Consider the following 56,884-nt stretch of genomic DNA (forward strand, 5'->3'; position numbering starts at 1 on the left):
GGTAGAGATATTCGAGGCCGATGATGGTGACGGCGCAGGCAACGACCGGCAGCCAGAATTTCTCGTCCAGCACGCCCTCGCCTAGCCCTACGATGCGCGGAAACGGCTGCGGTTCGGTGCCCCATTTGATCGCGGTGACCTGCTGGATCATCAGCGCGACCGCCAAGGTCGAGAGCACGTAAAGATGCTGGTCGAGGCTCTTGAGCACCGGCCGCACCGCGACGAATTCGGTGACGATACCGATTATCGCGCAACAGACCAGCGTCAGCACGAAGCCGACAGCGATCGGCAGGCCGAGCTTCAGCGTGAACATCGAGCCGAACACGCCGCCCAGCATCGCCAGCTGGCCGGCGGTGAAGCTCATCACCCGCGAGGTCGAGAACATCGTGTTATAGGTGACGCCGACCAGCGCGTAGATCGCGCCCGCCGCGAGACCGGATGCAAGGATCGAGGCCAGCATCGGCTGCGCCCTCGCCCTTCTATGTATACCCCGGCGCCAGCGCGAAGGTGCCGTTCTTTGCCGTGCTCGATTCCGACATCACGATCTCTTCGGTCAGGTAACCGTTATGCTCGGTTGGCGAGAACCGGTAATTGCCGAAATAGCCCGGATAGGTCGACAGCGAATTCCAGTATTTGATGATCCCTGCGCTATCGGTCGAGCCGCTTTCCGCGACGGCCTTGGCGATCAATTCGATGCAGTCGATGCCGCCGGCGACCCACCACAACAGCGTATCGTTCAGCGCGATATTGGCCTTGGTCAGCCGCGCGACCAGGTCCTCGCTCTTCGGCGGCAGCTTACCGGCGCTGTCATAGCTGCAGCTCTTGTAGCCGATCGCATAGACCTTCTTCCAGTTCTCCGGTTTTGCAACCAGGCTCGCGAGCTCGCCCGACGCCATCGAGGGGTGGCCGACGAAGGGCACGTCCCAGTTCATCGCGGCGCGGGTGTTGAACATGCGCGCCTCCATGCCGGTCGAGACGCTCCACACCACGATCGCCTCGGCGCCGGTGTTCTTGGCGCGCAGCATGTCCGGCGTCATGTCGGGCTGGGTGGAATCGATGTTGGCCTGATACACGACTTCAGCGCCGTCCTTCTTGAACGCCGCGACCGAGGCACCGACCGCGGTGACGCCGTAGCCGGTGGTGTCGCCGATCACGGCGACCTTCTTCACCTTGAGGATCTTCAGGCAATAATTGCGCACCGCATCGTCCCATTGGCTGTTCGACGGCGCGATGCGGAACGCATTGGGGAACTTGACCGGATCGATCAGGGTCTCGACGACACAAGGATGCAAATCGGGCATCTTGGCGCGTGCCATGATCGGCGTCGTCGCCAGCGCCTCGCCCGAATTCAGCGGCCCCCAGATCGCGTGAACCTTGGCCTGGCTGATCAGCTCCTGCGTGGCGTTCACCGCCTTGGTCGGATCGCCCTGGGTGTCGCGCATCACGAGCTCGATCTTGCGGCCCTTCACGCCGCCGGCGCCGTTGATAGCGTCGACCGCGAAGTTGACGCCGCGGTTGAAGCCGACCGTCGGCGCCGAGCTCGGCCCGGTGATCGCCGCGAGACAACCGATCTTGATCGGTTCCGATTGCGCGATGGCGGGAGCCGGGAAGGAGAATGATGCGGCACCGAGAGCACCGGCGCTGCCCAATAAAACGTCACGGCGTGAGATGGCCATGTGATGCACTCCCTGTTTCCCTCTCGGCGCCCGTCGTTTGCTGCGGGACGTCCGTTCATTGATTATCCGCGCGCTCTTGGGCCGCGGTTACGGGTTCAAGTTTGAGCTGGGTGCAAAGGTCTTGTCCAGCCCTTCCGATAGCATTAGGCATTGCCGAACTTTCATGGCCGCGGCCGCCGCCTCCAGTGCGCGGCATTGACCGCGCCGACGGGGATCTCACCGGCGACGATCTTCGCGACCTGGCGCACGGTCTCCGACGACTGATGCTCGATGGCTTGCGGCGTCAGGCCGCCGACATGCGGCGTTGCGATCACATTGCCGAGCTTGGCGAGCTCAGGCGTCGGCATCTGGTCGGGCGCGCGGCCGACATCCAATGCGGCACCCGCAATGCGGCCATCGCGCAGCGCGGCCGCAAGCGCCGCCTCGTCGACCAGGTTGCCGCGCGACAGATTGATGAAGAACGCGTGCCTCTGCATCTGCGCCAGTTCCGCCTGCCCGATCAGGTTCTCGGTCTCCGCATTGGCGATCGCGAGGCAGACGATGTAGTCGGCGCGCGCAAGCAGATCGTCGAGCGGCAGATGCGCGATCGCCGCATCTTCGATGGTCACGAGGGGATCGGCGACCAGCACGTTCATGCCGAGCATCTTGGCGATCCCGGCCAGATGGCGCCCGATGCTGCCATAGCCGATGATGCCGATCGTGCTTCCGGCAAGCTGGCGGCCCATCACAACCTCGGGCGCCCTGCCCGCGTGATAATCCGCGGTCGCCCGCGAAACGCCGCGCGACAGATCGACCATGAAGCCGAGCGCGAGCTCGGCAACCGACTGGACGAAGCCGGCGCTCGCTTGCGTCACCAGCACGCCGGCGGCCGATGCCGCAGCCACATCGATATTGCGGATATCGACGGCGCAGCGCACGAACGCGCAGAGCTTCGGCAGACGCGGAAAGATCTCGCCCGGCCCTTGCGTCATGCGATCGGCGACGATGACGTCGACATCGGCGGCGGCTTCAATCAGCGCCGCCGCGTCGAGCGCCTCGTCACCTTCGTGCAGCCTGACATCGGCGATCGCGCGCAGGCCGTTCAGGCTGCGCTCGCCGTAATAGTCGCGGCGCATCTGTGGGGTGTGGGCGAGGAGTACCTTCACGGTTCTATTCCCTAATAGCCGAGCGCATGCGGCAGCGCCGTGCTGATCGCGGGCACGAACGCGATCACCAGCAGGCACAGCAGCAACAGCCCGAGATAGCCTGCGATCGGCTTGATGGTCTGCTCGATCGGCACATTGCCGATCAGGCAGGCCCCATAAAGCCCAAGGCCAAGCGGTGGCGCAAACAGCCCGAGCCCCATCGCGATCACAAGCACGACGCCGAAATGCAGCGGATCGATGCCGAGCTTGACCGCGACCGGCAGCAGCAGCGGGCCGAAGATGATCAGCGCCGCGGCGCCCTCGAGCACCGAGCCCATCACCACCAGCACCAGGATCGACAGCAGCATGAACAGCCAGACGCCGTGGCTGCCCGAGATCGCCAGCATGAGATCGCCGACCGCATGCGGCACCTGCTGCAAGGTCAGGATGAAGGCGAGCGACTGCGCCGCGGCGACGATGAACAGCACCAGCCCGGAACGAACCGCCGATTGCACGAAGCAGTGCGCGAGGCTCCTCGCGCCGAGCTCGCGGAACAGCAGGCTGCCGACCGCGATGGCATAGACCGCCGCAAAGGCCGAGATCTCGGTCGCGGTGGCAAAGCCGCTCTTGAAGCCGAAGAAGATCATGAAGATCAGTCCGAACGAGGCGATCGCGCCGGTCCACAATCCAGACACCGCGGCGCGCGGCTCCGCGTCCGCGTTCGCGGCCGGACGCTTGCCGAAGATGATCGACACCGCGATCAGCGCCAGCGCCATCAGCGCGGCCGGCAGCATGCCGGCGACGAACAGCCCGCCGATCGAGAGGTTGGCGACGAAGCCGAGGATGATCAAATTGATGCAGGGCGGAATGGTCTCCGCCATCACGGCGGACGCCGCGAGCAGCGCCACCGCGCCGCCCGGATTCTGCCGCGAGCGGCGCGCCGCCGGGATCAGCACCGAACCGACAGCGGCGACGTCGGCCATCTTCGAGCCTGAGATGCCCGAGAACAGCACCATCGACATCACCATCACGACGTTGAGCCCGCCGCGCATCCGACCGACCGCGCGCTGCAGCAGCTCGATCAGCCGGACCGACATGCCGTTGGCCTCCATCAGATAGCCGACCAGGATGAAGAACGGGATCGCCAGCAACACGAAATTGTCGATACCGCGCGCCATCTGCTGGGCGAAGATCACGCCGGGCAGCGTGCCCTCGACCCAGACGAAGATCAGCGCGGCCAGCGCCAGCGCAAAGCCGATCGGCAATCCGCCGAACAGCGTGAGGAAGAAACCGATCAGCATCAGCGTCTGCGACGACGGCACCGACGACGGCGCGAATGCATCCAACGCGAGATAAAGACCGACAATGACGGCAGTCGCGACGATGCCTGCCGCCATGTCGCGCAGCGGCCGGCCGCAGAACGTCTCGAACGCGAACACCGTCATGAACGCCGCACCGATACCCATCGGATAGAACGTCCACTCCAGCGGCAGGCCGGAGCCGGAGGTCTGGCCGGTGGTCAGCCAGCCCATCTTGATGGCGTTGAACGCGACGGTGGCCGCAATGATGGTGACGAGCAGCGCGCCGACCGCGTCGACGACCCGCCGCACGCCCGGCGGCAGCATGTCGACGAAGAAGGCGACGCCGAGATTCTCGCTGCGCGCCAGCGCGCTCGCAGCCCCGAAGAAGCTCGACCCGACCATCAGCCCGCGGGCGACGTCGTCCGACCACTCGACCGGCGCGTTGAACAGGAAGCGGGCCAGCACCGAGACGCAGACCACCGCGAGATCGGCGGCGAGCAGGATCGCGGCGATCGCATCACTGAGCGCGAGCAGCGGCGCCGTGATCCGATCGGTGCTGCTTCTCGTCGCGACTGCGGCGACTGACATGCGCCGACCTCAGGCCTGGGTGGAACGGATCAGATCGACGACGGCCTTCGCCTCGGGCCGCGCCTTGATGAAAGTGTCGGTCTGCGGCAGCACGCGCTTGCGGAACGCCTCCTTGTCGCATTCGACGATCGTGACGCCCTTCTCGGCCAGCGACGCCAGCGCCTCCTTCTCCACCGCGAGGCCGTGAGTGCGGGTCTCGGCCGCGGCCTTCTTCGCCGCGTCGAGGAAGCCCTCGCGCAGCTTGGGATCCATGCGGTTGAAGGTGGTGTCGCTGAAATAGACCGCGAGCGGCGAGAAGATGTGCTGGGTCAGGGCGTAGCTCTTCGAGGTCTCGTAGAACTTGCTGGCGAGGATGGTCGGCGGATCGTGCTCGAGACCGTCGAGCACGCCGGCCTGCAGCGCGGTATAGATCTCGCCGAACGCCAGCGGCGTTGCCGCCGCCCCCATCAGCCGCAGGCATTCGGTGATGATCGGATTGGGCAGCGTGCGGATCTTCAAGCCGGCGAGATCGTCCGGCGTCTTCACCGGCTTCTTCGACAGCACGCTGCGCGCGCCGAAATTATAGGCCCAGGCGATGATACGGATATTGCCGCCTTTGAGCAGCGCTTCCTCGATCGGCTTGGCGGCGCCGGCGTCGAACGCCTTGGTCTGCTGCTGGAAGCTGGTGAAGAGGTAGCCGAGGTCGAAGGTGCCGACCAGCGGCACGAGGTTCGCCGAGATCGACGAGCCCGACACCATCAGGTCGATCACCCCGAGCTTCACCGAATTGATGACGTCGATTTCCTGGCCGAGTTGGTTGTCCGGGAAGAACGTGACCTCGATCTGCTCGCCGAGCCCGTTGGCCTTCAGGCTCTTGACCAGATTGTCGTAGTAGACGCGGCCATTGGCGTATTTGGGATCGTTGGGGAGCGACGACGAGCACCGCAGCTTCATGACCGCGGCCTCGGCACGGCCGATGATGGCGGGCGCGGCGGCTAGCCACGCCGCGGCAGTGACCGACGACCGCAACAGAATACGGCGACTTACCCGCGTCGATGTCATGGTGGTGCTCCTCCCCAGGAACGGACCTTGTTGGTCACGGATCTTGTTGGTCTTGGCGTTCTCTTGGCCGTCCGCCGGTCGGTGCCAGCTTGGCAGCGCTTTTGTCATAATGTATGACAAAAGCGCTGCGGTTGCGCAAGAGCGCAGCGCGGCAGCGGCGCAGGCTTCAACCGCAGCGAGGCTTCCGATGTTCCAGACAACCAACGCGTTGCGCCGGAGTGTGCACAGCCAGGTCACCGACCGGGTCGGCAGCAGCATCGTGCGCGGCGAGATCGGGGTCGGCGAGACGCTGCCGCCGGAAATGCAGATCTGCGAGATGATGGACGTCAGCCGCACCGTGGTGCGCGAGGCCATGCGCACTTTGACCGGCAAGGGCCTGATCGAGTCGCGGCCGAAGAGCGGCACCAGGGTGCGGCCGCCCGAGCAGTGGAATCAACTCGACCCCGACGTGCTGCGCTGGCACCTCGAGAGCGCCGAGATCGATCGCTATCTGGCCAAGCTGTTCCAGCTGCGCTCCGCGGTCGAGCCCGCGGCAGCAGCGCTGGCCGCGACCCATGCCGGGGACGACGACATCGCCCGCATCCGCGCCGGATGCGACGGCATGGACGCGGCGAAGACCAACGAGGCCTTCGTCGCTGCCGATATCAAATTCCACCAGGCGATCTATTTCGCGACCCGCAACGAATTCTTCTGGCCGATCGCCCAGATGTTCGAGATCACGCTGCGCCAGAGTTTTACGATCGCAGCAACCGGCTCGCACCGTCCACGGGCGCTGATCGAGCACCGCGCGGTGCTGGACGCGATCGTGGCCGGCGATGCCGAGGCCGCGCGCGCGGCCACGGTGGTGCTGCTGGCGCATTCCGCCGACGATCTGGTGCGGATTCGCGGCCGCGAGTTCGAGACGCCGCCGCCACGGGACGCGCGCAAGCGGTAACGAGTGAGCAACTCTCTCCCGTGGTCGTCCCGGCGAAGCGGGGACGACGGCGAATGTGTGGTGCCCTTTGGGTCAAAAATCCGCATCGATGATTGGCGCATAAGCAAGCACCGGTTCCCTTCCCCTTGCGGGCCGCCGGGGGAGGGAGCCTCAGCGGCGTCCTCACCTCACCGTCGTTCCTCGCAACGCGTGAGCGCGCCCCCGCACACGACCCTGTGACCATAGTTGAATGCCTGGCGGCCGAAACTTCTGGATTGTTGGCGGCGTAGACGCCAAGACAGACCCGTTATTCCGCGAAGGTTTCATTGATGCACGACGTCTCGATTCCGGCAGCCTTGATTGCCGGCCTGGTCAGCTTCCTGTCGCCCTGCGTGCTGCCGCTGGTGCCGCCCTATCTGATCTATTTGACCGGGGCGACCATCGAGCAGGTCAACCAGGACGGCGCCACCGCCGCCTCCAAGCGCGCGGTGATGATGGCGGCGCTGATGTTCGTGCTCGGCTTCTCCACCGTGTTCGTCGCGCTCGGCGCCAGCGCGTCCATCGTCGGCGGGCTGGTGCGCGCCTGGTCGGCCGAGCTCTCGATCCTGGCCGGCATCGTCATCATCATCATGGGCCTGCACTTCCTCGGCATCACCCGGATCGGCCTTCTGATGCGCGAGGGGCGGCTGACCGCGCCCAAGCCGGTGGGGCTGTGGGGCGCCTATGTCATGGGCCTGGCATTCGCCTTCGGCTGGACCCCGTGCATCGGACCGATCCTGGCCGCGATCCTCTCGATTGCGGCGGCGGAAGCCACGGTGACCAAGGGCGCCGGCCTGCTTGCGATCTATTCCGCCGGGCTCGGCATCCCGTTCCTGCTCGCGGCCTTCATGGTCAAGCAGTTCTCCTCACTATTCGCGCGGATGAAACGTCATCTCGACACCGTCGAACGCGTGATGGGCGTGCTGATGGTGGTCACGGGCATCGGCTTCCTGACCGGCGCGGTCTCCAGCGTCAGCGTCTGGCTGCTGGAGACCTTCCCGGCGCTGCAAAACATCGGCTAGGCCCGTAACAAGCCCGCCATCGCCAGCGAAACTCCTGCCAGGACCCGGCCGTAACTTGGCTCGCGCCGTTCGTCCTGATCGCCGGCGCAACCGGCGCGTCGCGATATTCGGGAGGGTTTCGCATGAATTTCATCGTCAACCTGCTGATACTGCTGCCGGCGCGGATCGCTTCGTATTTTGCCTGGGCCGGTCCGCTGCTCATGCGGATCATCGTCGGCTACACCTTCATGATGGCCGGCTGGGGCAAGCTCAACAACCTAGCCCAGGTCACCGAGAACTTCGCCGGCTGGGGCATTCCGTTCCCGAACATCCTCACCCCCTTCGTGTCCGGCGTCGAATATTTTGGCGGCCTGATGCTGATCTTCGGCCTGTTCACCCGCATCCCGGCCGCGATGCTCGCGGTGGTCATGATCGTCGCGATCAAGTCGGCGAAGTGGGGCGACGTCGATTCGCTGGAGACGCTGCTCGGGTTCGAGGAAGCGACCTATTTCGCCGCCTTCATGTGGCTTGCGATTGCAGGTCCCGGCGCCGCCTCGCTCGATCGCCTGCTGGTCAACCTGACGGCGGGCCAGAAGGAGCCGATCTGAGAGGCGCCCTCACAAATCCCGTGACGTGGCGAGCCAGGGTGCTGCCCGATGCGTAGCTGGCACAACCACACGCTGACCGAGGGCTCGCCATGTCGTTCGTCCGCCTTGCCGCCATTCTCACCCTGCTGATCGCATCGCCTGCCTCGGCGGCCGACGGCCCGGCATGGAGCGACTGGAGCGACGATCTGTTCGCGCGCGCGACGACCGAGAAGCGCTTCGTCATTCTCGATCTCGAAGCGGTGTGGTGTCATTGGTGCCACGTGATGGAGAAGACGACCTACGCCGACCGCAAGGTGCAGGACCTGCTGTCGGCAAAATATCTCCCCGTCCGCGTCGACCAGGACGCCAATCCGGATCTTTCGAGCCGCTACGGCGATTGGGGCTGGCCCGCCACCATCGTGTTCGCACCCGATGGCACCGAGATCGCCAAGATCAGGGGCTACATCGAGCCCGAACGGATGCAGGCGCTGCTCAAGGCGATCATCGACGATCCCTCGCCGGGCCCATCGGTGGGGGAGGCCTTCGAGATCAAGCCCGGCGCGTCGGCCTTTCTCAGCAAGGCGCAACGCGCCAAACTGACCAAGACGTTCGACGACTCCTACGACGACGAGCTCGGCGGTTGGGGCGAGAACCAGAAATACATCGACGCCGACAGCCTCGACCTTGCGATCAGCCGCGCCGAGGCGGGCGACACCACGGCGACAAAGCGCGCCAGGCAGACGCTCAATGCCGCGATCGCGCTGATCGATCCGGTGTGGGGCGGCGTGTTCCAGTATTCCGAGGCCGGCTCCTGGAGCCATCCGCACTTCGAGAAGATCATCTCGTTCCAGTCGCAATATCTGCGGCAATACAGCCAGGCCTATGCGCAATGGAAGGATCCGAAATATCTCGCGTCCGCGCGCAATATCGCGCGTTACCTCACGGATTTCCTGCTGAGCCCGGATGGCGCCTTCTATGTCAGCCAGGACGCCGATCTCAATCATGATGTCGACGGCCACACATACTATGCTCTCGCGGATGCCGCGCGCCGCAAGCTTGGTCAGCCGCGCATCGACCAGAATCTCTACGCACGCGAGAACGGCTGGGCGATCTCCGGGTTCGCCGCTTACTACGACGCGAGCAACGATCCGAAGGCACTGGAGATTGCCGAGCGCGCGGCACGATGGGTGCTCGCCAATCGCGCGCTGCCGGTTGGCGGCTTCCGCCATGGCGACAAGGGTCGCGGCGGCCCCTTCCTCGGCGACACCATCGCGATGGGACAGGCCCTGCTCGATCTCTACACCGCGACCGGCAATCGCGACTGGCTGGCGTCGGCGGCAAAGGCCGGCGACTTTGTCGCGACCTTTCGCGACGAGGCCGGCGGCTTCTTCACCTCGAAGACGTCGGAGGGACAGACGGGCGTATTCGCCAAGCCCGCCAAGTTGATCGACGACCAGATCCAGGTCGCGCGCTTCATGAACATGCTCAATCGCTACACCGGCGACGAGCGCAGCCGAGAACAGGCCGCCCATGCGATGCGCTATCTCGCTGCCGCGTCCGCCGAGATGCCGCGTCCCTTGCCCGGCGTGCTGCTCGCCGACGACGAACTGGCAGTCGAGCCGACGCATGTGACGATCGTCGGACACAAGGACGACAGCCGTGCGCAGGCCCTGCACGCCGTCGCGCGCGCCCTGCCCGCACGGTACAAGCGGCTCGAATGGCTCGACCTGCGTGAGGGCAGGCTGCCCAACGCAGACGTCGACTATCCCGACCTCGGTGAGCCCGCAGCCTTCGCCTGCAGCAACCGAATCTGTTCGTTTCCGGCCTTCAATGCCGCCGAACTGGAGGTCAATGTGCGGCAGATGGCCAAGCTGAAGCCGGCGCGGGCCGCCCAGAACTGACGACCCACCCCGTTGTGCAACGCAACGAAATCGCCGGAGATCGCCGCCGCGCGACATGAATGCATCGCCCGGCTGGACGGTTCGAAAATTTTCTTCCGAAACCGTGTAACCAAATCGCCGGAGGCCCGTAGCTGTTTCCGGACGAGCATTCGGACCGCTGCAGCAAAGCCAAGCACCTCCTGCGATCCGACTGCTTTCCGAACACTCGTTGTGCGGTCTGGGGATCGATCGATCATCGGATGCTCACGGCGCCACGCTGACTGCATTCAAAACAACCACCGAGGAGATCGTCATGAAGTTGAATTCGAAGTCCGGCGCAACGCTCGCCGTCGCTGCGGCCACCATGTTCCTCGCCGGCACCGTGGTTTCGACCACCTCGACGCCCGCGAACGCCGCCATGGGCAAGTGCATGGCCGGCAATGCCTGCAAGGGCCAGAGCGCCTGCAAGGGCGGAGCCAACGCCTGCAAAGGCCAGAATGCCTGCAAGGGCACCGGCTTCTCGATGAGCACCGAGAAGCAGTGCGCCAAGCTCGGCGGCTCCTACGTCAAGGGTTGATCGCCCGAGGCAAGCTCGCGTGATCGGCGGGGCACGGTGTAGGCCGGGCCCCGCTTTCGTGATAATTTCAGACGTGGGCGCCGCGATAGCGGGGCCAGTGATGTGGAGGCGCCATGAACGTCGCGAGCCGATTGCCCGACCGGCCGATCGCGTCGGCGGAGTGCCCGACGACTTCCGCCAGGCCGCCCTTCCTCGGCTTCGGTCTCGGCCTGCGTGCGCGGCATTACGACGAGATCCTCAACAGCAATCCGCCGATCGACTGGTTCGAGGTGATCAGCGAAAACTACATGCTGCCCGGCGGCCAACCGCTGCGCATCCTCGACCGGATCTGCGAGCGCTATCCCGTGGTGATGCACGGCGTCTCGCTGTCGATCGCGTCCACCGCGCCACCGAACTTCGACTATTTGCAGGGCCTCAAGGACCTCGCAAAGCGGGTGCAGCCGAAATGGGTGTCCGACCATCTGTGCTGGACCGGCGTGCACGGCAAGAATCTGCACGATCTGCTCCCGATCCCCTACACGCATGAGGCGCTCGACCATGTCGTCAGCCGCGTGCAACTGGTGCAGGACTTCCTCGGCCGTGCTATCGTGCTCGAGAACGTCTCCACTTACGTGCAGTTCAACAATTCCGAGATGACGGAGTGGGAATTCCTCTCCGAGCTGTCGCGCCGCTCCGGCTGCTGGCTGCTGTTCGACATCAACAATGTCTATGTCAGCGCCTTCAACCACGGCTATGATCCGATGGCCTTCCTCAACGGCATTCCGGCCGATCGCGTGGTGCAATTCCACATGGCCGGCCACAGCCATATGGGGACGCACATCATCGATACGCACGACCATCCGGTGTGCGAGGATGTCTGGGACCTCTACGTTGCGGCATTGCGACGGTTCGGACGCGTCTCGACCATGATCGAACGCGACGACAACATCCCGCCGCTCGACGAATTGCTGATCGAGGTCAGGCGGACCCGCGAGATCGCGGAGCAAAACCTGCCCGCGAGAGCGCCGACGCAATGAGCGACCTCGCGCGCCAGCAGAGCGAGTTTCAGCGCGCCATCCTCACCAGCGACGAGAGCATCCTGTCGGAAATCCTCGACAGCCCGCGGGAGACGCGCGAGACGCTGCTCGGGGTTTACCGCTACGCCTACGACTCGCGGCTGATCGAGGCGATGCGTAATGACCACGAGCTGCTGCACCGCTTTCTCGGCGACGAGATGTTCGACGACATGGGCCATGCCTACGTCAAGGCACGGCCATCCGAGCATCCGAACCTGCGCTGGTTCTCGCAAGGCTTGCCGGACTTCCTGAAGTCCACCGAACCCTACTGCAGCCACCCCGTGCTCACCGAGCTTGCCGCGCTGGAGAAGGCGTTGAACGACGCCTTCGATGCTGGCGACGACGTCGTGCTCGCGTTGGAGACCATGGCCTGTTTCGCGCCCGAGATCTGGAACGACCTCGTGTTCCGGCCGCATCCGAGCGCTGCACGGATCGACCTGTCAACCAATGCGGCGGCGATCTGGATGGCACTGAAGAACGACGAGACGCCGCCCGAGGCGGAGACGCTCGCCGAGCCCGCCCGCCTCCTGATCTGGCGCCAGGATACCACGCCGATGTTCCGCGAGCTGCCGGCCGAGGAAGCGATGATGTGGGACGAAGCCTCCGGCGGCATTCCGTTCGGCGTGCTCTGCGAGATGCTTGCGACCTACGACGATCCCGACAATGCGGCGGCGCGTGGCGCCGGCTATCTGCATGGCTGGATCACCGCGGGACTGCTGACGGCGGCATCCATTCGCGAATAGGGACGCGGCAGGTCGCGATGAAAGGCATCTCGACATATCGCGTGATCGCCGCGGCGATGCTCGTCGCCGCCACCATCCTCGGCATCGCGTCCTGTCATGTCGAGGCGCAGTCCGAGTTCATGCGCGGCAATGGCATGCCCTACGAAGCCTTCGACCGGTTGCCGAAGACCGATCTCGACGTGCCCGGCGGCACCATCCATGTCGCCTTTGCCCCCGGCGAGATGACATTGCCCAAGGACAGGATATTCGACTGGATCAAGGCCTCCGCCCGCGCGGTCTCGATCTATTATGGCCGGTTTCCCGTCAGTTCGCTGCGGCTGCTGCTGGTCCCGGTCGATGGCACGCGCGTGCGCGGCGGCACCACCTGGGGCTATCGCGGCGCCGCGATCCGGTTGCCGATCGGCCGCGACGCCGGCGCCGACGATCTGAAGCGCGACTGGGTGATCGTCCACGAGATGGTGCACACCGCCCTGCCCGACCTCGCCGACCGCTATGCCTGGCTGTCGGAAGGGCTCGCAGTCTATGTCGAGCCGGTCGCGCGGGTGCAGGCCGGCGATCTCACGGCGCAGGACATCTGGCAGGCGATGATGCGCGACATGCCCAAGGGCTTGCCGCAGGCCGGCGACCAGGGTCTCGACAATACCGACACCTGGGGCCGCAAATACTGGGGCGGCGCGATGTTCTGCCTGTTCGCGGATGTCGAGATCCGCAAGCGCACCGGCAACAGATTCGGGTTGCAAACTGCCATGCGCGGCGTGCTCGCCGCCGGCGGCAACCACGAAAAGGACTGGCCGATCGCACGGGTGCTCGCGACCGCCGACAAGGCCGTCGGCGTCGATGTGCTGGAGCGGCTGCACGACGAATGGGGGTCGATGCCGGTGACACCCGACCTCGCGGCATTGTGGCGCGACCTCGGCATCACGCTGCAAGGCGACGGCGTCGCCTTCGACGACGGCGCGCCTCTGGCGGCGATCCGAAAGGCGATCACGGCAGCGCCTCCGCACTAGCCGAGGCCCTCCGCACCGCACGGCCAACTCCGCTGGCTTTTGGCCGCGCGATGTCGGACTATCGGGGAATCGCCGCAGTCCACGTGGGAGACCGATGGCCGACGCTCGTCCGACACGCGCCAACTGGCCGATCTTTCGCTCGCTCAGGGCGTTCAAGCCGAGCGACCTGCCGGGTGACTTGATCGCCGGGTTGACGCTGGCGGCGATCGCGATCCCGGAGCAGATGGCGACCGCCCGGCTCGGCGGCTTCTCGCCGCAGATCGGCTTCTTCGCCTTCATGGCCGGCTCGCTCGGCTTTGCGATGTTCGGCGCCAACAGTTTCCTGTCCTGCGGCGCCGACTCCACCATCACGCCGATCTTCGCCGGCGGGCTGGCGCTGATGGCGACGGCCGGCTCGCCCGACTATCAGGCGTTTGCGGTGGCGCTGGCGCTGATGGTCGGCGTCATCATGATCGCCGGCGGCCTGTTCAAGCTCGGCTGGATCGCCAATCTGCTGTCGACGCCGGTGACGGTCGGCTTCCTCGCCGGCATTTCAGTCCACATCCTGGTCTCGCAGCTGCCCGGCGTGCTCGGCCTGACCACGCCGGACGGGCCGACGCTCTACAAGCTCGGGGTGCTCACCGAGACAATCGGCCAGACCAATCCCTATACGCTGATGATCGGCCTCGGGGTACTGGCGCTGGTCGCCGGATCGGAGAAGATCAGCGCGCGGATTCCGGGTGCGCTGATCGGCCTTGTCGCGGCCACCATCGCTGTGGTCGCCGGCCATCTCGAGACCAAGGGCGTCAAGGTGGTCGGCACCGTGCCCGGCACGCTGCCGACGCCCTCCTTTCCCGACATCGCGCCGGAGCGATGGATCAAGCTGCTGTCGCTGGCGATCCTGATCGCGGTCGTCGTCATGGTGCAGACCGCGGCGACGACGCGCTCGTTCCTGTCCGATCCAAACAAGCCGGCCGACGTCGATCGCGACTTCCTCGGCGCCGGTGCCGGCAGCGTGTTGTCCGGGCTGTTCGGCGCCTTCCCCGTCAACGCCAGTCCGCCGCGCACCGGCATCGTGTCGGAGACCGGCGGACGCACCCAGGTCGCAGGGCTGTTTGCCGCGGCCATCGTGCTCATGCTGCTGGCATTCGGCGCGACGCTGCTGCGGCACGTACCCGATGCGGCGCTCGGCGGCGTGCTGCTGTTCGTGGCGCTGCGGATCATCCGCGTGAAGCAGATCGTCGCGATCTTCCGCCAGTCGTTCTATGAATTCCTGCTGGTGGTGGCGACCGCGGCCGCGATCATCGTGCTGCCGATCGAGCAAGGCGTCGCAGTCGGCATCGCGCTGTCGCTGCTGCACGGCATCTGGACCACGACACGCGGCCAACTGGTCGAATTCGTCCACGTCCCCGGCACCACGATCTGGTGGCCGACGGGCCCGCACGTCACGGGCGAGCGCAAGCCCGGCATTGCCGTGGTCGGCTTGCAGGCGCCGCTGTCGTTCCTCAATGCGGAAGGCTTCCGCAGCGGTGTGCTCAAAACGATCGGCGCCGCGACGCCGAAGCCGCGGCTGCTGGTGATCGAGGCCAGCGGCATGGTGGAGATCGATTTCACCGCGGCGCAGGGGCTACGCGATTTGTTTCGCGAATGCCGCGATGACGGCGTGACGGTGGCCGTGGCGCGGCTGGAATCCACCCGCGCGCAGGAGGCATTCGAGCGCTTCGACCTCTACGATGTCTTGCGGCGGGACCACGTCTTCCACAGCGTCGACGAGGCGGTGCGCACGTTGGGTGGGCAGGCATAGATTTGATGAAGCCGTAGCCCGGATGAAGCGCAGCGTAATCCGGGATCTCCCGCGCGGCACGATCTCCCGGATTTCGCTTCCGCTCCATCCGGGCTACAGGCTACTGCTCGTCCTCCAGCGTCGGATGCTCCTTCAGCACCTCCGCCTTGATCGAGCCCGCGTGGATGGCGCGGAACAGCGCACGACCGGTCTTGATGTTGTTGGCCTTCATGCACAGACCGATGATCTCGCGCACCGCGGAATCCCGCACCAGCTCGTCGGAGATCTTCATCGCGGTCTCCATCGCGGCCTTGGCGGCACGCTCGTAGCGATCGCGCTCGACCTGCTGCTGCTTCGGCGAACGTTTGCCGGGCGAGCCGACCGCCTCGGCGCAGCCGGCCGCATCGCGGCAAATCGCACGGATCCTGTGCGCAGCCTCGATGTCGCCGAGCGGCTGCGCGACCGGATCGTCCCAGATGTCCTTGCGCTTGGTCTTGGTGAACAACCACATCGCCGTACCTCGAAGCGCGGCAATCATAGCTGGCCCTGGTGCAACCTGTGAACGACAGAGTCGGCCCGCCGCCGAGCAACCGGCAAACTATGGCGCTGAGGTTACACCGGGCCGGCCGCTCCGTGCGCAATGCGCGCCTGGAGCGGGAAGCCGTGATCACACTGCGTCACACATAGCAGGCAAGAACGTTCCGCGCTCGCCCGCTGACGACTCCTCCGTGACGTGACGACGCCTCAGGCGGCTGGAACAATCTTTCCGGGATTGAAAATGTTGTGCGGATCGAGCGCGAGCTTGAGCGCCCGCATCGCGTCGAGCGCCTCGGGGCCGAGCTCGGCCTTCAGATATTTCTGCTTGCCCTGGCCGATGCCGTGCTCGCCGGTGCAGGTGCCATCCATCGATTGCGCGCGCTCGACCAGCCGGTGCATGAACTCCTCGCCCCGCGCCATCTCGTCCTTGTCGTTGACGTCGCAGAGCAGCGAGCAGTGGAAATTGCCGTCGCCGACATGGCCGACGATCGGCGACAGCAGGTTCAGCCGCTTCAGATCGTCCTCGGTCTCGGTCACGCAGTCGGCAAGCCGCGAGATCGGCACACAGACGTCGGTTGCGACGACGCCGATGCTGTCGCCGGGACGCAGCGCCTTGACGGACCAGTAGGCGTCATGCCGGGCCTGCCACAGCTTGGTGCGATCTTCCGGCTTGGTGGTCCAGGTGAAGTCGCCGCCGCCGCATTCGGCAGCGATGTCGCGGAAATTCTTCGACTGCTCGGCGACCTCGACCTCGCTGCCGTGGAATTCCAGCAGCAGCAACGGCGTCTCCGGCAGCGACAGCTTCGAATAATTGTTGCAGGCCTTCACCTGCGCCGCATTGAGCAGCTCGATACGGGCGACCGGAATGCCGGTCTGGATCGCGAGGATCGTGGCCTGGCAGGCGTCGGCCACCGTCTCGAACGAACAGGCGGCAGCCGCGATCGTGTCGGGAATGCCGCGCAGGCGAATGGTCAGCTCGGAGATGATGCCGAGCGTGCCCTCGGCGCCGACGAACAGATGCGTCAGGTCGTAACCGGCCGACGACTTCTTGGCGCGGGTGCCGGTCGTGATGATCTCGCCGTCGCCGCGCACCACCTTCAGCGCCAGCACGTTCTCGCGCATGGTGCCGTAGCGCACCGCGTTGGTGCCGGATGCGCGGGTCGAGGTCATGCCGCCGAGCGAGGCGTCGGCGCCGGGATCGATCGGGAAGAACAGGCCCTGGTCGCGCAGATGCTCGTTGAGCGCCTTCCGCGTCACGCCGGGCTGGATCACGCAGTCGAGGTCCTCGGCATGCACCGCGAGCACCTTGTTCATGTCGCGCAGATCGATGCAGACGCCGCCCGCGGGCGCGTTGACCTGCCCTTCCAGGGACGTTCCGGTGCCGAAGGCGATGACGGGCACGCGGTTGGCCGCGCAGATCCGCACCACGTCCTGGATGTCGGCGGTTTCCTGCGCCGTGACGACCGCGTCCGGCGGCTGGTTCGGCAGCCACGTGGTGGTATGGGCGTGCTGTTCGCGCACCGCCTGCGACGTCACGAGCCGGTTGCCGAACCGCGCCGCCAGCGCGTCGATCGCGCGCTTCAGGGCCGCCGGCTCAGGTCGCGTCAAATTGCTCGAAATCGTTGTCGCCACGTCAAAATTCCTCCCGGCTTTAGCCGACCGTGGCAAAGCTTGTATAAGGGGTCAAGAGAGCCTGACTTGAAAAAAGTTCATGCTCGAACGCCAGCGAACCGGGAATGGGAGATGACCATAGTGACTGCCGCCAGCGAGATGCCGCTTCCATCAGCCCCGTTCAAATCGTCCGTGATGCAGATCGACCCGCAATGGATCGATTACAACGGCCATCTCAACATGGCCTATTACAACGTGATGTTCGACCGCGCCATCGACGAGATGTGGCTGCAACTCGGCATCGGGCCGGCCTACATGAAGGCGCGGCATTGCTCGACCTTCACCGCCGAATGCCACGTCCGGTACCTGCGGGAAATCCATCTCGGCGATCCCGTGCAGGTCTCGGTCTTCCTGCTCGGCGCCGACGAGAAGCGGCTGCACACGTTCGAGGAGCTGCGCCACGCCACCGACGGCTGGCTGTCGGCGACCTCGGAAAACCTCACGCTGCATATCGACATGGAGGCGCGCAAGGTGGCACCGTTTCCCCCGGATATCCGCGCCCGGGCGCAAGCGATTGTGGGGAGTTATGCGGGCGTGCCGCGCCCCGAGGGCATCGGCCGCAACGTGGCGATGCCCGCGAAGAAGTGAGTTCGTGTCTTGCTACACCCTTGTACGGCCACGCACCAATCCAAGCACAGCCGTTACCAGGAACAGGATAACGGCGATGAAGAAGATCGCCTTGGCGATTTCGATCGAGGCGCCGGCGATGCCGCCGAAGCCCAAAATGCCCGCGATCAACGCGATGACCAGGAATGTGACGACCCAGCTCAACATGATCAAACCTCTGCTTTGTTGCCTCGCGCCGGCTCGTGCTGGCGACATGACTGAAGAAACAATCCGGCGGAGACATGCTGGTTCCTGATCGCGAAACCGCGAAATTTCGGCCGCGTTTTGGAACCTGGTCGAGTGTGGACTGCTGCCAAAACCGTTCCTGTCGGCCGCGATAAAACCTGTCAAAACGGCCGAACAGGCCCTATATGCCCCTCAATCCCCTGTTAAGAAGGCTCCCCTTCACCGTCCCGCGGTGCCATCGTGGGGCCGAGACGATTCGCCAATGACCGAGCCGAGCAAATTGCCCCATCACGGCGTTCCCGAGCACCAGCCGGTGGCTGGCGGCATCGCCGCGCGTGCGCGGGCGGCGGCGGGTCCGCAATATCTACAGGGCCTCAATCCGGAGCAGCGCGACGCAGTCGAGACGCTCGACGGTCCTGTGTTGGTGCTGGCCGGTGCCGGCACCGGCAAGACGCGGGTCTTGACCACGCGCATCGCGCATATCCTGAGCCAGGGCCGCGCCCGGCCGCAGGAAATCCTGTCGGTGACCTTCACCAACAAGGCGGCGCGCGAGATGAAGCTGCGGCTCGGCCAGATGCTGGGCCAGGCGGTCGAGGGCATGCCGTGGCTCGGCACCTTCCACTCGATCGGCGGCCGCATCCTGCGCATCCACGCCGAGCTGGTGCAGCTCAAATCCAACTTCACGGTGCTCGATGTCGACGACCAGGTGCGGCTGTTGAAGCAGTTGCTGCAGGCCGAGAACATCGACGACAAGCGCTGGCCGGCGCGGATGCTGGCCGGCCTGATCGACAGCTGGAAGAATCGCGGGCTGTCGCCGTCGCAGGTGCCCGCGGGCGAAGCCGCCTCGTTCGGCAACGGCAAGGGCGGCAAGATCTACGCGACCTATCAGGAGCGGCTGAAGATCCTCAATGCCGCCGATTTCGGCGACCTGCTGCTTGAGAACATCCGGCTGTTCCGCGAGAACCCCGATGTGCTGCGGCAGTACCAGAACCGCTTCAAGTTCATCCTGGTCGACGAATATCAGGACACCAACGTCGCGCAGTATCTGTGGCTGCGCCTGCTGTCGCAGGCGCCGTCGCGACCGGGGCGATCGCTCTCCGATATTATTCCGGGAGCAACCAACTCTCCCGTCATTCCGGGGCGCATCGAAGATGCGAACCCGGAATCTAGAGGTGAAGAGGACTCATCTCGAGATTCCGGGTCTGCGCCTGCGGCGCATCCCGGAATGACGGAGAATGCCCCCCTCAAGAACATCTGCTGCGTCGGCGACGACGACCAGTCGATCTACGGCTGGCGCGGCGCCGAGGTCGACAACATCCTGCGCTTCGAGCACGACTTCCCCGGCGCGAAAGTCATCCGCCTCGAGCGCAATTACCGCTCCACCGGCCACATCCTGGCCGCAGCTTCGCATCTGATCGCGCACAATGAAGGCCGGCTTGGCAAGACGCTGCGCACCGAGGATGTCGACGGCGAAAAGGTCACCGTCACCGGCTCCTGGGATTCGGAAGAGGAAGCGCGCGCGATCGGCGAGGAGCTCGAGGAGCTGCAGCGGTCCGGCGAGAATCTCAACGACGTCGCCATCCTGGTCCGCGCCTCGTTCCAGATGCGCGAGTTCGAAGACCGCTTCGTCACACTCGGCCTGCCCTACCGCGTGATCGGCGGTCCCCGCTTCTACGAGCGCGCCGAAATCCGCGACGCGCTGGCCTATTTGCGCACCATCAATTCACCGGCCGACGATCTCGCCTTCGAGCGCATCGTCAACGTGCCGAAGCGTGGCCTTGGCGATGCCACCGTGCAGCTGCTGCACGACCATGCCCGCAAGCGCCGCATTCCGCTGTTCGAGGCGGCGCGCGCCGTGGTCGAGACCGACGAATTGAAGCCGAAGGCGCGCGGCTCCCTGCGCGACCTCGTGATGCAGTTCGACCGCTGGCGCGCCCAGCGCGAGGTGACCTCGCACACCGAGCTAGCCGAGATCGTGCTCGACGAGAGCGGCTACACCGAGATGTGGCAGAAGGACCGCTCGGCCGATGCCGCGGGCCGGCTCGACAACCTCAAGGAACTGGTCCGTTCGATGGAGGAATTCGAGAACCTGCAAGGGTTTCTCGAACATATCTCGCTGGTGATGGACCGCGACGGCGAGGCCGGCGACGAGGCGGTGTCGCTGATGACGCTGCATTCGGCCAAGGGGCTGGAATTCGACAACGTGTTCCTGCCGGGCTGGGAGGAAGGCCTGTTCCCGAGCCAGCGCACGCTGGACGAACAGGGCCGCGCCGGGCTCGAGGAGGAGCGCCGCCTCGCCCATGTCGGGCTCACGCGGGCACGCCGCCGCGCGAAAATCTATTTCGCCACCAACCGCCGCATCCATGGCACCTGGTCGACCACGATCCCGTCGCGCTTCCTTGACGAGCTGCCGGCGCACAATGTCGAGATCACCGAATCCAAGGGCGGATCGGGCTGGGGCGGCAGCGGCGGCTACGGCGCCTCGCGCTTCGACAACCTCGAATCATTCGGCTCGAGCTACTCGACGCCGGGCTGGCAGCGTGCCCAGGCCAACCGCACCCGTGGCGGCGGCGGCCGTAGCGGCGGCTTCGAGGAGCGGCAGTCGTCGTTTTCATCGGACAGCTTTAGCCGCACCAAGCGCGGCCCCATGGTGATCGAGGGCGAGCTGGTGGCGAAGTCCACCGGCACGACGTCGGAATTTTCGCTGGACGATCGGGTGTTTCACCAGAAATTCGGCTACGGCCATGTGGTGAAGATCGACGGCAACAAGCTGACCATCGCCTTCGAAAAAGCCGGCGAGAAGAAGGTGGTCGACAGCTTTGTGGAACGGGTGTGACAGAGACGGCTTCGCTGTTCGTAGCTCTTGACCCCAGTTGAATTCACGGGTTGAGATGGCCGCATGGTCCGGGGTGGGTTTTTCCTTTTCGTCATCGCGCTCACCGCGCCGTCGCTGGCGGTCGCGGAGACGATGAGCTTTGGCGATTCCGCAGCGCAGCTGGCCAAGGCCTGCGGCGCCGATATCACCGCGAACTGCCGCGGCGTCAATCTCGACTCCACCCGCCTCAAGGAATGCCTGTCGCGCAACCGCGACGTGATCTCGCCGCAGTGCAAGGAGAGCTACTTCTCAACCCTCGATGCGATCCAGAAGCGGATTGCGGCGCGCGTCACCGTTGCCAACGCCTGCACCCGCGAGATCGTCAAGGTCTGCGGCGGCTCGACCAAGGAGACCAGCAAGTCGGTCCCCTGCCTGGTCGGCGCCAAGGGCCTCAGCCGCAATTGCACCCAGGCGATCAATGACGCGGGGTATCAATGATGCGGCTGCCGACGCAAGGCCTGCGCAGCGCTGGCCTTTCGGGCCTGTTGAGTGCGCTCGTCTTGCTGGCGATGCCGTCCGCGCAGGCGCAGACCGCCATCACGCGCGACGACGTCATCGCCAAGCTGAATCATTACGAGAGCGACGCCGAGATCGATGTCCCCGCGCTGCGCCAGCAGGCGGCCGAACGATCGAAGTCGCGCTCCAAGAACGAGCCGCCGCCCTCGAAGCGCCCGCCGATCGCGCCTGATCTGACCAAGCTGCCGACGTTCAATGCCGACATCGCGTTCGACGTCGACACGCCGATCGTGCTGCCGGATTCCTACCAGACCGTCGGACGCATCGCCGATGCGCTGACGCAGTCCTCGCTGCTGCCCTACACCTTCCTGATCGTCGGCCACATCGAGTCGACCGGACGGCGCGAGAACAACGTGGTGCTGAGCCAGCGGCGCGCCGACGCGATCCGCGACATCCTGGTCAATACCTTCAAGATCACACCGAAGCGCCTGCAGTCGGTCGGGCTCGGCGAAGAGCAATTGCTCGACCCCGCCCGTCCCAACGCACCTGTCAACAACCAGGTGCAGATCATGCTGGTCGGCAAGCTCGCCGATACCGCACCGCCCGCACATCCCACTCCCGCGGCGGCCGCCAAGAAGCCTGCGAAACCCGCGAAGAGGCATTAGAGCGGCTTATCCGCCACACCGCAGAATGATTTTTCTGCCCTGCCGGGTGATTGCAGAACGGATTATGCGTCCCTATCTGCGGTTGACCCCGCATCGCGCGCCGCCCGGACTCCAATCCGCGCCCATCGCTCCTCTCTCACGCTTCCGATCCTCCATGTCGCCGATCATTTCCGTATCCAATCTTTCGAAGACCTATGGCTCCGGCTTCAAGGCGCTGAAGGGCATCAATCTGGACATCAATCGCGGCGAGATCTTCGCGCTGCTCGGGCCGAACGGCGCCGGCAAGACCACGCTGATCAGCATCATCTGCGGCATCGCCAATCCGAGCGAGGGCCGCATAGCGATCGGTGGCCACGACATCATCAGGGACTATCGCGCGGCGCGGTCGATGATCGGGCTGGTTCCGCAGGAGCTGCACACTGACGCCTTCGAATCGGTGTGGGCGACCGTCAGCTTCAGCCGCGGCCTGTTCGGCAAGCCGAAGAACCCCGCTCATATCGAGAAGGTGCTGAAGGATCTTTCGCTGTGGGACAAGAAGGACAACAAGATCATCACGCTGTCCGGCGGCATGAAGCGCCGCGTGATGATCGCCAAGGCGCTGTCGCACGAGCCGCAGATCCTGTTCCTCGACGAGCCCACCGCCGGCGTCGACGTCGAATTGCGCAAGGGCATGTGGGAGGTGGTCCGCACGCTGCAAGCGGCCGGCGTCACCATCATCCTGACCACGCACTACATCGAGGAAGCCGAGGAGATGGCCGACCGCATCGGCGTCATCAACAAGGGCGAAATCATCCTGATCGAGGACAAGGCGACCTTGATGCAGAAGCTCGGCAAGAAGCAGCTGACGCTGCAACTGCAGGGCAAGCTTGACGCCGTTCCGCCCGCACTCGCCGCCTACAATCTCGAACTCTCCGACGACGGCCACGCCGTGACCTACGATTACGACACCAAGGGCGACCGCACCGGCATCACCAGCCTGCTCAACGATCTGCGCAACGCCGGCATCCGCATTTCCGATCTCGACACGAAGCAGAGCTCCCTCGAAGACATCTTCGTCAGCCTCGTGAGGGCGCCATGAACTACCGCGCAATCCGGGCCATCTATCTGTTCGAAATGGCGCGCACCTGGCGCACGCTGCTGCAGAGCATCGTCTCGCCGGTGGTCTCGACCTCGCTCTATTTCGTGGTGTTCGGCGCCGCGATCGGCTCGCGCATCACCCAGGTCGAGGGCGTCAGCTACGGCACCTTCATCGTGCCGGGGCTGGTGATGCTGTCGGTGCTGACCCAGAGCATTGCCAACGCCTCGTTCGGCATCTACTTCCCGAAATTCGTCGGCACGATCTACGAGATCCTGTCGGCGCCGATCTCCTATTTCGAGATCGTGATCGGCTATGTGGGCGCCGCCGCCACCAAGTCGATCATCCTCGGCCTGATCATCCTGGCGACGGCGGGACTTTTCGTGCCTTTGCACATCGCCCACCCGGTGTGGATGCTGACCTTCCTGGTGCTGACCGCCGTCACCTTTAGCCTGTTCGGCTTCATCATCGGCATCTGGGCCGACGGTTTCGAGAAGCTGCAGATGATCCCGATGCTGGTGGTGACGCCGTTGACCTTCCTCGGCGGCAGCTTCTACTCGGTGAACATGCTGCCGTCGGGCTGGCGCACCATCACGCTGTTCAACCCGGTGGTCTACCTGATCTCGGGCTTCCGCTGGAGCTTCTACGAGATCGCCGATGTCAGCGTCGGGCTCAGCCTCGGCATGACCGCAGGATTTCTGGTGGCCTGCATGGCGATCGTGGCCTGGATCTTCAGGACCGGCTACCGGCTGAAGAATTGACGCTTTGTAGCCCAGCCTGTAGCCCGGATGACGCGCAGCGTAATCCGGGACAATTTGAGCGACTGGCAGGACCGGTCCCGGATTTCGCTTCGCTCCATCCGCGCTACGGGTTCTTTGCCACTCAATAGCAGTGGAAATGACCGTGGCGGTAATAGCCGCGGCAGCGGTGGCCGCGGCGATAGCCGCGATCCGGGATGCCGAACACGCCCTTGACCGCGCCCATGGCGCCGCCGACGCCGGCGCCGACGGCGCCGCCAACCACGCCGCCCACAGGCCCGCCGATCCGATTGCCCTCATAGGCGCCCTCGTGCGCTCCGCGGACGATGCCCTGGGCATGGCCGGCATGGGGAGCTGCCGCCAGCGCCAAAGCGAAGGCAGCGGCCGCAAGCAACAGCCGCGCGGAGAGGCCGGCTGGGATAGCGGCCGCGGTCTTAACCTTGGTGGTGTTCATCTGGGTTCCTTGATGCGCGACGCGATTGCGCCGCCGGGCGGGAATATGAAACGCCCATGCGGCCAAATGGTTGCGCGGCGGCGGCCAAATCGGCGGGCGACGTCGCGGTCTGCTCGCGAAAATGTCAGCCCGCTGCGGCCGGCCGGCCCGGCTTCGGCCTTGTTTGCGCCGCGCGCCGGATTAACGATGGCGCGGGTCCGCCACTGGAACCAAGTTCGGATTCCATGCATATTGGTTGCCGGGGACGGAGAGCCGCGGCTTTGCGATCAGGCCTGGAGGCCAAAGGTAAATGCGTTCGTTCCTCATTGCGTTCACGTCCGTGATGCTTCTTGCGGCCGGCGCCGCGCAGGCCAAGGTCGATATCACCATCGACAAGGACAATCAGCAGATGACCGTCGCGGTCGACGGCGTCGCGCGTTATCACTGGCCGGTGTCGACCGGCATCCCGTCGCGCGAAACGCCGAACGGCAGCTTCCGCGCCTTCCGCATGGAAGAGGATCACTACTCCAAGGAATTCGACGACGCGCCGATGCCGCATTCGATCTTCTTCACCAAGATCGGGCATGCGATCCACGGCACCGACTCGGTGAACCGGTTGGGTACTCCGGCCTCGCATGGCTGCGTGCGGCTGTCGCGCGACAACGCATCGACGCTTTACGCGCTGGTCCAGAAGGAAGGCGTGCTCAACACCACGGTGACGCTGACCGGTTCGTCGCAGGTCGCGCTGGCGCGCAATCCGCGCGGGCGTAATGGCACCGCCGTCGCTCGCTCCGCGCCGCAGCAAGTTGACGGACAGTACGGCACCGCCGCCGCCGGCGACCCTGTCGTCCTGACACCGCAGCCGCGCGAATATCCGGCGCAGGCCCGTGTCGACGACGGCTACATCTATCCAGCCGACGGCAGCTCGACTGACCGGCGCTATCCGGCGCCGCCGTCGAGCCGCCGCGTCTACGGCGCGCAGGCCTATGGTCAGCAGCAATACTACGGCAATCAGGGCTATGCGCCGGCGCCGCAGGGCTATTACCAGCCGCGGCCGTATTACGAGCGCGGCCCCTACGGCAACAACTATCAGGACTGAGACACTGCCCCGCTGGCGGCGCCAGGCCGTGCGCCGTCAGTTCACACGCCCCTCACCCGCTTGTGACCGTTGCAAAGCGCCCGCGCCGGCGCGCGCCGTGGCTGGTCGTCGCGCCGTCATCTGATTGTAAAATTGGCCCGATATTCGGCGGCAAAAGCGCCCGCCTGGCCTCTGAAGGCCGATTCACGCGGAATGCCCGGACGAGATGGCCGGAAGCGCGGGTCAGTTAGGGCAAGATCAGAGGTCGAGATGAAACGGGGCATCATTGTCCTTTGCCTGTGCATCATGGCGATGGCCGGCTACTTCACCACGGACAGATGGGCCATCAGTCACACCACGCTGACGTTCCACGACGTGCTGCGCGACGACCGCAACGTCACGGTCGAGGTCGCGGTCCGGCGCGACCGGCAAATGCAGGCGATGGCCGAGATGATCGAGCTGCCGGTCGCGATCCTGAGCCACGGCAACACCGTGAAGAACACCGAGTACTCCTTCCTCACCAATGTGTTCGCATCGCGCGGCTACCTCGTGGTGAGCATTCAGCACGATCTCGATACCGATGCGCCGATGGTCACCAAGGTCGGCGAGGAATATGTCGGCCGCCGCATGCAGTACAATCGCGGCGTCTTCAACATCATGTATGCGATCGACGAGCTCAGGAAGCTCTACCCGAATGCCAACTATCGCCAGCTGACCTTGATCGGCCACTCCAACGGCGGCGACATCTCGATGTTCTTCGCCAAGCAGCATCCCGACCTCGTCAAGAAAGTCGTGACGCTGGACAATCTGCGCGTCCCCTTCATCACCGACGGCAGGATCAAGATCCTCTCGTTCCGCTCCCGCGATCCGGTGTTCAAGGCCGATCCCGGCGTCGTGCCCGACGACGAAACCTGCGCACGGCTCGGCATCAAGGTGGTCCGGACCGAATTCCATCACAACGACCTCAGCGATCGCGGCCCCAATAGCGCGAAGTCGTCGATCCAGGCCGGGGTCGAGCAATTCCTCGACGAGGATGCCGGCGAGACCACGCCGACGATGCCGCTCATTGCAGCGGCGGCGCCCACCTCAGCGAATGCAGCGCCGCCGGAGAAGAAATAGCTATCGCACAGTTATGCACGCGCGCTGCGATAAGCCGTGGCGACGAGCCAGATTGCCGACACCAGGAAATAGAACGCGCCGAATCCGGCATAGGGAGCGACGTCGAGGATCGTCGGCGCCACCGTGCCGACCGATCGGCTGATCATGTAGCCGCCGGCCAGGGCCGACTGCGCACCGCTCAGGACCATCGCCCATTGCGCGCCGAACTCGCGCCAGCGCCTGACGCCGGTGGCCAATTGCAGCACACCCGCCAGGATCGCCCAAATCCCGAACACCGCCAACACGGCATAGCTATCGCGGCCGATCGCCACGATCACGGCGAGCGCCGTGATTGCACTGACCGCCACATTCAACGCTTGAGATGGATTGGCGATCAAGCCGCCATTGACCCGCGCATCAGCCAGATTGGCTGTTGCGTCCCATGCCGGATAGATCACCAGCAGGAACGCGGCCGGGCCCGCTTGCCCGCTGAACAGAACGGCGGCGGCAACCCACGCGATTGAGAAGATCGCGCGCCCGAAATAGTAGGATTGCAGCCAGCTGGATTGGGCCGAAAGTCGGTTTTGCATCGATTGACTCCACGTTTGTCTACCTACTAGTAGGTAAGTGCCTATGTTGGGTCAATCGCATGGCGGGACACCTTTTTGTGTCGAATGGGCGTTTGGTCCTGCCTTGACAACTTACCTACCGGAAGGTAGGCGCCGGCATGAACTCAATGATCTCGACCTCAGAGCGGATCCTCGATGTCGCGCAGTCCCTGATCGTCGCGGGGGGCTATAACGGGTTCAGCTATGCCGACATCGCCGATGCGATCGGCATCCGGAAGGCGAGCATCCACCACCACTTCCCGACCAAGGCCGAACTGGTTTCGGCGCTGATCGACCGTTACCGGCAGCAGACGGAGCTGGGCCTGCGGTCGCTTCAGGAGCAGTCCGGCGACCCTGTCGAGCAGTTGCAGTCCTATGTGAACTTCTGGCAGGGGTGCATTCAGGACGCCTCTCTGTCGTTCTGCGTCTGCGCGATGCTTGCCGGCGAGATGCCGATATTGCCGGACGAGGTCGCCACGCGCGTGCACGGCCACTTCCATCACCTTGCGGGCTGGCTGACATCGGTGTTGCGAGCGGGTGCAGAGCAAGGCGTGTTCGGGCTTGGCAAGCGGCCGCAAGACGAGGCTCACATGCTGATGGCATCAGTCCACGGCGCCATGCTCTCTGCACGCGCATTCGACGATCCCGGCCTGTTTGCCGCAATCATCAAACCCCAGATCGCCCGGTTGCTGGCAGCGGACCGCTAGGCAAGGTCGCTCGCGCCTACTGCTCGCCGTCGCGCAAGCGACGGTAGACCGCGCCCAGCACGTTCGAGTAGTCGTCGGTCCAGACCCGCTGGTTCTCGTCGGCTTCGGTCTCGGTCCACAAATCTGACGAGGCGAGTTTGCCGACATCGGCCTCCTCGCGCGCGGAGACCACGACCGAGGTCGAGAAGATATACTCGTTGTCGCGGCCGGAATCCTCGCTGTAGACCCAGCTCTTCATGTCGTTGGCGTCGGCAATGCCGACCACGACGCTGGCGAGTTCGAGATGTCGGTTCGAGACGTGCATCACCACCGCGCCCTGCGGGGCCAGCTTCTGCTTGTAGATCGCCATCGCCTCCTCGGTCGCAAGATGGATCGGGATCGCGTCCGACGAATAGGCGTCGACGATGATGAGATCGTAGACGCCGTCCGGCTCCTTGGCGAAGGTCAGCCGCGCGTCGCCGATCACCGGCTTCAGGTTTGGCTCGCAGTTCTGGATGTAGGTGAAGTATTTCGGGTCGCGCGCGGTATCGACCATCGACTGGTCGATCTCGAAGAAGCGCCAGTCCTCGCCCGGCTGCGACGCACAGGTCAGCGTGCCCGAGCCGAGCCCGATCACAGCGACCTTCAGCGGCGCGCCCTTGCGCTCGCGGATCGCTGATATCGCCCGTCCGATGCCGCCGTCCTTGTGGTAGTAGCTGATCGGTTCGGGCCTGCCGGTGACCGGCGTGCCGTCGTCGTTCTTGAACTTCTCGGCACCGTGGATCGTGGTACCGTGCATCAGCACGTGATACTGCCCGTTCGGCGTCACCACGATCTTGTGCACGCCGAAGAAGCTGCGCACGGTGTCGACGCGGCCGTCGTCGGACGGATAGGCACGCAGCACCGCCAGCGCGACGACGACGGTGGCGAAGATCTTCCAGCGATTGGCGTTGAGCGCGAGCGCGAGCAACGCCGAGAGCACGCCGACCGCAGAGATCACCCAGACCCGGTGGTCGTCGAACCAGTTGAAGATGTCGCCGGCCGAATAGCTCGGCGCGATCAGCCCAACCGCCAGCACCGCAAGGAACGGCCAGTACCAGGCGGCCCAGCGCGGCAGCCGCTCGGCGCTGCCGGGACGGCACAGCGCCGCGAGCGCCAGCAGGATCGGATATTCGGCGACCCATGAGAAGGTAAAGGGCGCAATCAGCCCCGCGAACAGGCCGCCGACCATGCCGCCGAACGACAGCGCGACATAGAAGCCGGTGAGATATTTCGCGGCCGGACGGGTGCGCGCGAGTTCGCCGTGACAGGCCATCGCGATGATGAAGAAGCAGAGCTGATGACCGCCGAGCGTCAGCAGCAGGTTCTGCTCGCCGCCGACCGCGAGCAGGATCACGACGCCGGCAATCGCCAGCGGCTGCGCCAGCAACATCCATTTGTGCGGCAGCAGCGGCCGCGACTGGAACACCAGCACCCAGGTCAACAAATACAGCGACAGCGGCAACACCCACAGCAGCGGCGCCGCCGCGACGTCGGTCGAGATATGCGCCGTCACCGCGATCAAGAGGCCGGACGGCACCGCGGCCAGGAAGATCCAACGCGCGCGCGAACCCCAGGACGGCGCCGGCGCATCGGCATCATCAAGGGGGGGCATGTTGAGCGCGGCGGCATTGGCTAGCGACCGCAACAGCAGCACGCCGCAACCTGCGATCAGGAGGATCAGCAGGCCATAGCCGCCGGTCCAGATCAGGTTCTGGGTGCGCAGCGTGAACATCGGCTCGAGCAGCACCGGATAGGACAACAGCGCGAGGAAGCTGCCGATGTTCGAGGACGCGTAGAGGAAATACGGGTCGGGGCCGTTGGGATGACCGGTGCGCACGAACCAGGCCTGCAGCAGCGGATTGTTGGCGGCGAGCGCGAAGAACGGCAGCCCAATCGAGACCGCGAACAGGCCGAGCAGCCAGAGCGCGTAGCCCGAATTCGGCGGCTCGCCCCAGCCGCTCCTGATCGACAGCGGCAAGGTCAGCAAGGCGATCACGAGCAGCGCCAGATGTACTGCGATCGGCACGATGCGACTGTTCAGCTTCATCAGGAGATGCGCATAGGCATAGCCGCCGAGCAGCAGCGACTGAAAGAACACCATCGCCACCGACCACACCGCCGGCGAGCCGCCGAGCCGCGGCAGCACCATCTTGGTGAACAGCGGCTGCACCGAGAACAGCAGCAGGGCTGAGACGAAGATCGCGGTGGTGTAGACAACCAGCACCAGCCGGTTTCGCGAGGCGGACGGCTCAGACGTCATGAAGGCTCCGGCATGGACCCGGCGGGCGCCGGAGGCGGACGGTCCGGCGGCACCGCACCGGAGGACTTGAATTGAGCATATGGCAGTATCACGGACAAGAAACCGCGGTCACGTGGACTTGACGACGCGGCGCAGCGGCGCCACAGCACGCTGGATCTTTTCTTGAGCATGATCCTTTCGGAAAACCGGTTTCCACGTTTCCGGTCATGCTCTAATCACTCCTTCTTGAAGCGGACATGAACGAGACAGACGTCGTCATCATCGGTGCGGGGCATAACGGCCTCACCTGCGCGGCCTATCTTGCGATGGCCGGGCTGCGGGTGAAGGTCGTGGAACGCCGCAAGGTGGTCGGCGGCGCCGCCGTAACTGAAGAGTTCTATCCAGGCTTCCGCAATTCGGTCGCCGCCTACACGGTGAGCCTGCTCAATCCGCAAATCATTTCTGACCTGAAACTTGCCGATCACGGCCTCAGGATCGTCGAGCGCCGCGCCCAGAACTTCCTTCCCGCACCCGATGGCAGCTATTTGCTGACCGGCGAAGGCCGCACCCAGCAATCGGTCGCGAAACTCAGCGCGCGCGACGCGGCCGCCATCGGCGTGTTCTCGGGGGAACTCGAAGCCATCGCCGATGTGCTGCGCCAATTCGTGCTGCGCGCGCCGCCGAACCTCGTCGAGGGTTTTGGCTTGGGCGCGCTGAGCGAGGCCTTCAACGCGCTTGGCACCGCCAACATCCTGCGGCGGCTGACGCTGGAGCAGCAGCGCAATCTGCTCGACCTGTTCACGCGCTCGGCCGGCGACATGCTCGACGAGCGTTTCGAGCACGACCTCGTCAAGGCGCTGTTCGGCTTCGACGCCATCGTCGGCAACTACGCCAGCCCCTACGCGGCCGGCTCGGCCTATGTGATGCTGCACCACGCGTTCGGCGAGGTGAACGGCAAGAAAGGCGTCTGGGGCCACGCGCTCGGCGGCATGGGCGCGATCACCCAGACGATGGCGCGCGCCGCGCGCAGCCATGGCGTCGAGATCGCAACCGATGCTGGTGTCCGCGAGGTGATCGTCGAGAAGGATCGCGCGCTGGGAGTTATCCTCGACAATGGCAAGGCGATCCGCGCCAAATACGTCGTCTCCAACGTCAATCCGAAGCTACTATACACCCGCCTGGTGCCCGAAGCTGCGCTGGCGGACGAGTTCCGCGGCCGCATCTCGCGATGGCAGAACGGCTCCGGCACGTTCCGGATGAACGTGGCGCTTGATGCCCTGCCCTCGTTCACCGCGCTGCCCGGTCCCGGCGATCACCTCACCGCCGGAATCATCATCGCGCCGAGTCTCGGCTACATGGATCGCGCCTGGCGCGACGCGCGCGAATTCGGCTGGAGCCGTGCACCCGTGGTCGAGATGCTGATCCCCTCGACGCTCGACGACAGCCTGAGCCCGCAGGGCCGGCATGTCGCGAGCCTGTTCTGCCAACACGTCGCGCCGCAACTGCCCGACGGCAAATCATGGGACGATTATCGCGACGAGGTGGCCGACCTGATGATCGCAACCGTCGACGGCTACGCGCCGGGCTTCGCCGGCAGCGTGATCGGCCGCCAGATCCTGTCGCCGCTCGACCTCGAGCGGCAGTTCGGCCTGCTCGGCGGCGACATCTTCCATGGCGCGCTGACGCTGAACCAGCTGTTCTCGGCGCGGCCGATGCTCGGCCATGCCGATTACCGCGGCCCGCTGCGCGGTCTCTACCATTGCGGGTCCGGCGCCCATCCCGGCGGCGGCGTCACCGGCGCCCCCGGCCACAACGCCGCGCGCGCGGTCCTGGCCGACCATCGCGCGCTGTTCGCATAACGACGCGCCGCGCTCCCGGCGCGGCAAGCTGTGGACAGGCCTGTTGGGAAGCTGTGGGTTCGCGGTGGACAGATATGCTGTACGCCAACGGGAGAACCGGTGGACATTGTGGTGGACCGGCTGTGCAGAAGGGGCCGACAAACTGCGGAGATAACGCGCGCGATGCCCTGTTGACGAGCTGCGCAAGGCTCGGTGGACAACCAGCACAAAAGAAAAACACCGGGCGTCGTTGCCCGGTGCTTGCCTTGAGAACGCCGTCGACGAAACTTACTTCAGCGAACCGCTGATCGAATTGAAGGTCCCGCTCAGCGACGAGCCGACGCCGTTCACCGCAGCGATGATGGCGATCGCGATGCCTGTTGCGATCAGTCCATATTCGATGGCGGTCGCGCCGGATTCATCCTGCAAAAACCTAACGAAAAAAGCCCTCATAGCAGCCCTGCCCTTGAGTTGTGATGCTTGGAACGGGAGGTTCCTGTTCCGGGGCCAGTACTACTACGGTGAAATCTAAAGTTGTCTAAACCGGGAACCTCTCAATTCTCGCGATATTCGACTGAATCGTGCTTGAAATTTTAACAAAATCCGCGCTACGGGCCTGCGATGACCCCAGCCACGCATCGCGCCAGCATCACCCTTCCTGACGAAACGACTGCAAAGCGCGTAGTTGACACGCTTTCCGAGCTGTTCTTCGAGGATCAGGCGGCTTTTGCGGCCTTCGAGCGGCCGGACGGTCGCTGGGACGTCACGGTCCATTTTGCCGAGCCGCCGGACCCAGCCTTGCTGCGGGAGCTGGTCGGCCAGGTGACGCGGCAGGATGTCGCATCGACTTTGGTATTTGATACCGTGGAGGCCAAGGACTGGGTCAAGGCCAGCCTGGAGGACCTCATCCCGGTCGCCGCCGGCCGCTTCGTCGTCCACGGCCAGCACGACCGCCACAGGATACCGCCCAACAAGCTCGGGATCGAGATCGAGGCGGCGCTCGCCTTCGGCACCGGCCATCACGGCACCACCCGCGGCTGCCTGCTGCTGCTCGACCACGTGCTGAAAGCGTATCAGCCTCGCCGGGTGCTCGATCTCGGCACCGGGACCGGCGTGCTGGGGATCGCCGCCGCCAAGGCGCTGCACGGCAAGGTGCTGGCCAGCGACATCGACCCGCCCTCGGTGCGGGTAGCGGAGGAGAATGCCCGGCTGAACGGCGCCGGCCATCTGGTCGACGCGATCCGCGCCACCGGCTTTGCGTCGCCGCGGTTTGCCGAGGACGGACCGTTCGATCTCGTGCTCGCCAACATCCTCGCCAATCCGCTGCGGCAGCTGGCCGGGCCGATGGCGCGGCAGCTTGCATCATCGGCGCAGGTCATCCTCTCCGGCCTCTTGACCCACCAGGCACCGGCTGTGATCGCCGCCTATCGCGCCCGCGGGCTGGTGCCGCTGCGGCATCTCAAGATCGAGGGCTGGAGCAGCCTGCTGCTGCGCTCGGTGAGGTGAATGGCCGCCGCCGGCAGACAGTGCGGCGACTGCACGCTCTGCTGCAAGGTGATGGCGATCGAGGAACTGGCGAAGCCCGCCAACGCATGGTGCCCGCATTGCAAGCCGGGGCGCGGCTGCAGAATCTATCCGGACCGGCCGGCGGAATGCCGCGCGTTCGGCTGCGTCTGGCTGGTCAACGAGTTGCTCGAGGAGCACTGGAAGCCCTCCAGATCGAAGCTCGTGCTGACCACATCCGACGACGGCCTCGAGGTCCAGTGCGACCCGGGCTTCCCGGACGCCTGGCGCCGGGAGCCGTTTCGCAACCAGCTCATGCAATGGGCGATCTCCGGCGAGCCCCGCGACATGACCGTCGTCGTCATCGTCGGTCACCGCATGACGCTGCTGACGCCTGAGCGCGAATTCGATCTCGGGACCGTCGGGCCCGACGAGCGGATCGTGCGCGAACTCGACGGCACAAGGGTCGTCAATGCGACCGTGGTGAAGGCGTCGGTCCTCAAGCGGTAGACGCGATCTGCGGGCTGGTTATTTGGGTGCGGTGGACTCGCGGCCGGCCGTCTCGACCTTGTCCTGACTGGCGGCACGCCGGGCACGCGCCTCGACAAAGCGGTCCAGCATCTGGACGATGACGCCACGCGGCTTCTGTTCGACCGGCGCGATCGGGCCGCGCGGGATCGGCGGCGAGATCTTCTCAAACGTGAATGCAGGCATCGTGCATCTCCTCACCGTTGAGTTGAGACACTCCTGGACACTCCCCGTACGCTTGACCCGGGAGATGCAGTGGACATCGTCCGGTCAGTTCTACTATGCCATGTTTCAAGCAGAAGTTATGCCAAAAATGTGGTCAGCTTGGCCGCGTCTGCGCGAAGCTCATGCTCGACCCGAAAAGAGTGCGACAGCGATGTTCGAAGCCCATTTCCAGACGTTCGAAGAGCCCGAAGGCGGCGTGGCGCTGGCCGCACGCTTGAGCGCGCTGCGTGAGGAACTGGCACGGCGCAAGCTGACGGGATTTGTGGTTCCGCGCGCCGACCAGCAGCAGAATGAATATGTTGCGGCGTCCGAGGAGCGGCTCGCCTGGCTGACCGGCTTCACCGGATCGGCCGGGATCGCGATCGTGCTCGCCAAGGACGCGGCCCTGTTCGTCGACGGCCGCTATACGCTGCAGGCCGGCAAGCAGGTCGACCGCAAGGCCTGGCAGGTCGAGCCGCTGGTCGAGCCGCCGCCGGAGCACTGGTTGACCCGGCACCTGGCGGCGGGCGACCGCCTAGGATTTGACCCGTGGCTGCACACTTCTGCGGCAGCCGAACGGCTGGCGGCGGCCTGCACCAAGGCCGGCGCCGAGCTGGTCGCCGTCGACGGCAACCCGGTCGATACGATCTGGCACGAGCGGCCGGCACCGCCGCTCGGCCCGGTTTCGATCCACGGCACGCAGTTCTCCGGCGAGATCGAGGCCGAGAAGCTCAAGCGCATCCGGCTCGAGATCAACAAGCTCGGCGTCGATGCGCTGGTGCTGTCCGACAGCCATGCGGTGGCCTGGACCTTCAACATCCGCGGCGCCGACGTCTCGCATACGCCGCTGCCGCTGTCCTACGCGCTGGTGCCGAAGGACGGCCGGCCGCTGGTGTTCATCGATCACCGCAAGCTGTCCAACGCGACCCGCGACCATCTCGAACAATCCGCCGATGTCGAGGAGCCGGCGGCGCTGGCGCCAAAGCTCACCGAGCTTGCCAAGCGCGGCGCCTCGATCGCGCTCGACAGCGCGACCGCGGCCGACGCTCTCAGCCGCCTGATCGCGGGCGCCGGCGGCAAGCCGGTGCGCGGCAATGATCCGGTCAGCCTGCTCAAGGCAGTCAAGAACATCACCGAGATCGAGGGCACGCGCACCGCGCATCAGCGCGACGCGGTGGCGCTGACCCGCTTCCTCGCCTGGATCGACCGCGAGGCGCCCTCCGGCCACCTCACCGAGATCGACACCGTCGAGGCCCTGGAGACCTTCCGCCGCCAGACCGGCGCGCTGAAGGATGTCTCGTTCCCGACCATCGCCGGCACCGGGCCGAACGGCGCCATCGTGCATTACCGCGTGACGCGCAAGAGCAACCGCCGCATCGCGCCCGGCGATCTCTTGCTGATCGATTCCGGCGCGCAATATCAGGACGGCACCACGGACGTCACCCGCACCATCGCGATCGGCCAGCCGACCGACGAGATGCGCGATCGCTTCACCCGGGTGCTGCGCGGCCATATCGCGATCGCCCGCGCGGTCTTCCCCGACGGCACCACCGGCGCCCAGCTCGACACGCTGGCGCGGCAATATCTCTGGCAGGCCGGGATCGATTTCGAGCACGGCACCGGCCACGGCGTCGGCAGCTATCTCAGCGTCCATGAAGGGCCGGCGCGGATCTCCAAGCTCGGCACCACGCCGCTGAAGCGCGGCATGATCCTCTCGAACGAGCCCGGCTACTACAAGACCGACGCCTACGGCATCCGGATCGAGAACCTCGAGCTCGTGATCGGCACCGACATCGCCGGCGCCGAGAAGCCGGTCAACGCCTTCGAGACGCTGACCCTGGCGCCGATCGATCGCCGCCTGATCGAGGTCGGCATGCTGAGCCCAAGCGAGCTGGCCTGGCTCAACGACTACCACGCCCGGGTCGCCCGCACGGTGCGCCCGCATCTCGACGACAACGCCACGAAGCTGTGGCTCGACGAGGCGACGGCGGCGCTGACGTAGCGGCGTCGCGTTTACGTTCACCCTCTCCTCACGTTCGGTGTCATCCCCCGCAAAAGCGGGGGATCCGGTACGCCGCGGCCCATCGGCTCAAGAACACCTGCCTCTGGAATACTGGGTCCCCCGCTTTCGCGGAGGACGACAGCGGAGTTTGCGGGCACAGCGGCCTAATTGCGCGAGACGAAACATCGCCGCCGCGTGTCCCGAAATCGCATGGGCGTATGCCGAAACTCCCGTATTCCGCGCGAACGGGCACGCTACAGTCGTTCCACAATGCGGAAACGGACCTGAATGCACGGCGTGATGGGCAAGCCGCCCGGCGCGGCCAAAGGCAACACTCAAGACAACATCGCGACATCGAAGGTCATGCTGCTGATGCTCGTCGTGATGACGGGCATCGCACCGATCTCGCTCTACATGCTGGTCCCGGCACTGCCGGTGCTCGCGACCACGTTCGGCCGTGACATCTCGATCGCGCAGATGACGGTGTCGCTCTACATGGTCGGCATCGCGCTGTCGCAGCTGATCATGGGACCGCTGTCCGACAAGTTCGGCCGCCGGCCGGTGCTGCTTGCGGGCCTCGGCCTGATGGTGGTGGCCGGCATCGGTTCCGTGTTCGCCGAGACCCTGCCGCAGCTGATCGCGGCGCGGTTCTTCCAGGCGCTCGGCGGCGCCAGCGGCATGGTGATCAGCCGCGCCATCATCCGCGATCTCTATCCGCGCGAGCGGGTCGGCGCCATGATCAGCCTCGTCGTCGCCGCGCTGATGATCGCGCAGATGGTGAGCCCGCTGACCGGCGGCCTGCTGGAGACCACGTTCGGCTGGCGCGCGATCCTCTATTTCATCACCGCGGCGTCGCTGGCCGTCGCGGTCTTCATCGCGCTGGCGCTGCCCGAGACCCGCCGCGACCGCGCCGACAGTTCGAGCTTTCGCGGCGACCTCGGCAAGCTGCTGCGCAGCCGCGCCTTCGTCGGCTATCTCTTGTGCCAGGTGCTGGCGTCGCAGATCATCTTCGCCTTCGCCGGCGGCGGCCCCTACATCGTGGTCACCCAGATGGGCCGCAGCAGCGCCGAGTATGGCGCGTGGTTCGCGATGACCGGGTTCGGCTACTTCGTCGGCAATTTGCTGTGCGTGCGGTTCGCGCCGCGGCACTCGCTGGAGCGACTGATCTGGTTCGGCCTCGCGTTGCAGCTCGGCGGCAGCCTGCTGAACCTGCTCTGGAGCTTCACTGGAGCAAACCAGGCCCCGCTCTGGCTGTTCGGCACCCAGATGATCGTGATGATCGCCAATGCCTTCGTGATGGCCAATTCCGCGGCCGGCGCCATCAGCATCCGTCCCGAGGCCGCCGGCACCGCCTCCGGCGCCATGGGCTTCCTGCAGCAGGGCATCGGCTCGCTGATCTCGCAGTTCGGCGCCTATCTCGGCGGCCACTCCACCACCACGCTGCCGCTGACATCGGCGATCACAGCGATTTCGATCGCCTGCGTCTGCACCATGATCTTCATCGTGCCGCGGCGGAACGTGGTGGTGAGCGAGGAGCTGATCGCGCAGGCGGAGGAGGATGAGCAGGGAATGATGTGAGGCGGGCACCGCCCCCTCAACTCGTCATCCCCCGCGCAGGCGGGGGATCCAGTACGCCGCGACCTATCGACCAAAAATGACTGTCTCTGGAATACTGGGTCCCCCGCTTTCGCGGAGGACGACAGTGGAGAATGTGGCGCGATGCTGCGCCCCTCACTCCCCGATCAGCTTCAGCCACTCGTCTTCGGTCAGCACCTGGACGCCGTGCTTCTGGGCTTCGGCGAGCTTCGAGCCGGCGCCCGGCCCCGCGACCACATAGTCGGTCTTCTTCGAGACCGAACCGGCCGCCTTGGCGCCCAGCCGCTCGGCGGTTGCCTTGGCCTCGTCCCGCGTCATCTTTTCCAACGAGCCGGTGAACACCACGGTCTTGCCGGCGACCGCCGAATTGCTCTTCGGCTTCTCGGCATCGATGATCTCGTCGAGCTCCCCGGTCAGCCGCTCGACGATGCCGCGATTGTGGCTCTCGCCGAAATAATCCGCGATGCTCTTGATCACGGTGTCGCCGATCTGGTCGAGCGCATCCATCTCGGCGATGGCGTCCTCGTCGCCCTTGGCGACCTTGAGGCAGGCCTCGTGGAACGCCTCCCACGAGCCGTAGCCGCGCGCCAGCGCCAGCGCGGTGGTCTCGCCGACATGGCGCATGCCGAGCGCATAGATGAAGCGCTCCAGCCCGATCCGGCGCCGGCTGTCGATCGCGGCGAACAGATTGCGCACCGAGGTCTCGCCGTAGCCCTCGATGTCCTCGAGCTTCAGCTTCGCGTTGCGTTTCGGCAGAGTGAAGATGTCGGCGGGTTCCTTGACCCAGCCTTCGTCGAAGAAATATTGCAGCTGCTTCACGCCGAGGCCGTCGATGTCGAAGGCGCGGCGCGACACGAACAGGATGAGATGCTCGACCTTCTGGAACGGACAGGCGAACTCGCCGCTGCAACGCAGCCGCGAGCCCTCCTCGCCGGTCGCGGTCTCCTCGCGCACCACGTCGGTGTGCAGCGGGCATGGGCACTTCTTCGGAAAATGGAATTCCTTGGCGCTCTTCGGCCGCTTGTCGAGCACGACGTCGACGACCTGCGGGATCACGTCGCCGGCGCGCTGGATCACCACGGTATCGCCGATCCTGATGTCGCGCCCCTCGCGCAGCACCTCGCCCTTGTTGCCGATGCCCTTGATGTAGTCCTCATTGTGCAGCGTGACGTTCTGCACGATCACGCCGCCGACGCCGACCGGCTCGAGCTTGCCGACCGGCGTGAACGAGCCGGTGCGTCCGACCTGGATCTCGATGTCGCGCAGCACGGTCATGGCGCGCTCGGCCGGGAATTTGTGCGCGATCGCCCAGCGCGGCGTGCGCGACACGAAGCCGAGCCGCTCCTGCCAGTCGATGCGATCGACCTTGTAGACGACGCCGTCGATGTCGTAGTCGAGCTCGGCGCGCTGCTCCTCGATCTCGCGATGGAACGCGATCAGCTCCTCGACCGAGTGACATAGCTTGGTCAGCGGATTGGTCTTGAAGCCGCAGCGCTCGAACCAGTGGATCATGCCGGTCTGGGTCTCCTCCGGCATCGCGCTCATCTCGCCCCAGGCATAGGCGAAGAAGCCGAGCGGTCGCGAAGCGGTGATGCCAGGATCCTTCTGCCGCAGCGAACCGGCCGCCGAGTTGCGCGGATTGGCGAAGACGGTGTCGCCGGCGGCTTTCTGCCGCTCGTTGAGCGCGAGGAACGCCTTCTTGGTCATGTAGACCTCGCCGCGCACCTCGCAGATCTCGGGCACGTTGCGGCCCTTGAGCCTCTCGGGCACATCCTCCAGCGTGCGGATGTTGGCGGTGACGTCCTCACCCTCGGCGCCGTCGCCGCGGGTCGCCGCGGTGACGAGCTCGCCGCCCTCGTAGCGCAGCGACATTGACAGCCCGTCGATCTTCGGCTCGGCCGAAAAATCGATCTTGTCGTCCGGCAGCTTCAGGAAACGCGCAATGCGTCCGACGAAGTCGACCACGTCGGCTTCCGCAAACGCGTTGTCGAGCGACAGCATCGGCAGTGAATGGCGGACCTTCTTGAAGCGTCCCGACGGCGCGGCGCCGACCTTCTGCGACGGCGATTCCGCGGTGACGAATTCGGGGAAACGCTTCTCGATCGCATTGTAACGCTGCCGCAGCGCGTCGTATTCGGCGTCGGTGACGCTGGGCGCGTCGTCCTGATAGTAGCGCTTGTCGTGGCCTTCGAGCTCGAGCGCAAGCCGCATCAACTCGACCTTGGCCTGGGCCTTGGTGAGTTTGTCGACGTCGACCGGTGCCCTCTTCGCTTTGGCGGCCATCGGCGACTAACTCGCCGCCCTGAGCAGTCGTTCCGCGGCGGCCCTCGCCTCCGCGGTGATCTCGGCGCCGGCCAGCATGCGCGCGATCTCCTCGCGGCGGTGGTCAGGGGCGAGCGCGTTGACGCGGGTGGCGACACGCTTGCCCTTGTCGAGCGCATCCTTGGAGATCAGCAGATGCTGGCTGGCGCGAGCCGCGACCTGCGGCGCATGCGTCACCGCCATCACCTGCACCTTGCCGGCAAGGCGTGCCAGCCGCGATCCGATCGCGTCCGCTACCGCGCCGCCGACGCCGGTATCGATTTCGTCGAACACCAAAGTCGGCGCCGAGCCGCGATCGGCGAGCACCACCTTCAGCGCCAGCAGGAAACGCGACAGTTCGCCGCCGGAGGCGACCTTCATCATCGGTCCCGGCTTGGTGCCCGGATTGGTCTGCACCCAGAACTCGATGCGGTCGATGCCTTGCGGCCCCGGCGCCGCCGCATTGCTCTCGACCTGGGTCATGAACTTGGCGCGCTCGAGCTTGAGCGGCGCGAGCTCGGCATTGACGGCCTTGTTGAGTTTCTCGGCCGCCTTGCTCCGCGCCGCCGACAGTTTCGCGGCCGCAGCCGCGTAGCGCTTGTCGGCCTCGGCGGCGGCCGCTTCCAGCCTCTTGAGCTGGTCGGCACCGGCATCGATCAGCGCGACGTCACCAGCGTATTGCGCAGCCAGCGCCGCCAGCAAATCGACCGGCGTCGAATATTTGCGCGAGGCGGCGCGCAGCGCGAACAGCCGCTCCTCGATGCGCTCGAGTTCGGCCGGATCGAAATCGGTCGCCGCCAGCGCGGCCTGGAGATGCTGGTCGGCCTCCTCCAGCGCGTTGATCGCGACGTCGATCGCCTTCACCGCCGGCTCGATCAGCGCCGGCGCATTGGCGGCACGACGCTCCAGCCGCCGCACTGCGGCCGACAGCGCCGACACCGGCGAATGCGGGCCGCCGATCGCTTCCTGCGCCTCGCGCAGATCGGTCGCGACCTTCTCGCCCTGCATCATGGTGGTGCGGCGGTTGGCGAGCTCGGTCTCCTCGCCCTCCTTCGGCGCCAGCGTCTTCAGCTCCTGCGAGGCGTGGCGCAGATAGTCGGCCTCGCGCGCCGCGCGCTCCATGCCGGCGCGATGCTCGTCAAGCGCGGTAACGGCGGTCCGCCTGACATCCCAGAGCGCTTCCAGCGCCGTGACGTCCTTCTCATGGCCGCCGAAGGCGTCGAGCAGCTGGCGATGGGTGGAGGCGTCGACCAGCGCGCGCTCGTCGTGCTGGCCGTGGATCTCGACCAGAACCGCGCCGACCGCCTTCAGGGTCTGCACACTGATCGCCTGATCGTTGATGAAGGCGCGGGTGCGGCCGTCGCCGAGCTGCACGCGGCGCAGGATCATCTCACCGGTATCGTCGAGGCCGTTCTCGGCCAGGATTTTCGCCGCCGGATGCCCCTTCGGGACGTCGAACGTGGCGGTGACTTGCCCCTGCTCGGCGCCATGCCGAACCAGGCCGGCATCGCCGCGGCCGCCGAGCGCCAGCGCAAAGGCATCCAGCAGGATGGATTTGCCGGCGCCGGTTTCGCCGGTCAGCACCGCCAGACCACGGGAAAATTCGATATCAAGCCGTTCGATCAGGACGATGTCACGGATCGACAGACGGGCCAGCATGCGAGGACAATTCCTAGCCGAGACCTATCTTCTTGAAGGTCCTGCTGATCCAGGATCCCTGATTCTCGCTCGGCTCGAGACCGCCGGACTTTACTAGATTATAGGCGTCCTTGTACCAGCGGCTGTCCGGAAAATTGTGGCCGAGCACGGCGGCTGCGGTCTGCGCCTCGCCGACGATGCCGATTGCCATATAGGCCTCGGTGAGCCGGTACAGCGCCTCTTCGACATGGCGCGTGGTCTGGTACTGCGTGACCACGGTCTTGAAGCGGTTGATCGCGGCGGTGAAGTCGCGCTTCTCGATATAGTAGCGCCCGACCGCCATCTCCTTGCCGGCGAGCTGGTCGCGCGCGGCCTGGATCTTGTTCTTGGCCTGGGTGGCGTATTCCGAGGTCGGATATTTGCGCACCACTTCTTCGAGCGCGGCGATCGCCTTCTCGGTGCGGCTCTGGTCGCGCGAGATGTCCGGGATCTGGTCGAAATGCGACGCCGCGATCAGATACTGGGCGTAGGACGCGTCCGGGCTGCCGGGATGCAGCGTGACGTAGCGGGTCGCGGAGCCGATGCAGCTGTCATAGTCGCCGGCCTGGTAATACGAATAGGCCGACATCAACAGCGACTTGCGCGCCCAGTCCGAATAGGGGTGCTGACGGTCGACTTCCTCGAACTTCTTTGAGGCGGCCTTCAGGTCCTTCTTCTCGTTCATCATGTACAAGCCCTCATTGTAGAGCTTGTCCGCGGGCTCATCGACGAACGTGTCGTCCTTGGCCATGAACTTGTCCCACAGCGCGCCGGTGCCGCAGCCTGAGAGCGGCAGTGCCAGCACGATCAGGCCCGCCGCGAAACGCAGCGCGCGCGCGGCCTTGGTCAGGCCGGAGACGTCAGAAGAGGAGCGTGGTTCGAGCGCCATACGCATTGCCGACATGAATTGTAAAACCTGACGCCTGTGATGCGGTTAACGGCGACCCCACTCCACCCATGAACCGCGGTCATGGATGCAATATCTCTCGCGCCGTTGGTGCCGCATCAGGCAACCGCAGGCCTGTTTAACCGAAAAATGACCGTGGACCAACCGAATAGGGAGCCAATCCGCCGGGAATAAGGCGGCCTGACAAAGCACACAGCCTGCTGGGGTTATTACGGAAATTGGGCTCGACCGGCTGGGCGATCAGGATCTGGGCGATCAGGACACGTCCGGGCCGTAGGCCGGGGCAACGAGGCCACCCACGGTGCCTGCACCGGCCTCGACATGGCCGCGGACCGGCCGGCGCGCAGTCTCCGATTCGACCACCCGCCAGGCGCTGCGGTCGGCGAGCAGCGCCTTCAGCACCGCGTTGTTCAGCTTGTGGCCGCCCCGGACCGAACGGTAGCTGCCGAGCAGCGGCAAGCCGGCCAGCGCCAGATCGCCGATCACGTCGAGCACCTTGTGGCGGGCGCACTCGTCGGCGTAGCGCAGGCCCTCGGCATTGAGCAGGCGGGCCTCGTCGAACACCACGGTGTTGTCGAAGGAGGCGCCGAGCGCGAAGCCCGCGCCCCACAGCCGCGCCACGTCGCTCATGCAGCCGAAGGTGCGGGCACGCGCGACCTCGCGGCGGAAGCTTTCCGGCGACAGATCGAAGGAATAGGTCTGGCGGCCGATCACCTTGTTGGTGAAATCGATCTCGACTTCGGCGCGGAAGCCGCCGGCGAACGGACGCAGTTCGCCCATCGCATCGCCGATCTCGACCTGCACCGGTTTGAGCACCTGGATGAAGCGGCGGACCGCCGGCTGGGTCACGATGCCGGCCTGATCGATGGCTGCGACAAACGCGGCAGCACTGCCGTCCATGATCGGAACTTCCGACCCGTCGATTTCGATGGTGGCGTTGTCGACGCCCATGCCGCGCAGCGCCGCAAGCACATGCTCAGCGGTCGAGACCAGCGGCCCTTCGCGGTCACCGAGCACCGTCGCAAACTCGGTTGCGATCACAGCGTCGGCGGTGGCGGTCACTTCGCGGTCGGTACCGTCAAGACCGGTGCGGACAAAAATAAAACCTGCATCAACAGGTGCAGGGCCCAGCGTGAGACTAACAGGAAGACCGGAATGAACGCCCACGCCAGTCACGGTGGCTTGCGACCGAAGCGTTGTTTGACGGCTGAACTTCATTCGAAAATGCCCACTACCCGACTTCACTCAATACAAGTGGCCAAACTTCCCCAAGGCCGACTCGCTTGAGCTCCCCAAGTCCCGGCAGACCATAGTGATTGCCCTAAACCGCGCCAACTCACGCTTGTTTACCGATTGTTACCCCATCTCTGCCGCATTCGTGCCCGCGCTTAACCAAATTGCCGCAGCGGAAACGGCCGGCGGAGAGCCGCCATCCAATCATCCAAAGAATAATTAATCATTTAAAATCAGTTGCTTGTTTATCGAGCCGAACCGCCTGCCCGCCGCAAGGAGAAGGCCCCGGCAGTTCCCCGCCGAGGCCTTCTTTGTCGCCAAGATTGTAACAAACTTCAGTTGGCCTGCCGGCGCAGGAAGGCCGGGATATCAAGATGGTCGTCACCCTGTGGCGCCGGGGCAACAGGCGCCTGGCGGCCATGTGCGTCCAACCCCTGCGGCGCGGGCCGCTTTGCATATTCCGATACCGGCGATTCGTTCGCCGAGATCTGCTGGGCGACGCTGCGGGCCGGCTTGCGCTCGGGCAGCGCCGGCATCGCAGGCATCGCCGGACCGGAGGCACGGGCCGCGATCGGCGGTTCGGTCTCTTCGTCGCGGCGGCCGAGGCCGACATTGGCCAGCCGCTGCAGCAGCGACAGCCGGGTCTTCTGCGGGTGTTCCGCCTCGCCGTCACCGCTGGCCTGGCGAATTTCCGCCTGCGCCGGCATCGGCAGGTCCTCGAATTTCGGCATTCGCGGGGCGCGCACCGGCGACCGCTCGGCTGCCTGCGGGATGAAGGTCTCGGGCGGCATCTGCTCGTGCTGCTCGGCCTTGGCCGCCTCGTGGTCGGGGAACAACGAGGGCTTCTGGGCAATCGGCCGCACCGTGACATCACCGTAGGACGCCGGCTGCATCGGAGCCTGGGGTGCGCTATCCGGGGCAACCGCCGCGGCGATCGCCGCCAGCGCGGCGCGCTCGACGGCCGGGCGCTGCTGGGCTGCGGACGGAGCTGCGATCGGTGCAACGGTCACGCCGGTCGGCGGCTCCAGCTTCTGGGCCCGCTCGGCCATGCGCTGATTGTCGGCGCGCAGGCGGGCGGTCAGGTCGGCCAGCCGGCTCTCGGGCGAGCCGCCCGACTGCTGCGCGGGAGCCTGGGCACGCGAGGCGATCGCGGCCTGCTCGATACCGGTTGCGACCACCGAGACGCGAATGATGCCGTCGAGCGATTCGTCGAAGGTGGCGCCGACGATGATGTTGGCGTCGGCATCGACCTCCTCGCGGATGCGGGTCGCGGCTTCGTCGACCTCGAACAGGGTCAGGTCCTTGCCGCCGGTGATCGAGATCAGGAGGCCGCGGGCGCCCTTCATCGACGAGTCGTCGATCAGCGGGTTGGCGATCGCAGCTTCGGCTGCGGTCAGCGCGCGCTTCTCGCCGGTGGCCTCGCCGGTGCCCATCATCGCCTTGCCCATCTCGCGCATCACGGCGCGGACGTCGGCGAAGTCGAGGTTGATCAGGCCTTCCTTGACCATCAGGTCGGTGATGCAGGCGACGCCCGAGTACAGCACCTGGTCGGCCATCGCGAACGCGTCGGCAAAGGTGGTCTTCTCGTTGGCGACCCGGAACAGGTTCTGGTTCGGGATGATCAGCAGCGTGTCGACCACCTTGTGGAGCTCGGAAATGCCGTGCTCGGCGGTGCGCATGCGGCGCTGGCCTTCGAAGTGGAACGGCTTCGTCACCACGCCGACGGTGAGGATCCCCATCTCGCGGGCGGCCTTGGCGATCACGGGCGCGGCGCCGGTGCCGGTGCCGCCGCCCATGCCGGCGGTGACGAACACCATGTTGGCGCCGGTGAGGTGATCGCGCAGCTCGTCCATGACTTCCTGCGCGGCCGCAGCGCCGACATCAGGTTGCGAACCGGCGCCGAGACCCTGGGTGACCTGGGTGCCCATCTGGATGATGCGCTGCGCCTTCGACATCGTCAGCGCCTGCGCGTCGGTGTTGGCGACGACGAAGTCGACGCCCTGCAACCCGGCGGTGATCATGTTGTTGACGGCATTACCACCCGCGCCGCCGACGCCGAAGACGGTGATCCGCGGTTTCAACTCGCTGATGTCAGGGGGTGTCAGATTGAGTGCCATGGTTGCCTCTCTCGATTATGCGCGCGTTGGTTCGCCCCGGCCGCTGGCCGCAGGAGCTGGTGAAAATGCAATGAGCCGGGGTGCGGTCATCAGAAGCCCTCGCGAAGCCATCGTCCGACCTTTCCGAAGTAACCGTCTGTCCCTGTCCGGAGCTGCCGCGTGCGCCGCGGTTCGACATGTTCAAGATGAGCGTATTGCGGGTAGACCAGCAGGCCCGTCGGCACCGAGAACGAGGCGCCCTTCGCCTCGTTCGGCAGCCGGCCGAAGCCGAGCGGGCGGCCGATGCGGACCTGACGGTTCAGGATGCGGGTGGCGAGCTCGACCGTGCCGGTGAGCTGCGACGCACCGCCGCTCAGCACGACGCGCGCCCTCGGCTCAGCCGCAAAGGGAGAATCCGCGAGCCGGTCACGGATCATTTCAAAAATCTCCTCGGCGCGATGCCGGACAATGTTCGCAATCGTGGCGCGGGACACGATTTGCGGTGTCTCCCGATCGTCGCCCGCAGTGGGGACGGACATCAGCTCGCGCGAGTCCGATCCGCCGGTCAGCACTGTGCCGTATAAAGTCTTGATTCGCTCGGCGTCCGCAATGCACGCGCCGATGCCGCGCGCAAGATCCATCGTGATGTGTTGCCCGCCGAGCGCAAATCCAGATGCATGTACGAGGCGGCCGCCGGAGTAGGTCGCGATCGTGGTCGATCCCGCGCCCATCTCGACAACGGCTGCGCCAAGATCGGCTTCGTCGTCGGTCAGCACCGAGAGGCCTGCGACATAGGGGCTCGAGGCCATGGCCTCGACGTTGAGATGGCAGCGCTCGACCACCAGCATCAGGTTCTTGGCGACGGTGGCATCCGACGTCACCACGTTCATGTCGACGCCGAACTGGCGCGCCACCATGCCCCGGGGATCGCGGATGCCCTTGACGCCGTCGAGCGCGTAGCCGACCGGCAGCGCGTGCAGCACGGTGCGGCCGGCGCCGGCGGCATGCCGCATGCCGGCCGAGGTGACGCGGCTGATATCGTCCGAGGTCACCGAGCCGCCGCGGATATCGGCCGCGGCCTCAACCAGCTGGCCATGCTGTCGGCCGCCGGACACCGACAGCAGCACGGATTCGACACGGACCTTGGCCATGCGCTCGGCCAGCGCCACGGCATGGCGCACCGCCTTCTCGCATTCGGCGAGGTCGACCACGGCGCCGGCCTTGACGCCGCGCGACTGGATTTGGCTGTAGCCGATCAATTCGACCGCATGGGTGCGGCCGCGCAGCGCCTCGTTCGGCGGCGACGGCTTGAGCCGCGCGATCATGCAGGCGATCTTGCTGGAGCCGACGTCGAGCGAGGCCACCATCGCGGTGCGCTTCTGCATCGGGCGGGTCTTCGGGGTCAAATTGCGGTCGAGGCCGGTCATGCGCTGTCACCGGCCTTCTTCTTGGACTTCTTGTCCTTGAACAGTTCGTCGCGCGCCTTGCCGGCTTCCTCGGACAATTGCACGATCAGCCGATCGGGCAGCCGCATGTCGACGGCGACAATGTCGCGCGAGAACAGCTTCTCGTCCTTGTCGAGCTTGGAGAGTGCGGCGAGCGCATTGCCGACATCGTTCTCGGGCAGGCGGATGTCGAGGCCGTCCTTCAGACGCAGGTTCCAGCGCCGCTCACCGACGAAGATCGCGGCCTTGGTCACCGAACGCACCTGCGGATAACGGTCGAGCAGCGCCAGGAAGTCTTGCGCGCGGGTGTCGGCGCCCTTGCCCACGACCAGCGGCAGATTGAGGAAGCGGCGCGTGACGTAAGGCTCCAACACCGCGCCGTCGGAGGCGATCACCGACAGGCGGCCGTTCTGCTGCCACAGCGCGAAGGCGGTGCGCTCGACGATGTCGATCTGCAGCCGGCCCGGATAGAGCTTGAGGATCGTGGCGTCCGCGATCCAGGGATTGGCCTTCAGCTTGGCGCGCACGGTATCGGCGTCGAGGAACAGCAGCGAGGAACGGCCGTTGACGCCGCCGATCGCAAGCACCTCGTCCTGGCTCAGCTGCTTGCGGCCGTTGATGCCGACGGTCGTGATGCGGAAGCCCGCGGAATTGGCCAGCGCGTTGCGGGTGTCGCTGAGCGCGGTGGTGAACTCCTCGACATGGCCGCCCTTGACGATGCCGAAGCCGAGGCTGCCGAACAGAAGCGCAAGCGTCGCGACCAGGCCGATGCGGCGCGGCAGATAGCGTTCGACCATCAGGATGTAGCGATTCGGCGGCTCGCGATCGATCAGCTGCGGCCGCTTGGCGGGACGGCGGCGGCGACGCGCCAGATGGGCGCCGACATACTCGCGCAGCAGCACCGCCGCTCCAATAGCGGCTGCTCTCAGGTCAGCTTGGGGCCCCAGCGATCGCAGCGATCGGGTGAGGCGTCCTGCACCATCCATTGCACGAACTCGTCACGTGTTGTGCCCGCAAACCCCGCGGGTCCCGGCACAATTCACGTCTCGGCTAGACCGGTGGGATTAGAGTGGCCCCCTGTTCCCTGGTTGCGATCCTCGAAGCGGTAATCCGCGACAGCTCACGCCCCGGCAGCCAAGCGCTACATGCGCCGCCAGCGTTAACCTTCGGGCTTCCTGGTAAACAAACGGTAAATGAGTTCAGCCTGGAGTGTATTTTGATCAACGCTCTGAGTACTTTGCCGCGAACCCGTTAGCATTTTAGCAACAGGCCCCGGGTTCCATCCGGCCGAGTCGAGCGCCTTCCCGCCCGATCGGCCTTAACCTCCGGCGCGGCGGCGGGCGAGCGCGATCTGGTCGGTGAGGAAGTCGGCAAACGCGATGCCCTGTGCTTTCAAGGCTTTAGGGTACAGTGATGCCGCGGTCAGCCCGGGCAGCGTGTTGGTCTCGAGATAGACCGGGCCATTGGCCGACACGATGAAATCGCTGCGCGAGTAGCCGGTGCAGGACAACGCACGGTGCGCCCGCAGCGCGTGGTCCATGATCGCGGTGGTCACCTCCGGCGCGAAGCGGCCGGGACAGATCTCCTGGGTCGACTTCAGAAGGTATTTGGCTGTGTAGTCGAACGCGCCCTCCCCCGGCACGATCTCGATCGGCGGCAGCGCGAACACGGAGCCGTCGGACTGCTCGAGCACGCCGCAGGTCGCCTCGACGCCCGAGACGAACGGCTCGATCAGATAGTCTTCGTGCTTCGCGGCGTTGCGGACCGCGACGAGATCCTGCTTGGCGTTGACGAAGATCAGCCCGTAGCTCGATCCGTCCTTTGCCGGCTTTGCGATCAGCCTGCCGTATTTCGCGAAGGCGTCGTCGAGCTGTTCGACCGCGATACCCTGCGGCGCGTTGAGGCCCGCGATCGCGGCGAAGCGCTTCGCCGACGGCTTGTCGAACGCCAGATGCGACGACGCCGAGCCGGAGCCGGTGAACGCGACGCCGCGCATCTCGCACATCGCCTGCAATTCGCCATTCTCGGCGCGGCCGCCGTGCAGGCCGAACACCAGCACACGCCGTTCGGCGCTTGCTTTGTCGAGCGCCTGGTCGAGCGCGATGCCGCGACCGTCGGGCTTGAAGTCGACTTCGAAGGGCCGCGTGTGGCCGAGCAGCTTCTCGGACGTCACCGCATGCACGGTGTCGTCGACATCCCAGAACCAGAGCTCCGCATCGGGCAGCGCGCGGTGCAGCGCCTGCGTGCTCGCCACCGAGACCAGCCGCTCCTTGTTGGTGCCGCCGAACAGAATGGTCACCTGCATGTTCTTTGCCTGTCGTTCGCTACGCCCGTCATTCCGGGGCGCGCGGAGCGCGAGCCCGGAATCCATTTCACCCCTTGTCTTGCGGCGCGATGGATTCCGGGTTCTCGCTTCGCGAGCCCCGGAATGATGACTCCGTTGAATTCCCGATCCGCTTGATTTCCCAGTGCAGCTCAATTCCGCTGGTTTGCCTGACCCGCTCGCGCACCGTCTCGCCGAGCGTCTCGATGTCGTGCCCGGTGGCGTTACCGGTGTTGATCAGAAAATTGCAGTGCATCTCCGACACCTGCGCGCCGCCGACCTTGAGGCCGCGGCAGCCGGCGGCGTCGATCAACTTCCAGGCGCTGTTGCCGGGCGGATTCTTGAAGGTCGAGCCGCCGGTTTTCTCGCGGATCGGCTGCGCGGTCTCGCGATGGGTCTGCACCTCGTTCATGCGGGCGCGGATCACATCAGGTTCGGTGATCGTGCCGCGGAAGCGCGCCGAAGTGAACACGATCGATGGATCGACGCCGCTGTTGCGATAGACGAACTTCATGTCGGCATTGCCGAACACATGCTTGGTGCCGTCGCGACCGACGCCGGTGGCCTCGATCAGCACGTCCTTGGTCTCGCCGCCATTGGCGCCGGCGTTCATGCGCAACGCGCCGCCGACCGTGCCGGGAATGCCGAACAAGAATTCCATGCCGCCGATGTCAGCCGCCGCCGCCGTTTCGGCGACGCGCTTGTCGAGCGCCGCCGCGCCGGCGCTGACGACATCGCCGGCCGCACTGGTTTCGCCGAATGCACGCGGCGCGAGCCGGATCACGACACCAGGCATGCCGCCGTCGCGCACGATCAGATTGGAGCCGACGCCGACGACATAGACCGGCAATTCCTGCGGCAGGCGCTTCAGGAAGTAGGCGAGATCGTCTTCATCCGCCGGCGTGAACAGCACCTGCGCCGGGCCACCAACGCGAAACCAGGTCAGCTCCGCCAGCGACTGGTTCGCCAGCAGCCGCCCGCGCAACTCCGGCATCGCTGCTTTCAGGTCGGGCGTGATGTCGGGGAAGGTCATGCGTACCCCCTCCATCCGTCATGGCCGGGCTTGTCCCGGCCATCCACGTCTTGCAATATCTCCGCATGGCAGGGGGATACATCTATTTTCTGACCAACCGTCCGAACGGCGTGCTCTACGTCGGCGTAACGAGCGATCTCGTCCGCCGGATATTTGAGCATCGTTCTGGATTCGTCGATGGATTCACCAAGCGTTACGACTTGAAGCGGCTGGTCTATTTCGAGCAATTCGACGATATCCGCACAGCTATCCAGCGTGAACATACCATCAAGCATTGGCCTCGCGCCTGGAAGGTCCGCAAAATCATTGCAGCGAATCCAAACTGGGACGATCTGTACGACACGATCGTCCAGTGAAGACGTGGATGGCCGGGACAAGCCCGGCCATGACGGGGATGGATACGAGACCATCATCACCCCAGCGCCTTCAATTCGCCAGGCAGTGCGTAGGCCCATTGCGTGATGTTGCCGGCGCCGAGGCAGACGACGAGGTCACCGGACTTGGCGAGGCCGTGCACGATGCTGGCGAGTTCGCCGGCGTTCGGCAGCGGCACCACGTTGCGATGGCCGTGGGCGCGCAGGCCGGCGGCGAAATGGTCACGGTCGATACCTGCGATCGGCGCCTCGCCGGCCGGATAGACCTCGGCGACCACCACGGCATCGGCGTCGTTGAAGCAGGTGCAGAATTCCTCGAACAGCGATTGCAGGCGGGTGTAGCGATGCGGCTGCACTACGGCAACGATCTTGCCGTTGGTGGATTCCCGCGCCGCCTTCAGCACCGCCGCGATCTCGACCGGATGATGCCCGTAATCGTCGATCACGGTGATGCCGTTGGTCTCGCCGGTCTTGGTGAAGCGCCGCTTGACGCCGCCGAAGCCCGCCATCGCCTGGCGGATCACGTCGTCGGACACGCCGAGCTGGTGCGCGACCGCGATCGCCGCCGTCGCGTTGGACGCGTTGTGGCGTCCCGGCATCGGCAGCGTGATGTCCTTGATCTCGTGCGTCGCGCCTGACTTGCGATCGCGGATCGCGACGGTGAACTTCGAGCCGCCGCCCATTGGCGTGAGCTCCAGCAGCTGTGCATCGGCCTGCGGATTCTGGCCGTAGGTGATGATGCGGCGATCCTCGATCTTGCCGACCAGGGCCTGCACCACGGGATGATCGGTGCACATCACGGCAAAGCCGTAGAACGGAACGTTCTCGACGAAATTGCGGAACGCATCCTGGATCGCCTCGAAGGTCTTGAAGTGATCGAGATGCTCGGGATCGATATTGGTGACGATGACGACGTCGGACGGCAGCTTCAGGAAGGTGCCGTCGCTCTCGTCGGCCTCGACCACCATCCAGTCGCCGGCCCCGAGCCGCGCGTTGGAGCCGTAGGCATTGATGATGCCGCCGTTGATCACGGTCGGATCGAGCCCGCCGGCATCGAGCAAGGTCGCGACCATCGTGGTCGTGGTGGTCTTGCCGTGGGTGCCGGCGATCGCGACGCAGCTCTTCAGCCGCATCAGTTCCGCCAGCATCTCGGCACGCCGCACCACGGGAATGCGCCGCGCGCGCGCCGCCATCAGCTCGGGATTGTCGCGCTTGATCGCGGTCGAGACCACGACGACATCGGCGCCATCGACATTCTCGGCGGCGTGGCCGACCGAGATCTTGGCGCCCTTCTTGCGCAGCCGGTCGAGGTTGTAATTGTCCGACGCGTCGGAGCCCTGCACGGTGTAGCCAAGATTGATCAGCACCTCGGCGATGCCGCTCATGCCGATGCCGCCGATCCCGACGAAGTGAATGGGTCCGATCTCGCGCGGCAGTCTCATGATCCGGTTCCTGACATCATCATCCGATCGGTGCGGGCTCCGCTGCGGAACGGACGATTGGGCCTCTTTGTGCGCCCCATATCGGTGGTGGCGCAGACTACTGGATGCCCCGCTTTTCCGGTGCGTGACAAGGGCTTTTTCCACCCCGCGGCCGCGGAAATGCCGCTGTTGTCGGCCATCGGCCGCTGCTTGATATCTGGCATCGCGGACGTCTCCATGGCGGCCCGGGCGCTACGCCGCTCCCAGGCGCGCAGCGCGCGCGGCGAACTCGTCCTGCATCTCGATCACGCGAAGATAATTGCGCAGCCGGTTGGTCTCGAGCGCGCGCAGCAGCTTGTTCTGGTGATAGGGCAGCACGAGCTCGGCCAGCTGTGCGCTCCAGGCGGCGTTCATGTCGAACAGCACGCCGAGGCCGAACACCGCGGGGATCTCGGCGAAGCCGAACTCCCTGCCCTGCGCCAGCTCCTCGGTCAGGAAATCGTCGATCGCGGTCATCACGCCGTTGCGCGCCCCGCCGGACACGTTTGCGAATGCGGCAAGGCCCCCGCCGCGAAATCCGCGGCCCTCGACCAGCGCCGGACGATCCAGCGTGGCGCCGGCATTGAAACTGTGCGGATGACGATACGCTGCGGGAATCTGCTCGGGCGCGTAATACATGTCGCGCCGGCCGCAAGGCCAGCCGACATCGTGCAGGAAGACCAGGACCGGCTTGCCGGCGCGGCGGCTGATCGCCTCGATCAGCCGGAGCTCGTGATAGACGGTGTACCAGTTGTGATCGCCATCGACGATCCAGGCGTCGGCAGCATCCAGATCACCGAACGCATCGAGGCTCGGCTTTGCGACGTGTCGCACGTCCGGATTGGCAGCCACCCAATCGAGGAATGCGCGCTTCGGCGCGGGATCGATGCTGGTGAGCCGGCCGCCGCGGGCCCGGCAGTGATCGGCAAGCAGCGCCGACATGCCGCCATACTCGGCGCCGATCTCGACCACATCGCGCGCCTCCGCCAGACGCAGCGCTTCGAGGATCAGGTCCGAGAACTCCGAGACGGAGTGGATCAGCAGATCCGTCATGATCTAACTCTCCCCCGGCGTCCTGCCGGATTGGCGCATCAAATGCCGGCCACCTTGGCAACCAGATCGGCGAGCCGCTCGGCGGCATCGAGCCGGCCGACGCCGCGCGCGGCCTGTGCCATCACGGTCAGCCTCGAAGGCTCCGCGGCGAAGGCCGAGATCTCGGCGGCGAGCCGCTCCGGCGTAAAATCGCTCTGCGCGATGCGCAGCGCGCCGTTGCCCTGCGACAGCACACCGGCATTGGCGAACTGGTCCTGATCGATCGCGCCGGGCAGCGGCACCAGGATCGAGGGCCGGCCGATCGCGGCGAGCTCGGCGATGGTGCCGGCGCCGGACCGCGAGATCACCAGCTGGCTGGAGGCGAGGCGCGCCGGCAGGTCGGCGAAGAACGGCGCCAGCTCGGCATTGATCTTGAGCCGGTCGTACACCGCGCGGACCCGCGCCATGTCCTCCTCGCGCACCTGCTGGGTGACGATCAGGCGGCTCCACAGTTCGGGCGCAAGCTTCTCGAGCGCCGGCGGCACGATGTCGCTCATCACCCGCGCGCCCTGGCTGCCGCCGACGACGAGCAGGCGCAACGGCCCGTCCACCTCGGGCGGCGTGTATTTCACCGCGGCAGCCGCAAGGATCGCGGGCCGCATCGGCGTGCCGACCGTGGTCGCCTTGCCGGCCAGCGCGGGATCGCGATCGAGCACGCCGGGCAGCGAGGTCGCGATCGCGTTGACGCGGCCGGAGAGAAAACGATTGGCGCGGCCGAGCACCGCATTGGCATCGTGGATGATGCCGGGAACACCGAGCATCCGCGCCGCCACCAACGGCGGCAAGGTCGGGTAGCCGCCGAAGCCGACCACGGCCGCGGGCTTCAGCCGGCGCACCAGATTGGCGGCAATGAGGGTGCCGTAGCCGAGCATCAGCACGGTCTGCGCCAGCGAGATCAGGTTGCGGCTGCGCACCGTGGCGCTCGGCACCAGGTCGATGCTCTCGCGGCCGAACAGGCCGGAGTAGCGCAGCGCACGGCCGTCGGTGGCAAGCCGCACCCGCAGGCCACGCCGGATCAGTTCCACGGCGAGCGCTTCGGCCGGGAACAGATGGCCGCCGGTGCCACCGGCCGCCAGCAGAATCAAGGGCGCGTTGTCCATGGCTGCCTTTTACATCGTCATTGCGAGCGAAGCGAAGCAATCCATAGCCCCGCAAAGCGGAGAGATGGATTGCTTCCGCCTTCGCCAAGGCTTCGGCGGACAGGTCGTCGCTTCGCTTCTCGCAATGACAACAAGGGTCACCTACGCGTAGGCGCGCTGGGCGCTGGCGCCTTCCATCGATTCGATCTCGGTACGCGGCCGCTGCCGCGTCAGCGCCAGCATCATGCCGACGCCATAGGCGAGCGACACGAAGGACGAGCCGCCATAGGAGATGAACGGCAGCGTCATGCCCTTGGCCGGGATCAGTTGCAGATTGACCGCCATGTTGATGGTCGCCTGCACGCCGAACAGGATCGCAAGTCCCGACGCCGCGAAGCGCGAGAACATGTCCTCGGTGGCATAGGCCCGGGTCAGCGTGCGGATCACGATGAAGCCGAACAGCGCGACCAGCATCAGGCAGAGGATGATGCCGAATTCCTCCGCCGCGACCGCGAACACGAAGTCGGTGTGGCTGTCCGGCAGGCTGCGTTTTGCAATTCCCTCGCCCGGGCCGAGACCGAACCAGCCGCCGTTCCAGAACGCCTCCATCGCGGTGTCGACCTGGAAGGTGTCGCCCGAGGCGGGGTTCATGAAGCGCTTGATGCGGCCGGCGACGTGCGGCACCAGCAGATAGGCGCCGAACAGGCCGGCGCCGGCGGCGCCGGCGAGCCCGAACACCCAGATCATCCGCATGCCCGCGATGAAGAACAACGCGCCCCACACCGTGAGGATCAGCATGGTCTGGCCGAAGTCGGGCTCCATCACCAGCAGCGTGACCAGCGTCATCAGCAGCACCAGCGCCATCGAGGTCGCCGGCATCTCCGGCCGCTTTGTCGATTCCGCAAACAGCCAGGCCGCGACGATCACGAAGGCGGGTTTGGCGGCCTCGGAGGCCTGGATATTGACGCCGAGCAGGGTGATCCAGCGCCGCGAGCCCTTGACCTCGGGCCCGACCAGGAGCGTCAGCACGATTAGCGCGATCGACACTGCGAATACGATCAGCGCGGTGCGCCGGATCTGCCGCGGCGTCATGAACGAGACGCCGATCAGCACGATCAGCGACGGCACCAGGAACATGACGTGGCGGTTGAAGAAGTGGAACGGATCGAGCCCGATCCGGGTCGCCACCGGCGGGCTCGCCGCCAGCGACAGGATGACGCCGGCCAGCATCAACGCGGCGATCGCCACAAGCAGCAGCTTGTCGACGGTCCACCACCAGTCCGAGAACGGGGTGCGTTGGTCACGGGCGAGCATGGGCGTCCCCAGATGGCAGAGATAACGTCCATTGGTGGCGCAGGATGGTTTCCAAGGGGTTAACGGGTTGGGTAACTTTTGAGGGAGGTGGATTGGGGCCCGCGGCCTCGAGCTGGCACCGTCATCCCCGCGCAAAGGCTTCGCCTTTGTCGCTGGAGGTGCGAGCAGAGCGAGCCTCGAAGGATGAACGGCCCGGCTGGTGGCCGTCGATCCTTCGAGACGCCGCTTCGCGGCTCCTCAGGATGACGGAACACAAGTTCGCATTCTCGCGACACATCTGTCCGAGCTTTGCTTGTCGTTTCGCCCTCTCCTTGAAGAGGGCGCAGGGAAAGCCGGGTGCCGATCGCACCCATGGGCCCCGTGCAATGGGTAGAAAGCACGGGGGTAGGACCACAGGTGTAACCGGAAACAACCCGGCTTTCCCTGCGCGATGGGTTACGGCTTATACGTGCTCTCCCCGGCGAGACTTGGCTTGTTTGTCACCGTCTTCGCAACGCGCATTTGCGCAATCGGAAGAGACACCTACCGCTAGGGCGTCAGGCCTGCACGATTTCGCTGTCCGCTTCATGCGC

51 protein-coding genes and 1 pseudogene (1 of these 52 only partly in view) are annotated in these 56,884 nt (G+C 65.6%); 24 read left to right on the forward strand and 28 right to left on the reverse strand.

Going from position 1 to position 56,884, the window contains the following annotated elements; all coding sequences use genetic code 11:
- The 5 genes from ACVMB0_RS34510 to ACVMB0_RS34530 all read right to left on the reverse strand — a co-directional run.
- Window positions 1–460: the 5' portion of a branched-chain amino acid ABC transporter permease gene (locus ACVMB0_RS34510; RefSeq protein WP_461349042.1), read on the reverse strand. 398 nt of this gene lie to the left of the window's left edge; only the first 460 of its 858 coding nucleotides appear in the window; it begins with the start codon at window positions 458–460; its stop codon lies off the left edge, out of view.
- A gap of 19 nt (window positions 461–479) precedes the next feature.
- The gene (locus ACVMB0_RS34515; protein ID WP_461349043.1) at window positions 480–1,676 is read right to left on the reverse strand and encodes an ABC transporter substrate-binding protein; all 1,197 of its coding nucleotides are present in this window, start codon (window positions 1,674–1,676) and stop codon (window positions 480–482) included.
- Window positions 1,677–1,837: 161 nt separating this feature from the next.
- Window positions 1,838–2,821, reverse strand: coding sequence for an NAD(P)-dependent oxidoreductase (locus tag ACVMB0_RS34520; RefSeq protein WP_461349044.1), 984 nt, complete (start codon window positions 2,819–2,821; stop codon window positions 1,838–1,840).
- A gap of 11 nt (window positions 2,822–2,832) precedes the next feature.
- Window positions 2,833–4,689 carry a TRAP transporter large permease gene (locus ACVMB0_RS34525; RefSeq protein ID WP_461349045.1) on the reverse strand — a complete coding sequence of 619 codons (1,857 nt, stop codon included), beginning with the start codon at window positions 4,687–4,689 and terminating at the stop codon, window positions 2,833–2,835.
- Window positions 4,690–4,698: 9 nt separating this feature from the next.
- Entirely contained in the window at window positions 4,699–5,730 is a 1,032-nt protein-coding gene (locus tag ACVMB0_RS34530; protein ID WP_461349046.1) for a TRAP transporter substrate-binding protein, read from the reverse strand.
- Between the two features lie 187 nt (window positions 5,731–5,917).
- Here ACVMB0_RS34530 and ACVMB0_RS34535 point away from each other — a divergent pair, with 187 nt between their 5' ends.
- The 9 genes from ACVMB0_RS34535 to ACVMB0_RS34575 all read left to right on the forward strand — a co-directional run bounded on the left by ACVMB0_RS34535 (window position 5,918) and on the right by ACVMB0_RS34575 (window position 15,315).
- Window positions 5,918–6,664 (forward strand): FadR/GntR family transcriptional regulator, encoded by a 747-nt coding sequence (locus ACVMB0_RS34535; protein WP_456753400.1) that lies wholly within the window; start codon window positions 5,918–5,920, stop codon window positions 6,662–6,664.
- A gap of 308 nt (window positions 6,665–6,972) precedes the next feature.
- Window positions 6,973–7,704: a cytochrome c biogenesis CcdA family protein gene (locus ACVMB0_RS34540; RefSeq protein WP_461349047.1), complete on the forward strand. Its 732-nt coding sequence runs from the start codon at window positions 6,973–6,975 to the stop codon at window positions 7,702–7,704.
- Window positions 7,705–7,826: 122 nt separating this feature from the next.
- Window positions 7,827–8,291, forward strand: coding sequence for a DoxX family protein (locus ACVMB0_RS34545; protein WP_461349048.1), 465 nt, complete (start codon window positions 7,827–7,829; stop codon window positions 8,289–8,291).
- Window positions 8,292–8,380: 89 nt separating this feature from the next.
- A complete protein-coding gene (locus ACVMB0_RS34550) occupies window positions 8,381–10,171 on the forward strand; it encodes a thioredoxin domain-containing protein (RefSeq protein WP_461349049.1) in 1,791 nt (596 codons plus the stop codon).
- A 292-nt stretch (window positions 10,172–10,463) separates the two neighbouring features.
- Complete coding sequence (gene bufA2 / locus ACVMB0_RS34555; RefSeq protein ID WP_461349050.1) at window positions 10,464–10,727, forward strand: BufA2 family periplasmic bufferin-type metallophore; 264 nt, start codon at window positions 10,464–10,466, stop codon at window positions 10,725–10,727.
- A gap of 113 nt (window positions 10,728–10,840) precedes the next feature.
- Window positions 10,841–11,743, forward strand: coding sequence for an MNIO family bufferin maturase (gene bufB / locus ACVMB0_RS34560; RefSeq protein ID WP_461349051.1), 903 nt, complete (start codon window positions 10,841–10,843; stop codon window positions 11,741–11,743).
- Complete coding sequence (locus ACVMB0_RS34565) at window positions 11,740–12,525, forward strand: HvfC/BufC family peptide modification chaperone (protein ID WP_461349052.1); 786 nt, start codon at window positions 11,740–11,742, stop codon at window positions 12,523–12,525. Before bufB ends, ACVMB0_RS34565 begins: the two co-directional genes overlap by 4 nt.
- A 17-nt stretch (window positions 12,526–12,542) precedes the next feature.
- Window positions 12,543–13,532, forward strand: coding sequence for a hypothetical protein (locus ACVMB0_RS34570; RefSeq protein ID WP_461349053.1), 990 nt, complete (start codon window positions 12,543–12,545; stop codon window positions 13,530–13,532).
- A 94-nt stretch (window positions 13,533–13,626) separates the two neighbouring features.
- The gene (locus ACVMB0_RS34575; protein WP_461349054.1) at window positions 13,627–15,315 is read left to right on the forward strand and encodes a SulP family inorganic anion transporter; all 1,689 of its coding nucleotides are present in this window, start codon (window positions 13,627–13,629) and stop codon (window positions 15,313–15,315) included.
- 100 nt (window positions 15,316–15,415) lie between these two features.
- Here the strand turns inward: ACVMB0_RS34575 and ACVMB0_RS34580 are convergent, their stop codons facing one another.
- Entirely contained in the window at window positions 15,416–15,805 is a 390-nt protein-coding gene (locus tag ACVMB0_RS34580) for a hypothetical protein (protein WP_461349055.1), read from the reverse strand.
- A 233-nt stretch (window positions 15,806–16,038) separates the two neighbouring features.
- Entirely contained in the window at window positions 16,039–17,463 is a 1,425-nt protein-coding gene (locus ACVMB0_RS34585) for an FAD-binding oxidoreductase (protein ID WP_456753389.1), read from the reverse strand.
- A gap of 138 nt (window positions 17,464–17,601) precedes the next feature.
- Here ACVMB0_RS34585 and ACVMB0_RS34590 point away from each other — a divergent pair, with 138 nt between their 5' ends.
- On the forward strand, window positions 17,602–18,090 hold the full coding sequence (locus tag ACVMB0_RS34590) for a thioesterase family protein (protein WP_461349764.1): 489 nt from the start codon (window positions 17,602–17,604) through the stop codon (window positions 18,088–18,090).
- Window positions 18,091–18,102: 12 nt separating this feature from the next.
- Here ACVMB0_RS34590 and ACVMB0_RS34595 read toward each other — a convergent pair whose 3' ends face one another.
- Window positions 18,103–18,276 carry a DUF1328 domain-containing protein gene (locus ACVMB0_RS34595; RefSeq protein ID WP_074128779.1) on the reverse strand — a complete coding sequence of 58 codons (174 nt, stop codon included), beginning with the start codon at window positions 18,274–18,276 and terminating at the stop codon, window positions 18,103–18,105.
- A 280-nt stretch (window positions 18,277–18,556) separates the two neighbouring features.
- Here ACVMB0_RS34595 and ACVMB0_RS34600 point away from each other — a divergent pair, with 280 nt between their 5' ends.
- The 5 genes from ACVMB0_RS34600 (at window position 18,557) to ACVMB0_RS34620 (ending at window position 24,126) form a co-directional block, all read left to right on the forward strand.
- The gene (locus tag ACVMB0_RS34600; protein WP_456753388.1) at window positions 18,557–21,130 is read left to right on the forward strand and encodes an ATP-dependent helicase; all 2,574 of its coding nucleotides are present in this window, start codon (window positions 18,557–18,559) and stop codon (window positions 21,128–21,130) included.
- Between the two features lie 63 nt (window positions 21,131–21,193).
- Window positions 21,194–21,607: a hypothetical protein gene (locus ACVMB0_RS34605; RefSeq protein WP_456753387.1), complete on the forward strand. Its 414-nt coding sequence runs from the start codon at window positions 21,194–21,196 to the stop codon at window positions 21,605–21,607.
- Entirely contained in the window at window positions 21,604–22,290 is a 687-nt protein-coding gene (locus tag ACVMB0_RS34610) for an OmpA family protein (RefSeq protein WP_461349056.1), read from the forward strand. The genes ACVMB0_RS34605 and ACVMB0_RS34610 overlap by 4 nt, the downstream gene beginning before the upstream one ends.
- Before the next feature lie 154 nt (window positions 22,291–22,444).
- Entirely contained in the window at window positions 22,445–23,368 is a 924-nt protein-coding gene (locus ACVMB0_RS34615) for an ABC transporter ATP-binding protein (RefSeq protein ID WP_456753385.1), read from the forward strand.
- Complete coding sequence (locus ACVMB0_RS34620; protein WP_461349057.1) at window positions 23,365–24,126, forward strand: ABC transporter permease; 762 nt, start codon at window positions 23,365–23,367, stop codon at window positions 24,124–24,126. Before ACVMB0_RS34615 ends, ACVMB0_RS34620 begins: the two co-directional genes overlap by 4 nt.
- Window positions 24,127–24,247: 121 nt before the next feature.
- Here ACVMB0_RS34620 and ACVMB0_RS34625 read toward each other — a convergent pair whose 3' ends face one another.
- Window positions 24,248–24,577 carry a hypothetical protein gene (locus ACVMB0_RS34625; protein ID WP_461349058.1) on the reverse strand — a complete coding sequence of 110 codons (330 nt, stop codon included), beginning with the start codon at window positions 24,575–24,577 and terminating at the stop codon, window positions 24,248–24,250.
- Window positions 24,578–24,866: 289 nt separating this feature from the next.
- Here ACVMB0_RS34625 and ACVMB0_RS34630 point away from each other — a divergent pair, with 289 nt between their 5' ends.
- Together ACVMB0_RS34630 and ACVMB0_RS34635 are read left to right on the forward strand one after the other, a co-directional pair.
- Window positions 24,867–25,655 (forward strand): L,D-transpeptidase, encoded by a 789-nt coding sequence (locus tag ACVMB0_RS34630; protein ID WP_456753382.1) that lies wholly within the window; start codon window positions 24,867–24,869, stop codon window positions 25,653–25,655.
- Window positions 25,656–25,904: 249 nt separating this feature from the next.
- Complete coding sequence (locus tag ACVMB0_RS34635) at window positions 25,905–26,753, forward strand: alpha/beta fold hydrolase (RefSeq protein ID WP_461349059.1); 849 nt, start codon at window positions 25,905–25,907, stop codon at window positions 26,751–26,753.
- 11 nt (window positions 26,754–26,764) lie between these two features.
- Here the strand turns inward: ACVMB0_RS34635 and ACVMB0_RS34640 are convergent, their stop codons facing one another.
- Entirely contained in the window at window positions 26,765–27,322 is a 558-nt protein-coding gene (locus tag ACVMB0_RS34640; RefSeq protein ID WP_461349060.1) for a DUF308 domain-containing protein, read from the reverse strand.
- Window positions 27,323–27,459: 137 nt separating this feature from the next.
- Here ACVMB0_RS34640 and ACVMB0_RS34645 point away from each other — a divergent pair, with 137 nt between their 5' ends.
- Window positions 27,460–28,047: a TetR/AcrR family transcriptional regulator gene (locus ACVMB0_RS34645; RefSeq protein WP_461349061.1), complete on the forward strand. Its 588-nt coding sequence runs from the start codon at window positions 27,460–27,462 to the stop codon at window positions 28,045–28,047.
- A 16-nt stretch (window positions 28,048–28,063) separates the two neighbouring features.
- Here ACVMB0_RS34645 and ACVMB0_RS34650 read toward each other — a convergent pair whose 3' ends face one another.
- Window positions 28,064–30,328: a fused MFS/spermidine synthase gene (locus ACVMB0_RS34650; protein WP_461349062.1), complete on the reverse strand. Its 2,265-nt coding sequence runs from the start codon at window positions 30,326–30,328 to the stop codon at window positions 28,064–28,066.
- 236 nt (window positions 30,329–30,564) lie between these two features.
- Here ACVMB0_RS34650 and ACVMB0_RS34655 point away from each other — a divergent pair, with 236 nt between their 5' ends.
- Entirely contained in the window at window positions 30,565–32,166 is a 1,602-nt protein-coding gene (locus ACVMB0_RS34655) for a phytoene desaturase family protein (RefSeq protein WP_461349063.1), read from the forward strand.
- A gap of 267 nt (window positions 32,167–32,433) precedes the next feature.
- On the opposite strand, the gene ACVMB0_RS34660 is transcribed toward ACVMB0_RS34655, so the two are convergent.
- Entirely contained in the window at window positions 32,434–32,598 is a 165-nt protein-coding gene (locus ACVMB0_RS34660) for a Flp family type IVb pilin (protein ID WP_456753376.1), read from the reverse strand.
- Between the two features lie 168 nt (window positions 32,599–32,766).
- On the opposite strand from ACVMB0_RS34660, the gene ACVMB0_RS34665 reads away from it, so the two are divergent.
- Both ACVMB0_RS34665 and ACVMB0_RS34670 read left to right on the forward strand, forming a co-directional pair.
- Window positions 32,767–33,651, forward strand: a complete 885-nt coding sequence (locus tag ACVMB0_RS34665) for a 50S ribosomal protein L11 methyltransferase (RefSeq protein WP_461349064.1) — start codon at window positions 32,767–32,769, stop codon at window positions 33,649–33,651.
- The gene (locus ACVMB0_RS34670) at window positions 33,652–34,158 is read left to right on the forward strand and encodes a YkgJ family cysteine cluster protein (RefSeq protein WP_461349065.1); all 507 of its coding nucleotides are present in this window, start codon (window positions 33,652–33,654) and stop codon (window positions 34,156–34,158) included.
- A gap of 18 nt (window positions 34,159–34,176) precedes the next feature.
- Here ACVMB0_RS34670 and ACVMB0_RS34675 read toward each other — a convergent pair whose 3' ends face one another.
- Window positions 34,177–34,362 carry a hypothetical protein gene (locus tag ACVMB0_RS34675; RefSeq protein WP_456753373.1) on the reverse strand — a complete coding sequence of 62 codons (186 nt, stop codon included), beginning with the start codon at window positions 34,360–34,362 and terminating at the stop codon, window positions 34,177–34,179.
- A 190-nt stretch (window positions 34,363–34,552) separates the two neighbouring features.
- Here ACVMB0_RS34675 and ACVMB0_RS34680 point away from each other — a divergent pair, with 190 nt between their 5' ends.
- On the forward strand, window positions 34,553–36,382 hold the full coding sequence (locus ACVMB0_RS34680; RefSeq protein ID WP_461349066.1) for an aminopeptidase P family protein: 1,830 nt from the start codon (window positions 34,553–34,555) through the stop codon (window positions 36,380–36,382).
- Window positions 36,383–36,670: 288 nt separating this feature from the next.
- A complete protein-coding gene (locus tag ACVMB0_RS34685; protein WP_461349067.1) occupies window positions 36,671–37,960 on the forward strand; it encodes a multidrug effflux MFS transporter in 1,290 nt (429 codons plus the stop codon).
- Window positions 37,961–38,113: 153 nt separating this feature from the next.
- Here ACVMB0_RS34685 and ligA read toward each other — a convergent pair whose 3' ends face one another.
- The 10 genes and pseudogenes from ligA to murB form a co-directional block, all read right to left on the reverse strand.
- Entirely contained in the window at window positions 38,114–40,261 is a 2,148-nt protein-coding gene (gene ligA, locus ACVMB0_RS34690; protein WP_461349068.1) for an NAD-dependent DNA ligase LigA, read from the reverse strand.
- Between the two features lie 6 nt (window positions 40,262–40,267).
- The gene (gene recN, locus ACVMB0_RS34695; protein WP_461349069.1) at window positions 40,268–41,938 is read right to left on the reverse strand and encodes a DNA repair protein RecN; all 1,671 of its coding nucleotides are present in this window, start codon (window positions 41,936–41,938) and stop codon (window positions 40,268–40,270) included.
- 13 nt (window positions 41,939–41,951) lie between these two features.
- Window positions 41,952–42,860 (reverse strand): outer membrane protein assembly factor BamD, encoded by a 909-nt coding sequence (locus tag ACVMB0_RS34700; RefSeq protein ID WP_456753368.1) that lies wholly within the window; start codon window positions 42,858–42,860, stop codon window positions 41,952–41,954.
- A gap of 258 nt (window positions 42,861–43,118) precedes the next feature.
- Window positions 43,119–44,081, reverse strand: coding sequence for a UDP-3-O-acyl-N-acetylglucosamine deacetylase (gene lpxC, locus ACVMB0_RS34705; protein ID WP_461349070.1), 963 nt, complete (start codon window positions 44,079–44,081; stop codon window positions 43,119–43,121).
- Between the two features lie 350 nt (window positions 44,082–44,431).
- The gene (gene ftsZ, locus ACVMB0_RS34710) at window positions 44,432–46,213 is read right to left on the reverse strand and encodes a cell division protein FtsZ (RefSeq protein ID WP_456753366.1); all 1,782 of its coding nucleotides are present in this window, start codon (window positions 46,211–46,213) and stop codon (window positions 44,432–44,434) included.
- A gap of 89 nt (window positions 46,214–46,302) precedes the next feature.
- Window positions 46,303–47,619: a cell division protein FtsA gene (ftsA, locus tag ACVMB0_RS34715; RefSeq protein ID WP_456753365.1), complete on the reverse strand. Its 1,317-nt coding sequence runs from the start codon at window positions 47,617–47,619 to the stop codon at window positions 46,303–46,305.
- Entirely contained in the window at window positions 47,616–48,623 is a 1,008-nt protein-coding gene (locus ACVMB0_RS34720) for a cell division protein FtsQ/DivIB (RefSeq protein WP_461349071.1), read from the reverse strand. Before ACVMB0_RS34720 ends, ftsA begins: the two co-directional genes overlap by 4 nt.
- Window positions 48,563–48,830, reverse strand: a pseudogene (locus ACVMB0_RS34725) (hypothetical protein); the annotation flags it as partial. The gene ACVMB0_RS34720 and the pseudogene ACVMB0_RS34725, both read right to left, overlap by 61 nt.
- Window positions 48,831–48,955: 125 nt before the next feature.
- Complete coding sequence (locus tag ACVMB0_RS34730; RefSeq protein WP_461349072.1) at window positions 48,956–49,942, reverse strand: D-alanine--D-alanine ligase family protein; 987 nt, start codon at window positions 49,940–49,942, stop codon at window positions 48,956–48,958.
- Between the two features lie 67 nt (window positions 49,943–50,009).
- On the reverse strand, window positions 50,010–50,993 hold the full coding sequence (murB, locus tag ACVMB0_RS34735; RefSeq protein WP_461349073.1) for a UDP-N-acetylmuramate dehydrogenase: 984 nt from the start codon (window positions 50,991–50,993) through the stop codon (window positions 50,010–50,012).
- A gap of 20 nt (window positions 50,994–51,013) precedes the next feature.
- Here murB and ACVMB0_RS34740 point away from each other — a divergent pair, with 20 nt between their 5' ends.
- Window positions 51,014–51,349: a GIY-YIG nuclease family protein gene (locus ACVMB0_RS34740; protein WP_461349074.1), complete on the forward strand. Its 336-nt coding sequence runs from the start codon at window positions 51,014–51,016 to the stop codon at window positions 51,347–51,349.
- Window positions 51,350–51,405: 56 nt separating this feature from the next.
- On the opposite strand, the gene murC is transcribed toward ACVMB0_RS34740, so the two are convergent.
- The 5 genes from murC to ftsW form a co-directional block, all read right to left on the reverse strand.
- The gene (gene murC / locus ACVMB0_RS34745; RefSeq protein ID WP_461349075.1) at window positions 51,406–52,809 is read right to left on the reverse strand and encodes a UDP-N-acetylmuramate--L-alanine ligase; all 1,404 of its coding nucleotides are present in this window, start codon (window positions 52,807–52,809) and stop codon (window positions 51,406–51,408) included.
- The gene (locus ACVMB0_RS34750) at window positions 52,806–53,012 is read right to left on the reverse strand and encodes a hypothetical protein (RefSeq protein WP_461349076.1); all 207 of its coding nucleotides are present in this window, start codon (window positions 53,010–53,012) and stop codon (window positions 52,806–52,808) included. The genes murC and ACVMB0_RS34750 overlap by 4 nt, the downstream gene beginning before the upstream one ends.
- A gap of 28 nt (window positions 53,013–53,040) precedes the next feature.
- Window positions 53,041–53,880: a class I SAM-dependent methyltransferase gene (locus ACVMB0_RS34755; protein ID WP_461349077.1), complete on the reverse strand. Its 840-nt coding sequence runs from the start codon at window positions 53,878–53,880 to the stop codon at window positions 53,041–53,043.
- Between the two features lie 38 nt (window positions 53,881–53,918).
- Complete coding sequence (gene murG, locus ACVMB0_RS34760; RefSeq protein WP_461349078.1) at window positions 53,919–55,019, reverse strand: undecaprenyldiphospho-muramoylpentapeptide beta-N-acetylglucosaminyltransferase; 1,101 nt, start codon at window positions 55,017–55,019, stop codon at window positions 53,919–53,921.
- Window positions 55,020–55,160: 141 nt separating this feature from the next.
- On the reverse strand, window positions 55,161–56,312 hold the full coding sequence (gene ftsW, locus ACVMB0_RS34765; RefSeq protein ID WP_456753357.1) for a putative lipid II flippase FtsW: 1,152 nt from the start codon (window positions 56,310–56,312) through the stop codon (window positions 55,161–55,163).
- Window positions 56,313–56,884: the final 572 nt, after the last annotated feature.

The organism is Bradyrhizobium sp. USDA 4451, from assembly GCF_054822585.1.

Coding starts and splice junctions, on each gene's coding strand:
- ACVMB0_RS34540 (WP_461349047.1), top strand. CDS start 6,973: ATGCACGACGTCTCGATTCCGGCAGCCTTGATTGCCGGCCTGGTCAGC.
- ACVMB0_RS34525 (WP_461349045.1), bottom strand. CDS start 4,689: ATGTCAGTCGCCGCAGTCGCGACGAGAAGCAGCACCGATCGGATCACG.
- ftsA (WP_456753365.1), bottom strand. CDS start 47,619: ATGACCGGCCTCGACCGCAATTTGACCCCGAAGACCCGCCCGATGCAG.
- ACVMB0_RS34515 (WP_461349043.1), bottom strand. CDS start 1,676: ATGGCCATCTCACGCCGTGACGTTTTATTGGGCAGCGCCGGTGCTCTC.
- ACVMB0_RS34565 (WP_461349052.1), top strand. CDS start 11,740: ATGAGCGACCTCGCGCGCCAGCAGAGCGAGTTTCAGCGCGCCATCCTC.
- ACVMB0_RS34700 (WP_456753368.1), bottom strand. CDS start 42,860: ATGTCGGCAATGCGTATGGCGCTCGAACCACGCTCCTCTTCTGACGTC.
- ACVMB0_RS34640 (WP_461349060.1), bottom strand. CDS start 27,322: ATGCAAAACCGACTTTCGGCCCAATCCAGCTGGCTGCAATCCTACTAT.
- ACVMB0_RS34670 (WP_461349065.1), top strand. CDS start 33,652: ATGGCCGCCGCCGGCAGACAGTGCGGCGACTGCACGCTCTGCTGCAAG.
- lpxC (WP_461349070.1), bottom strand. CDS start 44,081: ATGAAGTTCAGCCGTCAAACAACGCTTCGGTCGCAAGCCACCGTGACT.
- ACVMB0_RS34605 (WP_456753387.1), top strand. CDS start 21,194: ATGGTCCGGGGTGGGTTTTTCCTTTTCGTCATCGCGCTCACCGCGCCG.
- ligA (WP_461349068.1), bottom strand. CDS start 40,261: ATGGCCGCCAAAGCGAAGAGGGCACCGGTCGACGTCGACAAACTCACC.
- ACVMB0_RS34650 (WP_461349062.1), bottom strand. CDS start 30,328: ATGACGTCTGAGCCGTCCGCCTCGCGAAACCGGCTGGTGCTGGTTGTC.
- ACVMB0_RS34535 (WP_456753400.1), top strand. CDS start 5,918: ATGTTCCAGACAACCAACGCGTTGCGCCGGAGTGTGCACAGCCAGGTC.
- ACVMB0_RS34675 (WP_456753373.1), bottom strand. CDS start 34,362: ATGCCTGCATTCACGTTTGAGAAGATCTCGCCGCCGATCCCGCGCGGC.
- ACVMB0_RS34660 (WP_456753376.1), bottom strand. CDS start 32,598: ATGAGGGCTTTTTTCGTTAGGTTTTTGCAGGATGAATCCGGCGCGACC.
- ftsZ (WP_456753366.1), bottom strand. CDS start 46,213: ATGGCACTCAATCTGACACCCCCTGACATCAGCGAGTTGAAACCGCGG.
- ACVMB0_RS34550 (WP_461349049.1), top strand. CDS start 8,381: ATGTCGTTCGTCCGCCTTGCCGCCATTCTCACCCTGCTGATCGCATCG.
- ACVMB0_RS34610 (WP_461349056.1), top strand. CDS start 21,604: ATGATGCGGCTGCCGACGCAAGGCCTGCGCAGCGCTGGCCTTTCGGGC.
- ACVMB0_RS34750 (WP_461349076.1), bottom strand. CDS start 53,012: ATGCCAGATATCAAGCAGCGGCCGATGGCCGACAACAGCGGCATTTCC.
- ACVMB0_RS34580 (WP_461349055.1), bottom strand. CDS start 15,805: ATGTGGTTGTTCACCAAGACCAAGCGCAAGGACATCTGGGACGATCCG.
- murG (WP_461349078.1), bottom strand. CDS start 55,019: ATGGACAACGCGCCCTTGATTCTGCTGGCGGCCGGTGGCACCGGCGGC.
- ACVMB0_RS34545 (WP_461349048.1), top strand. CDS start 7,827: ATGAATTTCATCGTCAACCTGCTGATACTGCTGCCGGCGCGGATCGCT.
- ACVMB0_RS34615 (WP_456753385.1), top strand. CDS start 22,445: ATGTCGCCGATCATTTCCGTATCCAATCTTTCGAAGACCTATGGCTCC.
- ACVMB0_RS34570 (WP_461349053.1), top strand. CDS start 12,543: ATGAAAGGCATCTCGACATATCGCGTGATCGCCGCGGCGATGCTCGTC.
- ACVMB0_RS34645 (WP_461349061.1), top strand. CDS start 27,460: ATGAACTCAATGATCTCGACCTCAGAGCGGATCCTCGATGTCGCGCAG.
- ACVMB0_RS34730 (WP_461349072.1), bottom strand. CDS start 49,942: ATGCAGGTGACCATTCTGTTCGGCGGCACCAACAAGGAGCGGCTGGTC.
- ACVMB0_RS34720 (WP_461349071.1), bottom strand. CDS start 48,623: ATGGATGGTGCAGGACGCCTCACCCGATCGCTGCGATCGCTGGGGCCC.
- ACVMB0_RS34590 (WP_461349764.1), top strand. CDS start 17,602: ATGCCGCTTCCATCAGCCCCGTTCAAATCGTCCGTGATGCAGATCGAC.
- ACVMB0_RS34600 (WP_456753388.1), top strand. CDS start 18,557: ATGACCGAGCCGAGCAAATTGCCCCATCACGGCGTTCCCGAGCACCAG.
- ACVMB0_RS34575 (WP_461349054.1), top strand. CDS start 13,627: ATGGCCGACGCTCGTCCGACACGCGCCAACTGGCCGATCTTTCGCTCG.
- murB (WP_461349073.1), bottom strand. CDS start 50,993: ATGACCTTCCCCGACATCACGCCCGACCTGAAAGCAGCGATGCCGGAG.
- ACVMB0_RS34530 (WP_461349046.1), bottom strand. CDS start 5,730: ATGACATCGACGCGGGTAAGTCGCCGTATTCTGTTGCGGTCGTCGGTC.
- ACVMB0_RS34630 (WP_456753382.1), top strand. CDS start 24,867: ATGCGTTCGTTCCTCATTGCGTTCACGTCCGTGATGCTTCTTGCGGCC.
- ACVMB0_RS34625 (WP_461349058.1), bottom strand. CDS start 24,577: ATGAACACCACCAAGGTTAAGACCGCGGCCGCTATCCCAGCCGGCCTC.
- ACVMB0_RS34685 (WP_461349067.1), top strand. CDS start 36,671: ATGCACGGCGTGATGGGCAAGCCGCCCGGCGCGGCCAAAGGCAACACT.
- ACVMB0_RS34635 (WP_461349059.1), top strand. CDS start 25,905: ATGAAACGGGGCATCATTGTCCTTTGCCTGTGCATCATGGCGATGGCC.
- ACVMB0_RS34680 (WP_461349066.1), top strand. CDS start 34,553: ATGTTCGAAGCCCATTTCCAGACGTTCGAAGAGCCCGAAGGCGGCGTG.
- ACVMB0_RS34740 (WP_461349074.1), top strand. CDS start 51,014: ATGGCCGGGCTTGTCCCGGCCATCCACGTCTTGCAATATCTCCGCATG.
- recN (WP_461349069.1), bottom strand. CDS start 41,938: ATGCTGGCCCGTCTGTCGATCCGTGACATCGTCCTGATCGAACGGCTT.
- murC (WP_461349075.1), bottom strand. CDS start 52,809: ATGAGACTGCCGCGCGAGATCGGACCCATTCACTTCGTCGGGATCGGC.
- bufB (WP_461349051.1), top strand. CDS start 10,841: ATGAACGTCGCGAGCCGATTGCCCGACCGGCCGATCGCGTCGGCGGAG.
- bufA2 (WP_461349050.1), top strand. CDS start 10,464: ATGAAGTTGAATTCGAAGTCCGGCGCAACGCTCGCCGTCGCTGCGGCC.
- ACVMB0_RS34595 (WP_074128779.1), bottom strand. CDS start 18,276: ATGTTGAGCTGGGTCGTCACATTCCTGGTCATCGCGTTGATCGCGGGC.
- ACVMB0_RS34665 (WP_461349064.1), top strand. CDS start 32,767: ATGACCCCAGCCACGCATCGCGCCAGCATCACCCTTCCTGACGAAACG.
- ftsW (WP_456753357.1), bottom strand. CDS start 56,312: ATGCTCGCCCGTGACCAACGCACCCCGTTCTCGGACTGGTGGTGGACC.
- ACVMB0_RS34755 (WP_461349077.1), bottom strand. CDS start 53,880: ATGACGGATCTGCTGATCCACTCCGTCTCGGAGTTCTCGGACCTGATC.
- ACVMB0_RS34620 (WP_461349057.1), top strand. CDS start 23,365: ATGAACTACCGCGCAATCCGGGCCATCTATCTGTTCGAAATGGCGCGC.
- ACVMB0_RS34655 (WP_461349063.1), top strand. CDS start 30,565: ATGAACGAGACAGACGTCGTCATCATCGGTGCGGGGCATAACGGCCTC.